Below are 56,602 nucleotides of genomic sequence, written 5' to 3'. Positions count from 1 at the left end.
GGTGAGCGCCTCGAGCGCGGCGTTGTAGCCGTCGCCGAATTTCTGCTCGCCGAGCGCGTGCCACGCCTCGGTCCACGCGCGCGGCGTCCGCGTCGCAGGCCAGGGGATCTCGACGATGATGGTGAACGCGAACGACGCGCCGTACACGAAGCGGAGCTCTCCGCCGGCGCCGGCGCAGCCGTCGTCCTCCGCGCGGAGATCGGGCCGATTCACGATCGCGAGCAGCCGCAGCGCGAACGGATCGCCGAGCACCTTCGCGGCGTCGGGCCGAGGTGTCACCGGCGCGCGCGCGGGCCCGACCTCGGTCACGGTGCGCCATTGATCGACCCAGGCGTAGGTGAACGAGGCCGCGGCCGCCTCGCTCCCGGCGAGCTCCGTCATGCGCGCGCGGAAGCTCCACGCGGGCCGGCGATCGAGGAGGACGCTCTGCTGCGTGATGACGAGCTCCTTGTCGCGGACGATCGGGAGCGAGCACGCGTCGCCAGCGCCGGGGACGCGGGTGTACTCGGTCTCGCCTCCTTCTCCCGGCTCCGCCGGCTCGGCGGGCAGCCGCGGCACCTCGGGCCGCGCGCGCGACGATCCGTGGCTTCCCACCCCATCGACCACCTCGATCTCACACGCCGCGAGCAAGAGGAACGAGACACCGACCAACCGACGCACCATGATGACCTCCAGGAAAAGGACGAGAGCCGCCGTTCGTGCGACCAACCGCACGCCCGCCAAGAGCTTCGACGCCGCCGCGACCGCGGCCGCAGCCGCTATTCGAGAGTCTGCAAGAGCCGAATGGCTTCTTCGCGGCGGTATCCGCCGTAATCGCCATTCGCAAAAGGCTTTAGCGCATGAACCGCTTCCGTCTTCCGACCAAGCCGAACGAGCGAAAGCGCCCGATTGTAACGAGCCTCGAGCACGAACTTACCATTCGTCCCCGCCGCCGCGAGGTACCTGTCCCACGCGACGAGCGCCGCCTGCGGATCGCGCCGCTCGAAGTGCGCGTCATGGGCCTCGCGGTACAGCACGTCAACATCGGACGCCCCCGCCGGCCCTAGAGCCCCGCCCAAGCCACGACTCGACGACGCAGCCGCGGGTCCGAGCGCGGGCGCGGCGGGCGCGGGTCCGAGCGGGGCCGCGGGTCCGCGCGCAGGCGCAGCAGGCGCGGATCCAAGCGCGGGCGCGGCAGGCGCGAGCGCGAGCGCGGTGGGGGTGGTGGACCCGAGCGCGGCGGAGGCGGCAGGCGCGGCGGGAGCGAGCACGGCGGAGCCGAGCTCGGAAGGCACGGGTGCGGAAGGCACGGGCTCGGAGGGCGCGAGCTCGGAGGGTGAAGGCGCGTCGGTTTCGGCGGCGCTCTCGGTGCTTGTCGCGGACGGAGCGCGTGGCGGCAGCCCCCATCCTGCCGGAGCGGTTGTCGACGGTGCGGGGGACTTCGCTTCGCGCGTGTGCTCGACGTCCGCGTGCGTCGCGAAAGCGACGAGCCGCGCAAGCTGCCCCGACGCGCTCGCCCACGCGGTGAGGACGAGAAACGCCGCCGCGAGCGGCCACGCAATCCACCGCACGCGCGCACGCGCCCCGGTCCGTCCACCGCCGCGAAGCGACCGCTCGATCCGCGCCAGCGTCTCCGCCGCAACGAGCTCCCGCACACTCACCGGCGCCGCATCCCCCACCGCCCCCACGCGCGACGCCGCATCCCTCAACGCGCCCTCACTCGCGCGCGCCCCCGCACCCTCGACCGCACGCTCACGCGCACGCAACGCAGCATCCTCCGACGCACGCTCACGCGCACGCAACGCAGCAGCCTCCGACGCACGCTCACGCGCGCGAGACGCAGCATCCTCCGCCCGATCGCTCGCACGAGGCGACGTCGACTCGAAGAGCGCACGCTCACGCGCGCGCGACGCAGCAGCCTCGGCCGCACGATCGCTCGCGCGCGGCGACGTCGGCTCGAGGAGCGCACGATCGCCCGCACGAGGCGACGTCGACTCGACGGTCGCACGATCGCTCGCGCGCGGCGACGTCGGCTCGAGGAGTGCACGCTCACTCGCGCTCGATGCAGCAGCCTCGACCGCACCATCGCTCGCGCGCGGCGACGTCGGCTCGAGGAGTGCACGCTCACTCGCGCTCGATGCAGCAGCCTCGACCGCACCATCGCTCGCGCGCAGCGACGTCGGCTCGAGGAGTGCACGCTCACTCGCGCTCGATGCAGCAGCCTCGACCGCACCATCGCTCGCGCGCGGCGACGTCGACTCGAGGAGCGCACGCTCACTCGCGCTCGATGCAGCAGCCTCGACCGCACCATCGCTCGCGAGCGGCGACGTCGACTCGAGGAGCGCGCGGTCACTCGCGCGCGACGCAGCAGCCTCCGCATGGTCGCTCGTGCGCGGCGAGAGCGGCTCGGCGAGTGCGCGGTCGCTCGCGCGCGGCGATGTCGGTTCGGGGAGCGCGCGGTCGCTCGGGCGCGGCGCGGTCTGGTCGCGGAGGGCGCGGGTGGCGATGGTGAGCAGGTCGTGGGTCATGAGGCCTCCGCATTGGCTTGGCGCTGCGGGGGACAGGGATGAAGGCGTCGTAGGTGAGAAGGCCCACCAGCGCCCCACGCGACGAGGCCGAAACGGGAGAAGACGTCGTGCGGGCCCAAAGAAAAATGTGTGCGACGACACGGACGTGTCGTGCTCGCCGAGTGGCGATTCATGGGGCCTCCTTCGCGCGCGGCGTGGTCGGGGCCAGGCGCTCGAGCTCCGCGCGGAGCTTCTTCTTCGCGAGGTGGACGCGTGCGCGGACCGTGCCGTCGCTCGTGTCGAGCATCTGCGCCGCCTCCACGCTCGTGCGCTCCTCCACCTCGCACAGCACGAACGCGACGCGCTGATCGAGCGGCAGCGCGTCGAGCGCGCGGGTCAGGAGCGTCGCGAGCTCCGCGCGCTCCGCCGCTTCGTCCGGGCGCGTGGGATCGGGGCGCGGCTCGAACGCGAGGCCGCTCTCCGCGCGACGACGGCGCTGCGCCGTACGCACGTGGTTCTGCGCCCGCCGCGCCGCGATCGCGATGAGCCACGTCCGGAGCGAGCACTGGCCTTCGAAGCGACGCATGGAGTCGGGGAGCGCGACGAAGACCTCGTGGACAAGGTCCTCCGCCGCCATGCGATCGCCGACGAGGCGCTCCGCGAACGCGCGGACGTGGGCGTGGTGCGCGCGATAGGCCTCCACGATCGCGTCGGGGTGGCCCCGCGCGATCCGATCTTCGAGTGCCTCCGCCAGAACGGATTCGCGCGCCACGACGGTGGGCCAGAGCATCACAGCTCGACCCCGGCCACAAACTCGGGACCGATGCGGATGAGCGCGCGGTCTCCGTCGTCGAGGAAACGCACCTGCGTCAGGAGCCCCGCGCCGGCAAAGACGCTGAAGTGCTCGACGAACCGCCACCCCAACATCGCGCGGAGGCGCGGCTGGAGCAGGTGCTGGTGGTACGTGTTCTGGCTGCTCGACGGGATGGACCGCTCCGGCGCGTAGAGCCAGGAAAACGCCAGCTCCGTGTCGAGATAAGGGCCATTGTCCACCGCGCGAAATGGGATATGTCCGCCGATCGTGAATCCGGCGCCGTAGAAATCGTGCTGGTAGGCACGGTGGTAGTGAAGTGACGGCATCGTGTACGTGTGCCGCGTCGCGAGCTTCAAGCCGAGGTTCGCGAAGGACGCGTTCGACGACCAGGCTCGCGGGTGGATCCCGCCGTCCTTCGTGATGCTCGCGAGGCCGACCGGGACGCCGTCGATGCTGTCGGCGACGTTGACGAGACCCACGGTGGCGCCGCGCACGTGACCGCCGACGTTGACGAGACCGACCTGCGCGCCGTCGAGATCGCCCGACAGGTTGACGAGCGCGACCTGTCCGCCGCTCGCGCGTCCCGCCGTGTTCACGAGCGCGGCGGTCTGGATCCCCTCGAGCGCGCCGGCGCGGTTCACGAACGGCGCGACCTGCCAGCCCGCGGCCGTGCCGCCGACCACGTTCGCGATCCATCCGATCTGAACGCCGGAGGCGTCGCGCCCGACGACGTTCGCGCCGCCGAGCTGGAAGCCGTCGAGCTCACCGATGCGGCTCGAGAACAGGTTCCAGTCGAACTTCGTCTTCACCTGCGGCCGCCCGAAGTTCGTGGCGAGCGGATAGATGACGCCGAGGTTGAAGTCGCGATCGTTCGGATCGCGCGCCGGCGGCGTGGGCCGATCCGCGCCCGGCGACGACGGCGTCGAGGGCTCGATCGGAGGCGGCAGCGGCGGCAGCGCCGCGGGCTCGGCGGGCTCGACGGGCGGCGGTGGCTTGGGTCCGAGCAGCTCGTCGGCCTCGTCGCGCGCGAGGTTCCCCGCGAGCAACGCCGCGTCGCGCACGACGTCGTCGACCTTGTCCGCTGCGCTCACGACACGGCTCACGGTCCCTCGCTTCGGTCCGTCCCAGGTCACCGCCAGCTCGCGCGTGGCCGCGCGGTAGGTGACGGTCACGACGCCGCCGGCACCGCCAGCGCCTGCGTCGATCGCGACGGGCTTCTTCAGCTCGGCGGCGATGGCGTCGCGGAGCCGTTCCTTCGGGAGCTCGTCTCCGTGGACGAGCAACAAGATCGCGTCCCCCTGCGCCCAAGCCGGCGCCGCGAGGAGCAACACGAACGCCACGAAGAGCGCCCGCAGTGCCGATAAGAGATAAGCCACGCCCCTTCGTAGCCGCCCCGCGAGGAATCGTTAACGGGCCGGTTCGATTTCTGCCGGCGCGCCGCTATCGGCACGGATTACTTCAGCTTCGACCTATTCGTTCGGCGTGCAGGAGAACTGGATGTCCCAACTGGTCAGGCTGGGCGTCGCGGCGCCGTTGGACGTCGGGTTGATGGTGATCTCGAGCTGGAGCGCATTCCTCTGCGGGTTGGGGAGCGCCGCGTTCAGGTCGAACGGCGCCGAGGGCGGCACCACCTCCGTGGCGTTGGTGGCCGTCGTGAGGCTCGCGTAGGCCTCGGCGCTGAGATCGGCGATCGTGTCGGCGGTGCGCGCGCGGAAGACGATGTTCGCGTCGTCGGGGATCGTCGAGTCGTAGGAGAAGAACATCCATTCGACCGCTGCGCCGGTGTACGCGCTGCAATCGCCCTCGTACTCATAGGTGAACGTCTGCGGCGTGTACCCTCCGGCGCAGCCGCCGGTGATCTCGATGATGGCGTTCGGATCGCCCTGGATGGTGCTGCACGTCGACGGGCAGATCGTCAGGTTCGACGGAGTGGTCGGATTGTCGAGGTAGAACTGGTTGCCTGACGTGCAAGCTGCGGCGTTGCCGACCTTGTTGATCGTGCTCCCCGGGGGATTGCCGTTGGGAAGGTAGACGGCCCCGACGTCGTCGGGATCGACGGCGGCCGGATTCGGGATGGGCACGTCGCAGGTCAGGACGGCGTCCGCGATGCTCGACAGCGCGTTCGTTACCGCCGTGTTGAGATTGGCCGCGGGGACGGTTGTGAGGTTGAAGGACGTCGTGCCGCCGGCCGTGGCGATGCTGTTGAGCAGACTGACGCTCGCTCCAGGCATCGCGATGGTGTAGGTCTCGACGCCGAGCGTCGTGTACGCGGTCCCTACCGGTCCATTGATGTCCGTGTTCGTGCCTCCACAGTTGGCGTACGTGGTGGCTGCGCCGTCGCTGATGTAGACAGCGACCGTCTTGTGATCCGGATGGGCCGTTTGCCAGTCGCTCGCCGCCTTCGCGAGACCCGCCACCGCCGCTCGGTGGGGCGTGCCCGCGCCGCCCGGCGCGGAGTTGGGGAGCATGCCCTTCATCGTAGCGATGTGCGCGCCCACGAGCGGGGATGGCGTGGTAGCGAAATTGGAGCAGTTGGCGGTGCTGCAAGACGAATCGTTGCAGTTGGACCCACCATGGGTGCCGTACTGGCGCATGGTGAAGTTGATCGGGTTCGACTGCGTGCTGTCGAAGAACGACTCGAGCGCGTTCTTGGTCGAGGTCCAGAGGCTGGGCGCCGGTGTGGTGTTCATCGATCCCGAGTTGTCGAGCATCATGAACATCGTCACAGGGCGGAGGGCCTGGGTCACGCTGGTCGCCAAGCACTTGCACTCCGCGTCGTTGTAGGCGACCGAGTAGTTGTTCCCGCATGACGTCTCCGTGACGGAGCCGGGCATACCGGACGGGTTGGCGTAGACGAGGTAGGTGCCGCCCGTCACGTTGCAGCCGGTGACCTGGCGGCACCCCCCCGGCGGGATCGCCTGACCCGTCGTGCAGGTGCTGTGGACCGTTCCGCCCGGGCCGCCGTCCGGCAAGGTTAGCGGCGAGCAGCTCCCCATCGTGCTCTCGGAGGCCCCCGAGACGACGATCACCGACACGCCCGGCGGGGCCGCGACGCCGCCGCGGTTGCAGACGGTGATGGCGTCGGGGTCGCAGATGGGCTGCACGGTGAGGTCGGCGTTGGGAGCGGTGTTGACGAACTCGCCCGTCCCCCACGGCACACACGTCCCGGACGAGCAGTGGTGGTCGAACTGGCACTGGTTGTCGTTCGTGCAGGACGCCCGGAGCCCCGCGTCGATGTAGCTCTGCGGCAACCCTTCCACCGGGCCGCCCGGCGTCGGCGCCGAGCCTGCCGCTTGAAGAGGTGACGGCGGGACTTCGTCCTCGAACGCCTGGCAGTTCGGGTTGCAGGAGTTGTGCGTGCACGCTCCCTGGGTGCCGAGCGCCGCCGCTTTCGTCTTGAACCCCGTTCCGAACTGGCTACGCCCGCACTCACCCCACGAACCGCCGCGACACACCTGTTCGCCCGAGAAGCAGTTTTTCGCGTCGATCGACACCTTGCACGGTTGAACCGCGCCTTCCACGCACGGTTGTAGGGGCGTGGGATCGGGGGGTTTGGCGAGATCGCCCCAGTCGTCGGCGGCCGGGGGTCGGCCGTCCCCGCAGGCGAACAGCGCGATGATGAAGGACACGACCACGGCCAGAACGCCGTGCCTCCGCCACCTAGTCATTGTGGTCCTCCATCATCGGATCTCCGCCGACTCACGTACTCTATCGTGGAATGTGCGACACGGCGCAACGAGAGCCGCTGCAAGAAAGCATCTTTCGAGCCGCCTCCATAGGGCCCGCTCCCACCAGCAAAAAAGCGCGTGGATGCAGGATGGCGCTACGCAACTTCTGCAACGCCGAAAAGAGTTTGCGAGGTCACTTCCTCCGCCGAAAGCGTGTAGACAGCACGGCGACGGCGACCGCCGCCAGCCCACCTAGTCCACCTCGAAGTCCAGGCGTCGGCCCGACCGCGCACGCGCAGCCGCTGCCCCGAGCCACGATGTCGCCGGCCTCGCGGCGACCGACGCCCGCGTCGTCGCCGGCGGCCCCCGCATCGCTGACGTCCATCGCCCACGCGGGCCTGGGGTACTTCGTGAAGTCGGCCGACGCTTCGCGGGCGGCGGTGAGCACGAGGTCGCGGTGCCGGTCGAGGCGCGTGTAGATCGAGCCGAAGCAGTGCTCTCGATCCTCTCCACCTCGCGAGAAGACGCCGAGGAGGAGCGCCTCGCCCCGGTCGAAGGCTCCTTGCTCGAACGCACCCGAGCCGCTGTCGCCGGAGCAGACGCCGCTACCTCCCACCATCTCGGACGGGTGCACGTTGGCGCCTGGCGGGCAGTCGAGGTTCGCCTCTCCCGGGACGCACACCACCGGGATGTTCTCGAGCACGCGGCGTGCTCCAACGCCCTCGTTCGTCGCCGGTCCCGTCGCGCCGTAGCCGAGCGCGACGAACCTCCCGCGAAACGCGGGATCCGACGCCGCGCGCGAGAGCTCCGGCGTGGCGGGCACGACCTCCTCGGGCGTGACGAGATCCGCTAAAACAAGTAAAGCGATATCATTGCCACATGCACTATTTTCGATTGAAACGATGAAATCGTCGACGTTGTGCCACCCCGCCCCGCCGCGATCGACCGTGGGGCGGGTGCCGATCGCGAGACGACCAGGCTCGTCCTGGCCGAACGTGGGGCCGTCGGCGCAGTCGAACGTGCTCGGCGCGTGCGCGATGCAGTGGCGCGCCGTCACGACGAGGTTGGGGAGGAGGAGCGTGCCGGTGCAGACCTCGACGCAAGCGCCGTCGTCCCCCTCCCGGCAGACGGCGACGGCGTAGCTGCTCGTCGTGTCGACGGCGCCTCCCTGAATGGCCTGCGTCACGCTCCCCCCTCGTTCCTCGTGCCCGCCGCACGCCAGCGCGAACGCGAGCGCGCCGACGGCGCCTGAACGACCGATCCGACGTCTCGCCGTCGTGGCTACTTCAGCTTCGACCACGCGGCGTCGATCTTGTCTTGCCAGGTGGCCAGGATTTGCTGCGCCTCGATCGAGGCGAGCGGGAAGCTCCAGGCGCGATCGCGGTAGCGGGCTTCGAGGCGCTTCGCGGCTTCGGTCTCGCGCTTGCGGGCGCCGGACCAGAAGAGGGCGTGGACGTCCTTGCGCTCGACGTCCTCGAAGGCCTCCTCCTTCTGCACCTGGTCCATCAGCGAGATCACCACGTCGTGCTTCTTGCCGCGCAGCGACTCGACGTCGTCGCCGCGTGACGCGGCGTCGATCATCCGCACGAAATGGTCGGCGCTCTCCGCGACCCACGCGAAGACCGGATCGTGCTCCTGGAAGCGGAACACCACCGGCGCCGCGATGCCGGTCGCGAGCGCGGCGGGGTGCGCGAAGAGGCCGAGGTGATTGCCTCGCTGATCCCCCGCGGCCGGCTCCTCCGCGAACGGCACGAAGACCGGATCGGTCCAGAGCGCGAGGTGCGTCCACGCGTCCGCCCACTCGAGCTCGAAGAGACGGAGGTCCGGCTGCGACGCCGTCTTGCGGGTCGAGATGCGCGCGGAGTCGTCGACCGCCGCGATCGTCGACGCGAAGGCCGCGACCTCGTCGCGAGGCATGCGGTCACGCAGCGCCTTGATCGCCTCGATGCCCATCCCGATGTCCTCCGCCACCTCCCACGGGCGCCGGAGCGCCGCGAGATCGACGTCGCGCTCGCGGCGCATCTTCTTGATCTCCGCCTCGATCGCGGCCCGCAGCTGCGCGCGCTGCTCCTCCGCCTTGCGCGCGTCGGTCGCGCGATCGGAGGTGACCGCGCCGGTGGAGCTCACCACCTTCGCGCGGCGCCCGCCGAGCGGGTGCGGGGCGAGCTCGACGACCCAGACCTCCGCGCCGACGGCGGGGCGAATGTTGACGCAGGCGGAGTGGCCGAAGCGGACCTCCTCCCCCGACGCGAGCTTGATTCGTCCTATCGAGTCGTCCGGTTGCCAGCTCGTGATGGTTCCGCGGATCGGGAGCTCGGACGAGGACATTGCCAAGACTTCATTCGGCCTCATCCAGCGCCGACACGCAAGCCTCGATCGAGCCAAGGAGCGCGTGGCATTACTCGTGCCGGAGAGCGACGATCGGGTCGAGGCCTGCGGCCCGGCGCGCGGGGAAGAAGCCGAACGCGATGCCCGTCAGCGCGCTCGTCATCACCGCGACGGTGAGCGCGGTCGGATCGAGCTTCATCGGCCAGCCCAGCGTGTCGCCGAGGAAGTGGATCAGGCCGACTCCTGCGAGCGCTCCCGACACCCCGCCGATGAGGGCGAGGAACACCGCCTCCACGAGGAACTGCGTCATGATGTCGTTGGCGCGCGCCCCGATCGCCATCCGGATGCCGATCTCGCGCGTCCGCTCCGTCACCGAGACGAGCATGATGTTCATCACGCCGATGCCGCCGACGACGAGCGAGACCGCGGCGATGCAGACGAGGAGGACCGTGAGGAGCCCGTAGATCGCCCCCTGCATCGCCTGGAACTCCTGCTGCGTGCGGATCCAGAAGTCCGGCTCGCGCCCCTCGATGATGCGGTGACGCTGGCGGAGGATCGAGTCGATCTGCTGGACCGCGCGCTGCGTGGTCTCCGCGCTCGTCGCGGAGATGAGGAGCACCCCGGCGAACCCCGGCGCCGTGCGCATGAGGCGGCCGCGCATCGAGCCGATCGGGAGGAGGACCATGTTGTCCTGATCGCCGCCGAACGGGGCCTCGCCCTTCGACTCGAGGACGCCGACGACGCGCCACGAGTAGCGGCCCATGCGCACGTGACGGCCGACCGGGTCCTCGTTGCCGAAGAGCTTCTCCGCGACGGTCGAGCCGAGGATGCAGACCTTCGCCTTCGTCGCCTCGTCGTGCTCGTCCCACTCCGCGCCTCGCGCAACCTTCCAGTTGCGGACCTTGAAGAAGGAGCGGTTGCCGCCGATGAACTGCGTGAGCCAGTTCTTGTCGCCCGCCATCACCTGGCCGCCGGAGCGGAGCGCGGGCGTGAAGGCGCTGACGCTCACCGCCTCGCGCAGGATCGCCTTGCCGTCGTCCTCGGTCAGGCGCACGCCCGAGCCGAGCGCACCGCGCGCGCCGGAGGCGGCCGCGCTCTGCGGCGACACCATGATCACGTTCGAGCCCATGCCCTCGATCTGGGAGGACACCTGATCGCGCGCGCCCGCGCCGAGCGCGGTGACGGTGACGACCGCCGCGACGCCGATGAGGATGCCCAGGATCGTGAGGCCCGCGCGCAGCGTCGAGCGCGTGATCGACAGAATGGCCAGTCGGACGCCGGTGAGGAGCGCGGAGAGCATCACTCCGTCCTCAACGCGTCGATCGGATCGAGCAGCGCCGCGCGCCGCGCCGGCAGGAAGCCGAAGACGACGCCGATGACGGCGCTCGTCACCGCGGCGACGCCGATCGACGCGGCGGTCGGGGTCGCGTTCCAGCCGAGGGCGCGCCCGAGCGCGATCGTCGCGCCGGAGCCGATCGCAATACCCAATATGCCGCCCGCGAGCGACAGCACGATCGCCTCGACGAGGAACTGGACGAGGATGTCCTGCCCTCGCGCGCCGATCGACAATCGAATACCGATTTCGCGCGTCCGCTCGGCGACCGAGACCAGCATGATGTTCATCACGCCGATGCCGCCGACGACGAGCGAGACGGCGGCGACGGAGAGGAGGAGCGCGGAGAGCACCTGCGCGATCGCCTCCTGCTTCTGGCGGAACTCGGACTGCGTGTTCACCGAGAAATCCGCCTCGCGCCCGTCCGCGATGCGGTGGCGCTGGCGCAGGATGGAGGTGACCTGCGCCTGCGCGCGCGAGGTCGTCTCGACCGAGGTGGCCGAGGCGAGGAGCATGTCGACGCGACCCGGCGAGGTGCGCATCACGCGGCCGCGGAAGCTGCCGATCGGCATGAGGAGGCGGTCGTCCTGGTCCTCGCCGAAAGGGGAAGTGCCCTTCGGCGCGAGCGTGCCGATGATGCGGTATGGATAACGGCCAATCCGGATCGTGCGGCCGACCGGGTCTTGATTGCCAAAGAGCTTCTCCGCGACCGTCATCCCGATCACGCAGACCTTCGTCTTCACGAGCTCGTCGCTCTCGGTCCAGAGCTCGCCCTTGCCGATGCTGAAGCGGCGGATCGGGAAGTAGCTCGTCGTCGTGCCCACGAGCGAGGTCGAGACGTTCTTATCGCCGTAGACGACCTGCCCCATCGTCGAGAGCCACGGCGCGACGCCGGCGACGCTGACCGCCTCGCGCGCGATCGCGCGGCCGTCCGCTTCGGTCAGGCGGCCGGTCGCCTTCGCCCGCGCGCCCGACGTCTGCACGCTCTGCGGGTTGATGAAGAGCATGTTCGAGCCGAAGGCGTCGATCTGATCGCCCACGCTCGCGGAGGCGCCGCCCGCGAGCGCGGTGACCATCACCACCGCGGTGACGCCGATGAGGATGCCGAGCACCGTGAGCGCCGCGCGCAGCTTGTTCCGCACGATCGCGGACAGCGCGAGCCGGACCGCGCCGAGGAACAGCGTCATGCCGGCTTCTCGTGGTCTCGCTTGACCGGGGCGAAGAGCGGCGTGACGAGCGCGATGACGAGGTAGCGCGCGAGCGCGGCGGTCGCGAGGCCGAGGAGGACGACGCCGATCGCGAGGGCGACGCCGCTCGAGGAGAGGGACTCGAGGCGCGCCTCGACCGCCTTGCTCCACGGCATGAGGCCGAAGGCGGTGAGCGGCGCGAGGACCACCGCCGCGCCGAGCGTGTACGTGAGCGCGACGCGCACGCGCTGATCGCTCGTGAGCGGGCGCGGCATGCTCCGCCGCGCCCACCACACCGCCGCGAGCGCCTCGAACACGAACGCGAACGCGTACGGGATCCAGCCCGATCTCAGGTCGAGGATCGCCGACTCGTAGAGGCCGCCGAGCCAGACGCCGAGGAGCGCGCCCGCCATCATCGCGAGGTAGAGGAGCTTCGGGACCGGCCCGCCGAGGCGGCGCCGCTCCGCCGCGGCGGGATCGTCGGCGTCGTCGCTCGCCGCCGCCGACGTGTCCGGCGGCGGGAGCTTCTCGAGCTCCGTCGCGGCGTCGACCGGCTCGTCGCGCACGTCGCTCACGATGCGGCCGTCGCGGAAGGTGACGACGCGCGACGCGCACGCGGCGATGTCGTGCTCGTGCGTGACGAGGACGATCGTGATGCCGCGATCGCGATTGAGCTTCTGCAAGAGCGCGAGGACCTCGAGGCTCGTGCGCGTGTCGAGGTTGCCGGTGGGCTCGTCGGCGAGGAGCATCGGCGGGCTCGTGACGAGCGCGCGCGCGATCGCGACGCGCTGCTGCTGGCCGCCGGAGAGCTGGTTGGGTGTATGGTGCACGCGTTCGGCGAGCCCGACCGCGTCGAGGGACTCGAGCGCGCGCCGGCGGCGCTCCTTCACCGAGACGCCGCGATAGACGAGCGGGAGCTCCACGTTCTCGAGCGCGGTCGTGCGCGGGAGGAGGTTGAAGCCCTGGAAGATGAAGCCGATGAGGCGGTTGCGGAGGATCGCGCGCGCGTCGCTCGAGCGCTCGCCGATGTCGAAGCCGGCGAGCTCGTAGGCGCCGCGGGTCGGGCGATCGAGGCAGCCGAGGATGTTCATGAGCGTGCTCTTGCCCGAGCCGCTCGTCCCGACGATCGCGACGAACTCGCCCTGCGCGATCTCGAGGTCGATCTCGCGCAGCGCGCGCACCACCCCCGCCCCGGACTCGTAGTCCTTCGAGAGGTGCTTGCAGGCGATCAGCACGTCCATCAGAAGGGCTTCTTGGTCTTCTTCTGGTTCGGATCGTCGGTCTCGTCGGTGACGAGCTTCGCGTCCGGCGGGAGGCCGCCCGTCACCTCGGTGTTGATGCCGTCGGTGATGCCGATGGAGATGAGCTTCTGCTCCGTCTTCTCGTCGCCCGGCTTGTCGTTCACGAGGAGCCACACGCGGCCGTTGCCCTTCGTGAGCGGCGGCTCCGGCGGCTGCGGGATCGGCTTGCCGTTCGGGCCCATCGGCGGCGTCGGCTTGTAGCGGAGGGCGGCGTTCGGGACGCGGAGCGCGGCCTTCGCCTCCTTCGTCTTGATCGTCACCGTCGCCGTCATGCCGGGGCGGAGCTTCTCCTCCGGGTTCTCGACCTCGACGACGGCGGAGTACGTGACGACGCCCGCGGTCGTGGTCGGCGAGTAGCGGACCTGCTCGACCGAGCCCTTGAACGTCTCGCCGGGGAACGCGTCGACGACGGCCTCGGCCTCCATCCCCTCCTTCAGCTTGCCGACGTCCGCCTCGTCGACGTCGGCCATCACGCGCATCTTCCGGAGGTCCTGCGCGATGACGAAGAGGACCGGCGCCTGGAAGCTCGCGACCACGGTCGCGCCGGGATCGATCGAGCGGTTCACGACGACGCCATCGACCGGCGAGTAGATCTTCGTCCAGCCGACGTTGGTCTGCGACTGCTGGAGCTGCGCCTGGATCGCGCCGACCTGCGCCTCCGCCGCGAGCGCTTGCGCCTTCGACACCTCGGACTGACCGTACGCCGTGTCGAGCTCGCCCTTCGAGGCGAGGCCCTGCTCGTAGAGGCGCTTCGTGCGCTCGTACGTGATGCGCGCGGCCTCGGCGTTCGCCTTCGAGCTCTCGACCGACGCTCGCTGCGCGGTGACCTGCGCCGACACCTGGCTCGCGGCGGCGCCGTATTGCACCGGATCGATCTCCGCGAGGAGATCGCCCTTCTTCACGACGGAGTTGAAGTCGACGTAGACCTTCGCGATGCGGCCGTTGACCTGCGAGCCGACGTTGACCTGGAGCACCGGCTGGACCGCGCCCGTGGCCTGCACCTTCTCCGAGACGTCGCCGGTGGTGGGTGCCGCGGTCACGTACCGCGCGGGCGGCAGCGGCCGGTTCTTGGCACGGTAGGCGAGCCCGCCTCCCACCAGCACCGCGACCACGCCGAGCGCGGCCAGACGACGAAGCCAGCGGCGGCCCCCCTCCTCCGCCGCGAGGGCGCGGCGAACATCCTGAGTAATTGCAGCGCGTTCCGTCATTGATAAGGAGGCCTTCCGGGCGGGCTAAAAGGTCGCCGGGACCATAGTTATTCCCCGCCGGGGAACCAAGCTCTGCGGAGGAAAGGCTCCCTATCCCCACCGATGACGCTCGGATGCGGCCGGTGGCGATCTTCCACCCAAGCAAAAGGCTTTGTCTTTTGTCACACGGCTCGTGGACACGGTATCGTCGCTGCCTCTTCTCGGCGTTGCTGCGAATGGGGAGCCCGAAGGGTTCTTCGGGCTCTTCTCCTCCTCGTCGGAAGCTCGGCCCAAGCCGCTGCCGAGGCGGCAAACGAAGAGCCCGCCACGCATGAAGCCGACCGACCGCGAGCTCGTCGACCGCGCCCGGGACGGTGACGCCTCCGCGTTCGGCGAGCTGGTGAAGAAGCACCAGCAGCGCATCCATCGGCTCGCGATCCACATGCTGCGCGATCGCGCGGAGGCCGAGGACGTCACGCAAGAGACGTTCATCCGCGCCTACCAGGCGCTCGCGCGCTTCGACGGCCGGAGCGAGCCGTACACCTGGTTTTACCGCATCACGATCAACCTCTCCTTGAACCGCATCCGCTCGCGGAAGGCGCGGAAGACGTCGCACGACACGGACGATCCGCGGCTCGACGCGGTGCTCGTCGATCGCAAGCCCGAGACGAGCGATCCCGGCGCGACCGCGCAGCGGCAGGAGATGTACCGCGCGCTGACGACCGGCATCGACGGGCTGTCCGACACGCTGCGGACCACGCTGATCCTCGTGTGCGTCGACGGGCGCTCGCACGAGGAGGTCGCCGCGATCCTCGGCGCGCCCGAAGGCACCATCGCCTGGCGCGTTCACGAAGCTCGGCGCAAGCTAAGGGAGTACATGCAGACCCGGGGCTTCGACCCCGAGGGAGATGGGACGTGAGTGAGACGCGAAACAAAGGGACCGCCATGCCGAGCATTGACGCAGTGCTCCGCGACTGGCCTGACGCGGAGAAATCCGCGGCGGACTGGGATGAGCGGGCCGAGTCGGTGATGGGCCGGCTGCGGCGCGGCGAGCGCGGCGCGTCCGCGGCGTACGTCTCTAACGACGATCTTTTTGCGGATCCCCTTGGACAAAGCCCCGAGGACGGTCATAACGGGTCGTTGCCTGGTGCGGCGGTTACCCACCCCGCTGCAACTCCCAGGACTCGTGAGGGAAAGATGCAGACGATCGACCGAGAGCGGGACAGGAAGAGCCTCCAGGATCTGGCGAAGATGGCGCAAGGCATGACGCCGCCGCCGTCCGCCGCCTCGTTCGGGCCGGTCCCGAGCTCACGCTCCGTGACCTCGCTTCCGAGCGATTCGAAGAAGGACGACTCCGGCATCGTCGATCTCGCCGCCGCCTCGGCCGCCGATCCGCACGCGGCCGCGCGCGCGCAGCAGACGCCGCTCGCGAGCCAGAGCCTCTTCGACGATCACGTCCCGCCGCCTCCTCCGGTCAACGCGCCTCCCGCGAGCGTCCCGCCCGTCAGCGGCCCGCACATCCCCGCGGCGTACGCGTACCAGCAGCCGGCGCCGTCGGTTCCGCCGCCGCCCGTCTACACGCCGTCGGCTCCGCCGCCCGCGTACGCGAGCGTGCACCCGATCGGCCCGCAGCTCTCTCCTCAGAAGAAGAAGAGCGGCGGCGGCGTCGTGTTCGCGATCGGCAGCCTCCTCGCGATCAGCGCGGCGGCCGCGGGTGGCTTCCTCTACATCAACTCGCACAAGCCGGCGCCCGCGGCGTCGACGCCGGTCACGCAGCCCGCCGTCGTCGCGGACAACGCGCAGCCGGCGGAGCCCGCCGCGCCGGGCGAGGAGGCGAAGCCCTCCGAGAACACGATGGATCCGAACGCGCTCCCGTCGGTGTCGTCGCCGGCGAAGAGCAGCGGCGGCTCGCACGTGGTCGCGTCGAAGAGCACGCACGCGAAGGCGCCGAAGGCCGAGGCGGACGAGCCGGTCGCGAAGGCGGAGAAGCCGGCCGTGAAGGCGGCGGCGGAGAAGGCCGAGGCGAAGGCGGAGCCCCCCGCGCCGTCGGGTCCGCCGGGCGATCTCGGCGCCGCGATGGCGGCGGCGGTCCCGGCGAAGGAAGAAGTGAAGCCCGCGGCCGCGGCCGGCGGCAGCGCGTCGATGGGCAACGTCCCGCAGAAGCCCTCGCAGGGCGCGGTCACGGGCGCGATCGGCGCGGTGCTCCCCGCCGCGCGTGCGTGCCTCGGTCCCGACGATCCGATCTCGCGCGCGTCCGTCGTCTTCAACTCGGACGGCTCGGTCTACAGCGTCACCGTCAGCGGCGGCGCGGCGGGCAAGCCGGCGGAGCCCTGCATCAAGGACTCGCTGAAGAAGGCGAAGCTGACGCCGTTCGCGGAGACGAGCTACACCGCGAACATCACGATCCGGCACCAGTAAGCTACGCTCGAGGCGTGACGACCGCCGCGGAGCTGCTCTTCACGCCATACGACGCGTACCTGGCGCTCGAGTCGACGAGCGACCAGAAGCACGAGTGGATCAACGGGCTCGTCTACGCGATGTCGCGCGGGACGCCGGAGCACGGTCGGCTCTCGGCCGCCATGCTCCGCGCGCTGCCGCAGTCGGAGCAGTGCCGCGTGTACTCGTCCGACACGCCCCTCTACATCGAGCAGGCGCACCACTCGACGTATGCAGACGCCAGCATCGTCTGCGGGGCCATCCTCACGCGCGGCGCAAAGGACAAGAACGGCAAGAGCCTCGGCGAGGCGATCACGAACCCCGCCGTCGTGGTCGAGGTGCTCTCGAAGTCGACGGAGCAACGTGACCGGAGCGATCGTTTCGCGCTCTTTCAGCAGGTCGAATCGCTCGAAGAGTACGTGCTGGTCTCTCAGAACGAGCGCCGGATCGAGGTGCGCCGGCGCGGGCCGCGCGGGTGGAGCACCGAAGTGGCGGGCCCCGGCGAGAGCGCGCGCATTCACGGCGCCGCGATCTCGGTCGACGCGAGCTACGCCTAATCCTCCGCTGGTCCGCGCGTGGGCTTGACACGAGGGCGGTCTTTCGCCATTTTGCGCGGCCCGATGGTTTCCTCGACGCAGCAGTTCGAGCGCATTCGCAAGCGCAAGAAGACGACCTCCGGCAAGCGCAACAAGCGCGAGCGCCGCGCGCTCGGTACGCCCGCCTTCCCGATTCACCCCGAGGGGTACTCGGCGACGGCGGCGGACGCGAAGCCCGCGAAGTAGTCGCGGTCTCTCTGCCACGTGAGCTCGACGCCGTGCCTCGCGCGCGGTCGTCGGGCTTTGCTTTTTGTCGGCAATGAAGTGGCGGGCAACCGAGCGTGACGCGGCGTTCCTCGCCGCGATCTGCGCGTCGCCGGACGACGACGCGCCTCGGCTCGTCTACGCCGACCACCTGCTCGAACGCGGTGAGCATCGTCGCGGCGAGCTCATCATCGCGCAGTGCGCCGTCGCGCGCTTGCCGCGACGGAGCGTGGCGTGGCGGCGCGCGAAGACACGCGAGGAGGAGCTCCGCGCCGGCGGCCGCGACGTGGCGTGTAGCGCCGCTGCCGTTCGCGTGCGTCGCGCTCCACGCGCGCGAGGGGCAGCCGCGCGCGCGCCCGACGCTTGGCGATCTCGCGTGGGTCCGTGCGCGAATGCCCGCGCTCGAGGCGATCGTCCTCCGGAGCGACTCGTGCAGCCTGACGCTCGCGCCGCGCGACCTCGCCGCGCTCGACGAGGACGACCCGACGCGCGATTGAAGTAACCTCGACGCTGCGGCCTCGCGCGCTAAGATCGCTGCGATGACGTTCGATCACGAACGGCGCGCACAGGTCTTCGCTCGTCTTCGGCAGCGCCAGATCTTGGACGAAGCCGCGCTGTCGCCCACCGAACGCCTCCAGCGCGCCGAAGAGCTGCTCGCGCTCGCGTGGTCCCTTCATGGACCGCCGCCGGAGGAACCCTGGTCGCTGCTCGCGGCACGGCGCGCGAAACGGAACCGGTGAGCGCGCGCGACTCACTCCCCGAAGCGGTTGCCCGCATGCTGCGCTTCACGCAGGAGCTCGCCTTGCCCTGCGCGCTCATCGGCGGCGTCGCGGTCATCGCGCGTGTCTTCGTGCGCGCGACGAAGGACGTGGACCTGCTCGTGTCGTGCCCGATCGGAGGCGCTCGGCGGCTGCTCGAGGTGGCCCGGCGCCACGGCTATGACTGGGAAGAAGCCGACGTGGACGACTTTCTCGCGGCGGGGCTGCTCCGCATGTGGGGACCGCCCTCCCGGCAGGAAGGCCTCGGGCTCGACGTCCTCCTCACCGACTCTCCTTTCAACGAAGACGTCGTGCGGCGAGCCACGCTCGTGGAGGTGCTCGGATCGAACGTGCCGGTCGCGACGCCGGAAGATCTGCTCCTCATGAAGCTCGAAGCCAATCGCCCCGTCGACCTCGATGATGCCATCGCGATCAAAGACGGGGTCGGAGCACGACTCGACATGGCTTACCTGCGGGCGCAAGCGGATGCGCTCGGGGAGGACGTGAGGCGCAGGCTCGACGCCCTCTTAGGCTAGCTCCGCGACGGGAGGCGTCCTCGCGAGCTTGAGCCAGCGGACCGCGCTGCCGGCGATGACGAGGACGACGCAGAGGAGGAGGAGCGACGTCACGAGGACGTTCACGAGGCCGGTCGTGTAGGTCGCGGGCTTCTGCATCATCGGGAGGAAGAGCGTGCGCACGCTCTCGATCCCCGCCGCGAGCGTGGTCGTCCCGACGAAGGCGAGCGGGCCGAGCGTGATGAGCGCGTAGACCTTCTTCTTCGCCTCGCGCAGCAGGATCGTCGTCGCGATCGCGAGCGCGGTGCAGGCGAGGAGCTGGTTCGCGATCCCGAACATCGGCCAGATCGTGGAGATGTTGCCGGTCAGGATGAAGTACGACCAGCCGCCGACGATGAGGCCGGTGGAGACGATCGCGCCGGCGCGCGACGTCGACTTGCCGAGCTCCGGCGAGGCGCGCCCGATGAACTCCTGCATCAGGAAGCGGCCGATGCGCGTCCCGGTGTCGATCGTCGTCAAGATGAAGAGCGCCTCGAACATGATCGCGAAGTGGTACCAGTACGCGAGGAGCGTGCTCATGCCGGGGAAGCCGCTGAACACGCGCGCCATCCCGACCGCGAGGGAGACGCCGCCGCCCGTGCGCGCGGCGACGACCTCGTCGGAGGCGCGCGAGAGCTCCGGGAGCTCCTGGGTCTTGACGCCGAGGCGCGCGAAGTCGGCGTCGTCGAGGGTCGTCGCGCGCGCCGCCTCCGGATCGACGTGGTAGTCGAGCGCGGCGAGCGAGCGGTTCGAGAGCGCGAGCGCGTTCGAGAGCGCGATCTTCCTTCCGGCGGCTGCGGCGGCGCCCTCTCCTTCCTTGAGCCCGAGGAGCTCGCGATCGTGCGGCGTCAACACCGGATCGAGGCGCGCGAGCTGCGCCTCGTCGCGCGCGAGGCCCGTCTCATTCTGGGCTACGACCGCGATCTGCGGGTTCGTGTTGATCGCGACGTAGTCCTCCTGCGGCATCGCGCACGCGGCGAGCAGCGCGGTGATGCCGACGAGGCCCTCCATCAGCATCGCGCCGTAGCCGATCGGACGGCAGTCGCGCTCCTTGTCGATCATCTTCGGCGTGGTGCCGGTCGCGACGAGGGCGTGGAAGCCGCTGATCGCGCCGCACGCGATCGTGATGAACACGAACGGGAAGAGCGGGCCCTTCACGATCGGGCCGCCGCCGTGGACGTACTCGGTGACGCCCGGCATCTGGATCGTGGGGTTCACGACGATGACGCCGAGCACGAGGAGCCCGATCGTCCCGATCTTCATGTAGCTCGAGAGGTAGTCGCGCGGGCAGAGGAGCATCCACACCGGGAGGATGCTCGCGATGAACCCGTACGCCGCCATCGCGAGGGTGAGCGTCGTCTTCGTCAGCTTTAGGTGCACCGCGTAGGACGAGTCGCCGACGTGTTTGCCGAAGACGAGGGCGAGGAGCAGGAGCAGGACGCCGGCGATCGTCGCCTCGCGGATGCCGCGCACCGAGCCGCCGCGCACGCGCTGGATGTAGAGGCCCATCACGAGCGCGATCGGGATCGACGCGCCCACGGTGAAGACCCCCCACGCGCTCTCCGCGAGCGCGCCGACGACGACGTTGCCGAGCCCCGCCAGCGCGATGACGACGATGAACAGGATCGCGATCGCGGTGACGACGCCGAGCTGCGGCCCGAGCTCCTCGCGCGCGATCTCCGCGAGCGAGCGACCGTTCCGGCGCACGCTCGCGACGAGGATGATGAAGTCGTGGACCGCGCCGCCGAGGACGACGCCGATCAGGATCCAGAAGAAGCCGGGATAGAAGCCGAACTGCGCCGCGAGGACGGGGCCGATGAGCGGGCCCGCGCCCGTGATCGCGGCGAAGTGATGGCCGAAGAGGACGACGCGGTTGGTGGGGTGGAAGTTCTCTCCGTCCTCGAGCGCGTGCGCCGCCGTCTTCCGCGCGTCGTCGAGGCAGAGGACCTTCGCCGCGATGAACGCGGAGTAGTAACGATACGCTATCGCGAGGATCGCGAGCGCGCCGAGCATCCACCACGCCGCGTGCATACGCCCTTACCGCAGCTCCATGTGCATCGCGCGATCGAGGTGGAGCCACGCATCGTCGATCTGCGCGCCGATCTCCTCCGCGATGCGCTGATGCGGCTTGCCGCTCTTGAACGAGGCCTTCCCCGCGCGCGTGATCGCGTCGACGAGGCCCGAGCCGACGGCCTGGATCGAGCGATGGATCGCGGCGCCGACGGCGGGCCCGTTCGTCGCGTCGAGCGCCTTCGCCCTCACCGCGGAGTCGAGCGCGAGCGCGAACGCGATCGCCTCGCCGAAGACGTCGTGGCTCTTCATCACGTCGAGCACGACCGCGACCTTGCGGACGACGAAGCGCGCCACGGTGGTGGCGGCCTTCACGCCGAAGCTCGGATCGCCGGTCTCGAGGTACGACCGGACGATCGGCTTCGCGTCGAACGACATGCCGCCCTTATCCATCACCTTGCGTGCAATTCGCCGCAGCAATCGCTCGAGGATCCAGTCGTCCACGAACGGAACGGGGACGAAAGGGGTCAGGCTCGAGCCGACGGCGAGGCCTATCACCATCGCGGCGATGTCTCTCGCCCTCGCCTGGTTTTCGGCATCACCCTCGCCCATTCCTCCTTAGTAGCATGGTGGAGGATCGATGGGTTCCGCCTCCCGCTACGAGACGATCGCGGAGATCGGCACCGGCGGCATGGCGTCGGTGTTCCTCGGTCGCGCGCGCGGCGGCGACGAGCTCGTCGCGCTGAAGCGAGCGCACCCGCACATCAAGCGTGACCCGAAGGCGGCGGAGAGCATGCTGCGCGAGGCGAACCTCGCCGCGCGCGTGCGCCACCCCAACGTCGTGAACGTCCTCGACGTCGACGAGGACCAAGGCGATCTCGTGATCGTCCTCGACTACGTCGAAGGCTGCACGCTGCGCACGCTGTTCACGCGCCTCGAGCGCAGCGGCGAGTGGCGACCGCGCGAGATGCTCCGCATCGTGCTCGACGTCGCGGCCGGCCTCGAGGCCGCGCATCGCATCGGCCTCATCCATCGCGACGTGTCGCCGAGCAACGTGCTCGTCGGCAGCGACGGCATCGCGCGCCTCGCCGACTTCGGGCTCGCGAAGGCTCAGTTCGAGAGCAGCGACGGCGAGCGCACCGCGACCGGCATCCTCAAGGGCAAGCTCGCGTACATGGCGCCGGAGTACATCATGTACCAGCGCGTCGACGCCGCGAGCGACCTCTTCTCGTACGCCGTCGTCGCGTGGGAGTCGCTCGCGGGGAGCCGCCTCTTCAAGGGCCACTCCGACATCGAGACGCTCGCGCTCATCGCGGACGCCAACACGTTGCCGCTCTCCTCCGCGCGGCGCGAGCTCCGCGCGCTCGATCCGATCTTCACGCGCGCCCTCGCGAAGCAGCCCGAGGATCGCTTCTTCTCCGTCGCCGAGATGGCGGCCGAGCTCGAGCACATCGGGCGCGGCTACGATCTGCTCGCGTCACGCGAAGAGGTCGCCGACCTCGTCGAGCGCGTCGCGGAGCCGGAGATCTCCGAGCGCCGGCGGCTCGCGCGCGCGGAGGCGCCGACGATGCACCACGGCGCGCTGCCGCTGCCGCCGGGGATGGACGTGCCGGACCCGGAGCCGTCCGGCGATCTCCCCACCCAGGTGCACTCCGCGCGGCGGGTCTCGCTGCCGCCGCCGTCGTATCCGCCGGCCTCGCGCACGTCGCGCCCGCCACCTCATCCATCCCATCCTCCGTCCCATCCCCCTCCGCAGCCGTCGCGTTCTGCACCGCCGCCGACGGCGCGCGCGCGCTCGCGACGCAACGAGCAGGCCGAGCGCGAAGCGAACCGCGAGCACCTCGCGCTGATCGGCGCGCTGCTCTTGCTGCTCCTCGCGCTCGTGTGGATGTGGTCGACGATGGCGCGGGACAAAGCGCGACCACCGGCGGTGATGCAACCCGCAGCGCTCGACGGTGGCACGAGCCCAGCCATTGCTCCGGTCATGCCAACGACCACGCCGTCGCAACGCGGCAACACACCTCGTCGTCCCGTTCGATGAGTCGTTAGAATCGTGCGAGATGAGCGGCGACGCACAGATCGCGGTCGGCAGCGTCCTCGCCGATCGCTATCGGATCGATCGCGTCCTCGGCGAAGGCGGCATGGGCGTCGTCTACGCCGCCGAGCACGTCCTCATGCGCAAGGAGGTCGCGGTCAAGGTCCTCCACGCCGAGATGTGCGCGATGCCCGACGTCGTCGCGCGGTTCGAGCGCGAGGCCGTCGCCGCCGCCAACATCGAGCACCCCAACGTCGCCGCCGCCACCGACTTCGGTCGCCTCCCCAACGGCGCGTTCTACCTCGCGCTCGAGCTCCTCAAGGGCACGAGCCTCCGCGACGAGATCGAGAAGGGCCCGATCCCGCTCGAGCGCGCCCTCGTCATCCTCCGCGGCATCGCGAACGGCGTCGCGGCCGCGCACGCGAAGGGCATCGTCCATCGCGACCTCAAGCCGGAAAACGTCATGCTCGTCGAACGCGACGGCATGCCGGACTTCGTGAAAGTCCTCGATTTCGGCATCGCGAAGATCGACGCCGGGCTCGCGGAGCAGGCGCCGAGCGGCGGCCCGAACATCGTCACGCGCGTCGGCACCGTCTTCGGGACGCCGGAGTACATGGCGCCGGAGCAGGCCGTCGGCGACAAGGTCGACGCGCGCGCGGACATCTTCGCGATCGGCGTCATCTTCCTCGAGATGCTCTCCGGCAAGTGCCCGTTCGGCGGCGCGGTCCTCGACGTGCTGCGCGAGCGCATCCTCATGACCGCGCCGCTCGATCTGAGCGCGGTCCCGACCGACGCCGCGAAGGCGCTCATCACGAAGATGTTGCAGCGCCAGCCGGACGATCGCGTGCAGACCGCAGCCGATCTCCTCACCGCGATCGACGCGCTCGAGACGCCGGAGCCGGGGCCCGTCGCGGTCGCGGTCGCGCGCAGCATCGCGTCGATCGAGGCGCCGCCGGACGCGAAGACGAGCAGCCGGCCCGCGCCCACGCCGCCGGAGCGGCCGCGGTGGCTCGTGCCGGCGGGGATCGCGTCGGTGGGCGCGCTCCTGCTCGTCTTCATCGCGCTCGGCATGAGCGGCGGCAAGGACGCGAAGCCCGCCAAGGACGCGACCACCCACTCGGGCACGCTGAAGCATGTGCCTTCGGCGTTCATGCCCCCACCTCCACCACCTCCGCCTCCGCCGCCGCCGCCTCCAGAGCCGGAGCCCGCGGTCGCCGCCGAGCCCCCGCCGGCCGCGTCCTCTGCCGCGCCGGCGCGCCCCGCGCCCAAGCCGGCCCCGAAGAAGCAGCGAAAGACCGGCCCCGGCGGCATCTACATCCCGCCGCCGGATCAGTGGTTCAAGTAGCGTCACGATCTCGGAGGCTCGCGCGAAGAACGCTCATGCCTCGCTGGCTCGCCGTCGCGTTCCTCTTCCTCGTCGCCTGCCGCCGCCCTCCGGCCGCCGAAAACAAGCCAGCCGCGGTGGCGGAGCCCGCGCCAAAGGTCGAGATCGAGCTCGAGGAGACCAAGCCTGCGCCGCCGGCGACGGTCGAGAAGCTCCTCGTGCCCGGCGACACGGTCGCCTCGATCGTGCGCTCCGCCGACGGCAAGGCGCCGCTCTCCGTCTTCGTCGGCGGCGTGTGCTCGAACGCGGGCGCGTACCTGTGGTCGTTCCGCGAGGCCGCGCAGAAGGCCGGCGGCGTCGTCGCGCTCGAGGGCGATCAGCCGTGCGGACCCGGCGCCTCGTCCGACTACCACACGTTCTCGTGGGACGCGTCGCGCCTGCATGCGCGCATCGAGGCCGCGCTCGCCGCGTCCGGCGTGATGGAGATCCCGAAGGAAGGCATCACCCTCGTCGGGTACTCGCAGGGCGCCGCGCTCGGCGAGCAGCTCGCGGCGCGTCACCCCGGGCGGTACGCGCGCGTCGTCGTCATCGCGTCGCCGCGCGATCCTTCGCCTGCGAGCTTCGCGAAGTCACGCGCCCTCGTCACGATGGCATGCGATCGCGAGGTGACCGCGCGGATGCGCCAAGCCGCGGCCGCGACGAAGCGGCTCGGAACCCCCGCGACTTACCTCGAGATGCCAGGCTGCATACACGGCCAAGTCGGCGACGGCGAACGCCTCTTCGGCGAGGCCTTCGACTGGCTGGCCGCCAACGAAAAACCCCTCGATCCCACCGCAAAGCCAACCCGAATCGCCGGCGCCCCAAACTGAGCGCCGCCGTCTCAGCCGTAGCGCTCGTCGAGAAACGTCACCAACGATCGCGAGTCGAGCGTGGCGAGGAGGACCTCGAGCCACGATCCGTAGTCGCCGGCGCGCACCTCTTCCCCGACCTCGGGGTTCATCTTCGTGAAGAAGTCGGCGAGGTCGTCGAGGGTGACCTGTTGGACACGCTCGCCCGGACGGAAGGCCTCCGTGATGATCTCCTCGTGCCTGGTCGTCGGTGTCGCGCCGAAGCCGCAGCGGAAGAGCGGGTCGAAGTAGTACTTCGCGCGTAGCTCGACGTCGAAGAGGTTCGCCGACGTGGCGATGAAGCCCGCCGGCACGGCCAGCGTCAGCTTCGTGTAGCCGCCGTTGTTCGAGTCGAAGTAGAGCCCACCCGCGATGGTGGTCGTCCCCTCGACCCAAATCTCGCACTGGACATTGCAGAGCCCCACCGTCGCGAGGTCGCCGAGGACCACGACCCTCGCGCGGTCGGGAAGCATCATACCTCTCTCCACGTCGAGCGAGCCGGCGAACACCAGCGACTTGCCGTGGTCCTCGCCGAGGGCGTCATAGAAGTCCTCGAAGCAGCTCGCCTCCGTCTCCTCCGTATGCGGGAACCGCACGTCCCCGTAAACGACGGTGCCCGGCCACCCCGCCGCGATCGAGGCGAGCATCGGATCGTACTCCTTGAAGACGCTGTCGCGGACCTTCTCGAAGATCGTCGGATCCCGGCGCTGCAAGTCCTCCTTGCCATCGAAGCGAAGCATCTGGAGCGCCTGACCCGCATAATTCACAGTCGTTGTCGTCATCGCGTAGATGACACACGCCACCCGACGCCAGTAGCAATCTCTTTCGATCCATCGAGCGGGGCCCCAGAAGCGGCCGCGCAAGCGGGCGCGAAGCGCCCCGAGCGCGCCAGCGCGAGGGCCGTGTCTGGGGTGGGGTGTCGGGGCAAAGCCCCGACGTTGATTGAAAGCAGGCGCGGTTTTGCCTAGCCTCGGCAGCCCATGCGCACGGGCTACGTCCTCGTCCTTTCCTTGTCGCTCTGCAGCTGCGCAGCGGTCTTTCGTGGCTCGAAAGAATCGGTCCAGTTCGAGTCGAACCCCGCCGGCGCGGAGGCGAACATGGGCCCGCGCAAGCTCGGGGCGACGCCGAAGAAGGTCGACATCGAGCGCAACGGCACGACGCAGATCACGATGGTGAAGGCCGGCTACGAGGACCACATCGGCGTGGTGCAGAAGAGCATCAACCCGGCCTGGGTCACGCTCGACATCCTCACCTGCGTCATCCCCGTCTGCCTCTGCATCCCGATCCTCATCGACGCGATCTCGGGCGCCTGGTTCGACGTCAACGAGAAGTACGTCGCGACGATGAAGCCCGGCGAGTCCGCGACCCTCGCCGCCGCCGCCGGCGCCCCGGTCCCGACCGTGACGCCGGGCACGCCCGCGCCACCGGCGTCGGGGAGCGCGGCGACGCCTGCGGGTCCGCCGCCGAACATGAGCGAGTCGGAGCGCAAGGCGACCGCGCGCGCGGCGTACCTCGAGGGCGTCGCGTTCCAGGACAAGGGCGACTGCGCGGAGGCGCTCCCGAAGTACGAGACGGCGCAGAAGTTCTACGCCGCCCCGACGCACCAGCTCCGCATCGCGCAGTGCCAGGCGAAGCTCGGCAAGCTGCTCGAGGCGCAGGAGACCTACGAAGCCCTCGCGCACGTGACGCTCGAGAAGGGCGCGCCCGAAGCGTTCAAGCAGGCGCAGGACGAAGGGAACAAGGAGCTCTCCGCGCTCAAGCCGCGCGTGCCGACGCTCCGGGTGCAGGTGCTCCCCGCGGCGAGCACGCTCACGCAGCTCGTCGTGAAGCTGAACGGCAACTCGCTCCCGAACGAGGTCCTCGGCATCGCCCGTCCCGTCAACCCGGGGCACTACAAGATCACGGCGTGGGCGGCGGGCTACAAGGAGGCGAGCGCGGAGGTCGACGTCGTGGAGTCCGTCCCCAAGGCCGTCGAGCTGAAGCTCGCGAAGTGAAGTGAAGTAAGAACCGCGATGGAATCGGCAGCACCCCTCGGACGCCTCCTCGTCTCCTCGGGCCTCCTCACGCAGGAGAAGCTCGACGAGGCGCTCGCCGTCCAGAAGGCCGAGGGCAAGCGCCTCGGCGACGTCCTCGCGGACAAGGGCCTCGTCCGCCCGCACCAGCTCGCGCAGTTCCTCTCCCATCAGCTCGCGTGCCCGTGGGTCTCGCTCCAGCGCGTCGAGATCGCGCCCGAGGCGGTGGAGAAGCTCCCGCGCGAGATCGCGCGCCGCCACTTCATGATCCCGGTCCATCTCCGCACCTCGCGCGGGTCGACCGCGCTCTACGTCGCGATGGACGACCCGACCGACGACGTCGCGCTCTCGGAGGCGACGTCGGCGGCGACGATGCCGGTGAAGCCGATGGTCGCGCTCGCGAGCGAGATCAAGGAGCACCTCGATCGGCTCTACCCCGCGCCGCCGGAGCCCTCGCCGCTGCCGCCGATCGTCGTGCCGGAGGGATCGTTCCCCCCCGTGTCGCCGAAGACGAACCCGCAGATGCCGCGCCCGGCGGTGTCGAAGCCGCCGCCGCCGCTGCCGATCTCGAAGGCGACGCAGGCGTCGGTGAGCACGCCGCAGCCGCCGCCGGTCATCCTCCGCGAGAGCTCGAGCGTGATCGAGGTCTCCGCCGTCCTCGAGGCGTCGGAGCTCTTCGACGAGCCCGCCCCCGAGTCGCACAGCCCCGGGGCGACGCCGCACATCCTCGTCATCGGCGCGAAGGAGGAGCTCTTCGCGCGGGTCCGCGCCGCGTCGCGCTCCGTCGCCGCGTTCGCGACGAGCGCGAGCATCCCGGAGGCGAAGGAGGAGGTCGCGAACACGACCATCTGCGCGTTCGTCGTCGGCGCGGAGATCTACGCGAACGAGCGCGCCGCGATCGATCGGCTCGCCCACGACGCGAACGCGCCGATCATCGTCTCGAACGAGCTCTTCACCGGACCGCAGCTCTACGGCCTCCTCAAAGGCTCGGTCGAGCGCTGGCGGCGCGCGGCGTACGAGAAGGGCAACGTCCTCGAAGGCCGCTACGAGCTCCTGCGCGACCTCACCCCGCGCACGCGACCGAAGCGCGTCGTCACGTGGGAGGTGAAGCACGTGCGGACCGCGCGCCGATCGATCGCCAAGATCGGCCTCCGCGCGAACGACTACTCGGGCGTGCGCCGCGAGCAGTATGCGCTCGCGCGCGTCCACCATCCCGGCGCGCTCGAGCTCCGCGACGCGGGCACGACCGAGCTCGGCGATCCGTTCATCGTGGTGGAGAGCGCGGAGGGCAAGACGCTCGAGGGCCTCGTCGCGGCGCGCGGCGCGCTCGAGACGCAGGAGGCCTGCGCGATCGTCCGCCAGCTCGCGGAGGTGCTCGCCGCCGCGCACGAGGCCGGGGTGCGCCACTCGAGCGTGCGGCCGGAGCACGTCGTCATCGCGCGCGACGCGTGGGGCACCGAGCGCGTGAAGCTCGTGGGCTGGGAGGCGGCGAGCGTCGACGACGCGACGAGCGACACGGGACCGGACCTCTCCGGGGTCGGGGCGTGCGCGTTCCTCGCGCTGGTGGGGCGACCCGCCGGCGACAAGGAGGACGCGACGGCCGCGATCAAGGACGCCGCCCTCGCGCCGGTCGTGAAGCGCGCGCTCGCGAAGGAAGGCTCGGTGAAGGACTTCGCCGACGCGCTCGCGGACGCGATGAAGGCGCGCGAGCCGACGACGGTCCTCACCGCGGTCCCGGAGAAGCGCGGCGCGTCGATGCGTCCGCCCGCGGCGCCGCCGGCCGAGTCGCCGAAGGAGCTGCGCCGCTTCCCGCGCGCGCCGTACCGCACGCCGGTGCGCGTCGAGATCGCGGGCATCGGCGCGGTCGACGGCCGGAGCGAGGACATCTCCGCCGGCGGCCTCTTCGTCGTCACGCGCGGCCACATCGCCGACCGCGCGCAGGTCACGATCCGCTTCGCGCTCCCGATCGACGGCAAGGTCGTCTCGGAGATGGCGATCGTGAAGTGGAGCCGCGCGCCGAACGCGGACGACGTCGGCGCGGTGCGCGCGATCGGGATCGAGCTCGTGTCGCCCGGCGCGGAGACGACGAAGCAGGTCGCCCGTTACGTGCAGCTCATGGCGAGCGAGCAGGTCTGACGCGGCTACTGCCCGGTGAACTTCGGGGGCCGCTTCTCCATGAACGCGGTCATCGCCTCGACGAGGTCCTTCGACGAGAGGAACGCCGCGTTCCAGACCGCGACGTAGCGCTCGGCCTCGAGCGTGCGGCGCTCCTCGCCGAAGGCGAGCACCTGCTTGATGCCTTGCACCGCGAGGGGCGGGTTCGCCGCGATCTCCCGCGCGGTGGCGCGCGCGCGATCGAGGAGCGCGGCCTCGTCGTCGAGGACCTCGTTCACGAGGCCGATGCGATGCGCGTGCGCGGCGTCGATGTCCTTGCCCGTGAAGGCGAGCTCGCGCGTGTGGCCGTGACCGATGATGCGCGGCAGCCGCTGGAGGCTGCCCATGTCGGCGACGATCGCGAGCTTCACCTCGCGCACGCTGAACTTCGCGTCGCGCGCGCAGAAGCGGACGTCGCACGCGGACGCGAGGTCGACGCCGCCGCCGATGCACGGCCCCGCGATCGCGGCGATGACCGGCTTCGCGCAGCGCGCGACCGCGTCGAAGCCGCGCTGCCACTCGCCGATCTTCTTGAGGAGCGCGGTGCGCTCCTTCGCGAGGTTCTCCGGCGCGACGAGCGGCAAGAGCGTCGGCGCGACCGACCTCACGTCGAGGCCGTACGAGAAGATGCCGCCCTTTCCGCGGACGACCACCGCGCGCACGGCCTCGTCCTCGTCGAGGGCGCCGAACACCTCGGGGAGCTCGCGGAAGAAGTCGAGCCCCATCGCGTTGCCCTTGCCGGGCCCGGTGAGGACGACCTCCGCGACGCCTTCGCTCTTCGTGACCTCGAGCGCCGTCACTTCTTCGCGACCATGAACACGCCGGTGTCGTCGGCCCAGACGACGTCGGTGCCGTCGGACGTCAGGTCGCGGATCGCGGTGCGCTTGCAGGCGACGAACGACTCGTCGCTGCCGTCGGGCGCGATCGAACGGATGAAGTGCTGGACCTCGGCGTCGGGCGACGCGGAGCGGACGTAGAGCTTGTCGCCGAAGAACTCGGCCACGCCGAACGGAGACGTGCTCTTGCTCTTGTCCACGCCGAACACCGTCTTCGCGTTCTTGCCCTCGAGGTCGCGCGTCTCGATCGTGGCGCCGACGCTGCAGTAGGCGAGGCTCTCGCTCACGGCGAGGTTGCAGTCACCGAGGCCGAAGATCTCCGTCGCCTGCCCCTGCGGCTGCTCCTCGGTCGCGAGCGTGATCTTCTTGATGCGCTGGGTATCTTCGACCCAGAAGATCGTGTTGTTCGCGAGGATCGGGTTCTTGATCTCCTTGTCCGTCGACACGATCGTCGTCTGCGTCAGCGCGGTGCGGTCGATCGCGATGAGGATCGCGTTGCCGCCGTTGTTGTCCTCCGCGAGCGCGTAGTAGCTCTTCGCGTCGGCGCCGAAGACCGTCGCGCTGATCGCGTTGAAGTTCGTCGCGGCGGTGGTGCCGCCGGGGTCTTCGCCCTCGGCGACGGGGAACTCGGGGAAGGCGGGCTCCGGCGGGGGCGGCGTCTCGGGGTCGCCGTCGTCCTCGATCTGGTTCGCGGCGTACCCGCGCAGGATCGCGTTCGGGTTGCCCTCGTTCGTCTGCTCGACGAGGAGGAGCCCCTTCCTGTCGGCGAACATGCGGACGAGGTTCGGCGACGTGAACACGGTCTTCTTGCCGTTGCCGTCCTTGAGGATGCGCTCGACGTTGGTGCCCGAGCGGAAGAAGACGCCGGTGCCCGCGATGCGGAGCTCGCCCGCGGCCTTCGCGTCGGAGAGCTGCTTCGGCGCGGCGACGGCCTCGCACGCGGTCACGGCGGCGCTCGCGGTGCCGGTGGGTCCGGGCGTCTGGGGTCCGCCCGGATCGTCCGGGCCGCCGCTGCTGCTCGTGTTTCCGCCCGGCCTGCGCGTCGTGCCTTCGTCATCGCCGCTGCAACCAACGACGAGAGCCATCGCGCCGAGGACGAGAACGCCGAGCGTAATCCGCATTGCCTTCACCTCTCCAATGGCCGGTCCCGACAACCGGCCCAGGAGACCAAGTGCAGCAGGCATGCCGCCGCGAAGGCAACCCCACCCTCGTTCTTTATCGAAGGAATCCGCTCCCGACGGCTGGAATCCGACCTAAACGGAAACCGTCAGCGGTGGATCCATGGACCCCACCCTGACGAGCTCAGGCCGCTTGGGTGAGGAGGAAGCGGGCGAGCTGTTCTGCGACGTAGGTGGCCGAGTCGGCGACGCGGGCGGCGTAGCGCTCGTCGGCGTCGATGACCTCGACGATGGCGAGGCAGCGGCCCCACGACATCGCGGGCGCAGCGACCACGGTGCGCGGCGCGCCGACGTGGCGGAGGCGCTTCGGCGCGACGGCGGGGAGCTCGCCGTCGAACTTCATCGTGACGGACTTCTGGTTGCAGATGACGGCGGACGCGACGAGGTCGTCCTCGCTCGTCTCGGCGGAGCCGATGATGTCGAAGTCGCCGTCGCCGTGCGCGCCGATCGCGCGGAGCTCGCGGCTCGAGAGGTCGTGGCGGTGAATCACGACCGCGCGCGCCCCGAGCGCCTTCGCGAGCGTCTCGGCGCACATCTCGGCGGCCTCCCCCGTCGACTTCGCGAACGCGAGCCCGTACATCCCCTCGAACACGACGTCGGTCGGATCGGTGACGGAGAGGCGGAAGACGTTCGCGACCGGCGCGGGCGGCGGGATCGAGGGCATCGCCATCGGCGCAGCGCCGATCGGCGCGGGGATCGAGGCGGGCGGGAACGAAACGGGCGCGACCGACGCGGGCGGCGCGACCGACGCCTTCGGGGCGACGTGGCTCGGCGGCGGCGGCGGCGCGCTGCGGATCGAGGGCGGCGGCGGCGGCGCGGAGGACTTCTTGACGATCGGCGCGACGGCGATGCCGACGATGTCGTCGTCCTCGAGATCGAGCGTGGCCATCTTCTCGCGCGGCGGCGGCGGCGGCGCCGAGGCCTTCGCGATCGAGGGACGGGGAATCGAGGGACGGACGCTCGCGCTCATGCGAAGGAGTCCAGCAAGCCTCGTTCCGCTCCGGGCGGAACAGCAACCAACCAATCATTCCAGCTATTTGCAGCCCTTTTCCAGGCCGGCGCACATCGTTGTCCATGGATCTCGAGGCGGCTCCAGGACCCGTGCATTATCCACGGAATTGCTGGAAAATTCCGGGGCATGGACGTCGACTGGGAGTCGTGGAGCCCGCGGGACCGCGCGACGCTCCTCTTCATCGTGGAGGAGGAGGCTGGGCGGCTCCTCCTCATCGAGAAGAAGCGGGGGCTCGGCGCGGGGAAGATCAACGCGCCGGGCGGTCGCATCGAGCCGGACGAGTCCGCGTTCGACGCGGCGGTGCGGGAGCTCCGCGAGGAGGTCGGCGTCGGCGCGACCGGCGTGGTCGAGCACGGCGAGCTCTCGTTCCATTTCGTCGACGGCTACACGCTGCACTGCCACGTGTTCCGCGCCGACGCATGCGTGGGCGAGCCGATCGAGACCGACGAGGCCAAGCCGATCTGGACTCCTCTCGACGCGATCCCATGGCCACGCATGTGGGCCGACGACGCGATATGGCTCCCACGCCTCCTCCGCCGCGAACACTTCCAAGGCCGCTTCATCTTCGACGGCGACCGCATGCTCTCCCACGACGTCCGCGCGCGGTGACGACCGCGAAGATCACCGAAGCCGGGTCACCGACGAAAGGACGAGGATACGATCGTTGTTCGTATCGGCCACGAAGAGCCGCGACGTGAAGAGCGGCGTCCGCTCGACCGCGAGCCCAGCTGGTCCCACCGCGACAAGCCCGCTGTTGGAATTGAAGAGCGTGTGCGCCGTCGCGCCCATCGCCACCGTCGCGAGATCATACGCGACCACGCGGTTCGAGTCGCGGTCCGCGACGAAGAGGTTCGTCATGTCCGACGCGAGCGCGACAGGCCCGCTAAGACGCGACGAATCGTTGATATCCGCAGACGCCGTACGCGACCGTAGATCCGGTTGACCGAGCGCGAGCTCGGCCTCGGCGTCCTTCGTGATAGGCAAACGAAGCGCCAGAACGCGGTTGTTGCCGGTGTCGGAGACGTAGAGGCGATGGCCGTCGACGAGCAGTGCGCTCGGCAGGTTGAGCGTGTGACCGGACGCGGCCGCGCTACCGCGGTTCGACATGACCACCTCGAAGTCGGATTGTCCGAAAACGCGATCGGCAGGCTGTCCATTTTGCGTCGGGATCCGGTCCCATACCAGTACTCGATGGTTGCCGGTATCAGCGACGATGAGACGTTCGCCGTCGGAAACGGCGGCACTGGGCGCGGCGAGGGTCGATGCGGACGGTCTCCGTCCTCCGTTTCGTTCCGACGCCGTGAACGTCTGTTGTCCGAGGACGACCGCAGCCTCCGATCCATTGCGCGGAAAGATCAAGACGCGATGATTGCCCGTGTCAGCGACGATCACGCGTCCGTTGTCCACGAAGACACCACTCGGCGACGACAACGACGCCGCTGTCGCCTCCCCCCCGGCATTGGGGAGAGAGAGGTTCGCGTCAGGCTGGCCCAGGATCCGCGTCGGCGTCGCGCCGGCGACGAGCGGGATGGTATGAACGACGACTCGATTGCGGCTCGACTCTGCAACGAAGAGGTCATTGCCTTGGAGCCAGAGACCGCGCGGCCTCGTCGCCCCGCCGGCGGTCACCGCAGCAGACTGGTTGAAGCCCGACGACAAGAAGGAAGCCTGTCCGAGGACCTTCGTCGCGCTCATCTCGCTCGTCGAGATGCTGGCGTCGAAGCAGAGCACGCGATGGTTCGCGCTGTCGGCGACGAACAGGTCATTGTCGCGAACGAAGAGGCCTTCGGGAGCGGAGAGCGATCGCGGTCCAAGACCATTCTCGTTCGGAATCGCGGTCGTCGCTTCGCGCTGGCCGATCTGTCCAATGGGCTGGGCACCGGTCTCCGTGGAACGAAAGACATGGACACGGTTCGTCGTCGACTCACTGACGAACACGACGTCACCGCGGACGGCGACGGCCCTCGGCCGGACAACCGATGCTGCGCTCGTCGGAGAGACGAGCGCAGCGCCCGCGTTCACCGACGTCCTGCCGTAAACGTTGGGGTTCGAAATCGCCGAGCCGGTCGCCTGACCGATGAAGCTCGTCGCGGCCGTTGATGAGAGTGGCTCGTCCCAACGGACAATCCGGTTATTTTCCGTGTCGGCAATCCATAGAGCACCACGCGCGAGCGTAATGCCCGTCGGAAGGTTGAAGCCGTCCGGCCGCGGCGAGAACGGGTCGGTCCCGTGATTGGCCTTGCTCTCGGTGAAGGTCGGCTGTCCGATGACGACGTCGGCAGGGCGACCGTCGAACAGCCTCGAGGTGTCTCTCCACGCCAGTATGCGGTTGTTCACGCGGTCCGAAACGAAGAGGTTCGTCCCGTCCGTCGCGATGCCGGAGGGCGCGAAGAGTCCCCGCGCGTCCGCATCCGAATACCCATCTCCGTCCGCGTCGTCATTGCCATGATTGGGTCGATTGGATACAGCATCGGTTTGTCCAAGCACGACGTTCGCAGGGACGCCCGATCTCGTCGGGATTGGGGACCACATGAGGACGCGGTGGTTCTCGGTATCGGCGACGAACAACCTACGGTCGTCGAGCGCCACCGCCGTCGGCCCCGACAGGGTCGCGGCGCCAGGTTTGACCTGATCGACGTTCGGAATGAACGAGCGCGCGTCCGGCTGCCCGAGCACCACGGTGGCAGCTGCGTTCGAGATCGGCAGGCGCGCGTCGTAGAGGAGGACGCGGTTGTTGGCGCGGTCAGCAACCGCGACGACGGAACCATTCGCGGCGACATCGGCCGGACGAGCGAGCGCGGAGGCCGAGATACGGCGATAATCGGCAGCCGAATCCGAGACGGTGAATCCCGCTGTCCCGACGACGCGGGACGCCGGTGCAAAGTTGTATGTCGGAAGCGTGTCGTAGACGAGGACGCGACCGCGATCCGGAACGAGCAGACGTCCGTGCGCAAAGAGCAGCCTCCCCTCTTCGAAGGTGGACGCCGAGACGGGGTTCATCGCTGCACGTGTTGTGTCGGGCTGTCCGAGGACGAAGCGGATCGCGTCGTTCGCTCCGTCGCGATGGACTGCGATGCGCCGACCAAATGGATCGAGGTAGGCCACGGCGCTCGGCAGCCGCGCGACGCCGGAGGTATGAGGCAACACATCCGAATGGACACGCGTCGGACCGCCGGCCGGAATCGGCGGTGGAGACGGTGTCGTGTTGGTCGCGAGACTCTCGAACCATGATGGTCCCCCGAAGTAGCTCGCGACGTGTGCGCCGGGGCCGTCGAGAACCGCACTCCAAGGCTGGTAAAAAGTAGCGATATCACTGGAACCGAAAGATCCTTGCCCCAGCACGGAGGTCGCCGGCTCGCCAATGCTGGTGGGAAACCGCGACCATGCAAGAACACGATGGTTCAAGAGATCAGCGACGAGGAGACGCTCGCCATCCGAGTCGATTGCGCTGGGCCTCGACATCGTTGAAGCGGAGACGCCACCGGCGTTCGCGCCGTTCGCCACGAAGTCCTGCTGCCCCAACACGAGATCGGCCGTTGCAAAGTTACGGCTCGGGACCGAGCTCCAAACGAGCACTCGATTGCCTGCCGCAACGACGAGCTTCTTGCCGTCGGACCAGATTGCCGCGACCGTCCCACCGAGCTTCGAGGAAGAGGTACCTTCCGGAACGTGATCGATGTCGGGAGAACCTACGATGACGGATGGTCGTTCTCCCGGCTTCGGGATCCCATTCCAGATCAGGACGCGTGGTCCATTGCCGAGAAAGAAGCGGGTACCATCCCAGTAGGCGGCGAACGTGCTGTGCCGCGCGAAGTTGCGGAGGAGCGCGGGGGTATCGCCCGAAGAGAGCGGATCGTGCTCGAACGTACTCTCGAGCCGCCACGTCTCGGATGCCTGCGTGACCCCGTAGACCCCTGCGCCAGGAACGAGCGCCTGGACGCGTTCGCCGGTTGGAGTGGATGATTTCACGGCAGTGACGACATCGCCGTACTTGAAGAGGATCGTGTCCGGCGGGATCGGTCCGCCGAGACGCACGGTGAGGTCGAGCGGCGACGCCGGAGTGCCGCTCGTCGTGATCTCGCAAACGAAGGGCGCCGTGGTCTCACCTTCGAGCGCACTTGGCCGGACGTGCTCGACGAGCTCCACCTTCGCCTCGACGGGCAGCGCACCCGAAGGGATAACGAGCAGGCAGTGCTCGGTCGCGCATGGGTGCTGGGCCGGACACGACCCCTGCAGCCCCAGCTTCGGCTGCTCCTCATCCGGCAGCCGATCGTCGGGTATCCCTGTCTTCCCACCGCACGACGCGACGAGACCGATGAGCGCGACCCCTCCGAACTGCCAGCGCATCGATCGAGAAGAGTAGCCGAGACGCCGAAATGGTAGAGGCCATTCTGGGATAGCCGAACGGTCTGACACACAGAATGTGGCGTGTCGACGTTTCCGCACGACGTCCGCGCGCGGTGACGTCACGGCTCCGCGACGCCGGCGACGAGGGAGCCGAGGACGTTTTCGAGGGTGACGACGCCGAGCACGCGACGGGCCGGGGCCGCGCGGACGACGACCAGGTGCGCGCCGGAGACCTTCAAGCGGCGAAGGACCTCCTCCTGCGAGAGGTCGGCCGGGACCTCGAGGAGCGGCTTGGCCGCGCGCTCGAACGCCTCGTTCGAGCTCTCGAAACGGAAGAGGACGTCGAGCACGGACACGAGCGCGTAGGCGGAGTCGAGGCCGGTCCGGCACAGCGGCACGTGCGTGTGCATGTGCGCGCGCGCGACGGCGAGGTTCTCTTCGAACGTGCGCGAGAGCGAGACGTAGTCCACGTCCTCCGCCGGCGTCATGATCTCGCTCGCGTGCTTGTCGGCGAACTCGAAGGCGCGGAGGATGATCGACGCCTCGCCGCGCGTCAGGACGCCGTCCTCGTGCGAGTCCATCATCACGAGCTTCAGCTCATGCTCCGAGAGCGGCGACGGCGTTCGCTCGCGGTGGCCGAGCACGCGCTGCACCGCCCCGGCGACGGCGGTGAACGCGACCGAGAGCGGGCGAAGCACGCGGTGCAGGATCCGGAGCGGCGGCGCGAGCGCGATGAGATAACGATCGGCGTGCACGACGGCGAGGTTCTTCGGCACGATCTCGCCGAGCACCACGTGCACGAACGTGACGACGAGGAAGGCCGCGCCGCCGGCGAGGAGATGGGCGAGCGCGTCGTTCCCCTCCGGCAGCACCCCCGCGATGAGGCGCGAGAACGCGCTCTCGCCGAGCCACCCGACGCCGAGGCTCGTCGCCGTCACGCCGATCTGCGTCGTCGTCAGGTAGTCGGCCATCTTGTCGACGAGCTCGATCGCCTCCGTCGCGCGCGCGTGCCCGAGGCCGACCAGCTCCTCCAGCCGCGTCCGGCGCACGCGCACGATCGCGAACTCCGCCGCCACGAAGACGCCGTTGACGCCGACGAGCGCGAACGCGAGCGCGAGGGACAAGAGCGAGTCGCTCATGCTCCGCTCACGCGACCAGCTCGTGCGTCCGTGCGGCGGCGATCGCGCTCGACGGTGCCCTCGAGCTCGCGTGAATCGCGATCGAGACGGCGCGCGTCGTGCCGGGCCGCGAGAGATGCACGACCAGGATGCAGGACGGATCCATGCAGCGCCTTCGCTTGCAGTGCATGTGCCGCTGCGCTCACGCGACGGGTGCGCGCTCGATGCGCTCGCGGAGCTCGCGGACGACGTGCGCCCGCAGCGCCGGATCGTCGGTTCGAGCGCAGCGGAACCGCAGGTCCGTCCGCTGGAGCGCCCGCGCCAGCGCGCTCCCGTCGCCGAGCGGAAGCTCGCGCAGCTCGCGCAGGCGGGTCCGCAGCGACGCCGCCTCCTCGACGCGCAGGTCCTGCTCGGTGCGCGCGACGCCGCCGACGGAGAGGACGAGGACGCCGGCCTCCTCCGGCGCAGCGGCGACGTGGCTCGCGTCGAACGGCATCGTGTCCGTCCAGGCGACGCCGAGCTTCTCGTCGCGATGAGGGAACGTGGCCGGGAAACGCGGCGGCAGCCCCACCAGCGCGCGGAGGAGGTCGAGGCTCGTCACGAAGCCGGCGAGCCGCCCGTCGCTCCCCACCACGACGAGGTGATGCCGCCCGCTCTCGGCGAGGACCTGCGCCGCGTCCTCGACGAGCATGTTGGCGGACACCGCGAGCGCAGGGGCGCTCATCGGCGGCCGCGTGCGCGCGTCGCGGAGCAGGTCGCGGATGGAGGTGACGCCGATCGGGCGGCGATCGGCGTCGATCACGGGCGCGGCCGTGATCTCGAGCGCGAGGAGTCGCTCGAGCGCCTCGTCGGGACGAGCGCTCTCGGGGAACGCGACCAGCTCGGGGTTCATGATCTCGCGTAGGAACGTCGCCATGGCGCACCTCCCGAGAGAGCCAGAGCAACCAGCGCGCCAGCGCAATCCTTGCGAGTCGTCGCGCAAAGGTACGGAGCGTGCTCGACCGCGGACGTGGACCTCCTCCGAACGCCGCTCGTGCTCGCGCTCGCCGCCTGCATCGTGACGGAGCCGACGTCTCCCTCCGCCGGCGCGGCGGAGCTCCGAGCGCGCGCGCTGGAGGAGGCGCGCGTCGCGGCCGACGCCCGCGAGTGGAGCGCGACGCTCGAGCGATGGACCGACACACCGCCCGCCGCGACCGCGGCCGAGCCGCTCCCCGCGCCGACGGGAGGACTGGCGGAGGCCGCCGCGCTGCTCGCGTTCATCGACGCGCGGCGGTGCGAGCGCGCACGCGACATCGAGCGCGTCGCCGTCGCGCAAGAGCGCATCGAGCGCGCGCGCGCGGCCGCGCGCGACGCCGAGGTCTCGTTCACGCACGGCAGCGACGAGCTCTCGCCGCCGGCGCGCGTCGCGCTCCGCGAGCTCGCCGTCGTCGCGCGATCGCTGCCCGGCGCGCGGTTCCACGTCGCCGGGCACGCGACCGAGCGCGAGCCGGCGAGGAGGGTCCTCTCCGAGGCGCGCGCGCGCCGCGTCGTCGACTTCCTGGTCGGCGAAGGGATCGAGCGCGGACGCCTGTCGTTCGCCGGCTACGCCGACACGCAGCGCCGCTCCGGAGACGCGACCGATCGACGCGTCGAGCTGCGCCTCTTACCCCCGGAGCACGACGACTGATCGCCGGTGACTCAGGCCGCCAGCGGCGCGGACGAGGGCGACTGCTTCACGTCGGAGACGATGCGGCCGTCTTTCATCGTGACGACGCGCGACGCGTAACGAGCGACGTCGGGCTCGTGCGTCACGTAGAGGATCGTGAGGCCGGCGCGCCACAAGTCTTGGAACAGCGCCATGATCGCGGCGCTCGTCTTCGTGTCGAGGTTGCCGGTCGGCTCGTCGGCGAGGACCACGCGCGGCTCGTTCACGATCGCGCGCGCGATCGCGACGCGCTGCTGCTGTCCGCCGGAGAGCGCGCCGGGGACGTGCTGCATCCGATCGGCGAGCCCGACCCGCTCGAGCGCGACGCGCGCGCGCCGGGCGCGCTCCGCTCTTCCGACGCCGCCGTAGAGGAGCGGCAGCTCCACGTTCTCCTGCGCGGTGGTGCGCGGCAGCAGGTTGAAGCTCTGGAAGACGAAGCCGAGCAGCCGGTTGCGGACGTCCGCGAGCGCGTCGCGGCCGAGATCGGAGACGTCGCGACCGGCGAGCACGTACGTCCCTTCGTCGGGTCGATCGAGGCAGCCGAGGACGTTCAAGAGCGTCGACTTGCCGGAGCCGGACGCGCCCATGATCGCGACGAGCTCCCCTTCCTCCACCGCGAAGCTCACGCGATCGAGCGCGTGCAACGTCACGCCGCCGAGCGTGTAGCTCTTCACGAGATCGCGTGCGTCGATGATCGGCATCATGCTTCCTCCTCGCGCAGCTCCTGCGCCGCGGCGCGCGAGCTGCGCGTCGAAGACCCCAGCGGCAAGGCGCGTACCGGCGGGCCGCGCCTTGCATCGCGGTGGGCGTGAGCCTGGAGCAGGAGAAGGAACGATGGGCGCGCCGCGCGGTGACGGTGCCCGGCGTCGTCGCGCTCTGGCTCGTCATGCTGGCGACGCTGCCGGCGCTCTTCGCGGTGGCGCTCGTCGTCGACCTCGCGCGGCCGCGCTCGTTCGCGGCGGTCCGCGTCGTCGGGGCGCTCTTCGTCGTCGTCACGCTCCACGTCGTCGGGCTCGCGATCCTGCTCCGCGCGTGGGTCGGGGGCCTCCTCCGCGGACGCGCGTACGAGCGCCGGCTCGACGGCGCGGCGGAGCTCTGGTTCGCGGCGACGGTCTGGTCGTCGGCGATCCGCATCTTCGGGATGCGGGTCGAGGTGGAGGGCGCGGAGGTCCTCGACCGCCGCGGTCCCGCCGTCGTCATGACGCGCCACGCGAGCCTCCTCGACGTGCTCTTGCCGCTCGTGACGGTCTGCGCGCCCGCCGAGCTCGTGCCGCACATCGTGGCGAAGCGCGAGCTCCTCTGGGATCCGTGCGTCGATCTCGTCGGTCACCGCGTCGCCAGCGCGTTCGTGCATCGTGGCGGCCGCGATCGCGCCGGCGACCTCGCGCGCGTCGCGGCCGTCGCGCGCGCGTGCGGGCGCCACGACGCGCTCGTGCTCTTCCCGGAGGGGACCCGCTTCTCGGACGAGCGGCGCGCGAAGAGGCTCGCCGAGCTCGCCGCCGATCCGGCCGCCCACGAGCGCGCGCTCCGGCTCGAGCACGTCCTGCCGCCGCGCCTGGGCGGCCCGCTCGCGACGCTCGAGGCGGCGCCGCCGGCGGACGTGATCTTCTGCGCGCACACCGGCCTCGAGCGCGCGCGCACGCTCGGAGATCTCCTGAGCGGCGCGCTCGTCGGCGAGACGGTGCGCGTGCACCTCTGGCGCGTCCGCGCGCGCGACGTCCCCACGAGCCGCGAGGAGCGCATCGAGTGGCTCTGGCGCTGGTGGGAGCACGTCGATGCTTGGATCACACGTACAGGCGCGGCTCCTCCACCCTCTCGGTCAGCCCCGGGCGAAGCGTGAAGTGGTTGCACCCGCCGACGCCGACGACGCGGAGCTGGAACTTCTCGAGCGTCGGCTCTCCGCACGCGGCCTCCTCACCGTCGAGCGGCGCCCGCGCCGGGCTCGCGAAGAACTTGCAGTGCGCGCAGTGTCCCCAGGTCGATCTCTGCTGGTTCATGGCGTCCTCCAATGGTCGTAGGGTCCGACCTCCGACCTGCATCCGCGATGCCGCGCAGCGCGAGCGGCGCGCTCCGCGCGGTCGCGGACGCCGAGCAACATGCGGCGGACCTCCTCATGCGCGGTCGCGGTCGGCGTGGACGGTCAGGACTGGCACCGGCGAGAGGCGGACCACCTTCTCGGCGACGCTCCCCAGGAGCCACCGCGGCGCGCCGTGCCGTCCGTGCGTGCCCATCACGATCATGTCGACGTCGTGCTCCTTCGCTGTCTCGACGATGCGGTCCCACGCGACGCCCATCGAGAGGGCGATCTCGACGTTCGGAAGCCTTTCCTTCACGCGCGCGCGCGCCTGTTCGAGCTTCGACCTCGCCGCGGCCTCCATCGCGTCGAACGGAAAGACGATCCCCTCCGCATACGCGGGGAGCGGCATCGACCAGACGTGGAGCAGCGTGATCTTCGACTCGAGCTTCGGCGCGATCTCGGCGGCGAGCGCGCAGGCACGATCGGACGCGGGTCCGAAGTCGATCGGCACGAGGATGTGGCTCAGGCGCATCGCGGCATCTCCGTCGTGGTGGTGAGCATCGCCGCGAGCTCGAGGCAGCGACAGCCGAGCCGCGCCAGCTCTTCGACGACCTGCTCGCTCAGCGGCTCGGTCGTGCTGCTCTTCGTCGCGCGCTCGACCTCGTCGAGCAGCGTCCGCACGAACGCGATCTGGCTGCGCACCCCGGATACGCTGGTCGGCAACGGCAACGAGCTCATCGAAATCTCCTCTCTCCACCATGGCGACGCGCCCGGCGCGACGAGCCAAGCAAGGGAAGAGCCAACGGCCGCTCAGTGCGGCAGCGGCGGAGGCGGCGGCGTCGGAACGACGATCGGCAGCCGGAGCTCGAGCCACCGCTGCATGCCGCCCTCGAGCGCCGACACCTCGGTGAAGCCGGCGACCTCGAGCTCGAGAGCGCCGAGGCGCGAGCCTGCTTCGTCGTCGGCGACGACGACGATCGGCCGATGACGATGCTGCTCGAGCTCCGCGCGGCGCGCCACGAGCTGCGCGATCGGCAACGAGATCGCGCCCGGGATGCGGCCTCGCGAGCCGCGATAAGCAGCGGTCGGGCGGACGTCGACGACGACGATCGACCGCCCGCTCCGGACCTGATGGTGGAGGAGCTCCGGATCGACCGTACGGACGCGGTCGCGACCATTTCGTTCATGATGCACGTTCATCGAGCCTCCCTTTCGCGATCAGGCGCTCGCGAGCGCCGGTCCTCGTTTGGTCGCGCGGTGCGCCGTCAGGAGCACGCCGGCCGCGGTGAGGAAGATGAGCGCCTCGCCGGCGAGCGCCACCGCGCGGTGCGAGGGCGCCATGCCGAACACGACGTAGGCCGCTCGGACGGTGAACCACTCGTCGGCGCCCACCGCCCCCGCGCGCGCCCAGAGCGGACGCACGAGCGCGGTGAGGAAGCACTCGTCGAGGACCGCCATCGAGAGCCGATTCAGGACGATGAACGCGATCGCGTAGACCGCATAGCCGAGGCGGAGCCGCGGATAGCGGCGCACGAACAGGAGCGGCAACCCCACGATCCACAGCACCATCGCGAGGGCGTGGATGAGGTCGACCGCGACGGCGAGCACCGCGTACATGCCTTCGGCCTTTGCAAGACGTCGTCCAGGATTCATGTTGCGACCATGCTCGGACGCCTCCGTCGTTGCGCGCTCCTGGTCGCCCTCGCGACGGCTGTGGCCGCCGGCGGAAAGATCGCGACGCGCAGGTTCCTCTTCCCGGCGCAAGACCTGCGTCCGCTGCCGCGTCCGCGCGGGTTCGTCGAGCATCAGCTCGTCGCGTACGACGGCGTCGAGGTCCGCGCGCTGGAGCTCGCGGCCGACCTCGGCGCGCGCGTCGTCGTGCACTTCCACACGAACCGCGAGACGGCGGAGGGCCTCGCCGACCTCGCGCGCCGTCTCCACGCGGGCAACCTCGGCGTCGTCCTCGTCGAATACCGCGGCTACGGCCGCTCGCGCGGGACGCCGACCGAGAACGGCGTCTACGCCGACGCCGAGGCCGTGCTCGACATGCTGGCGGCGCGCGGGATCGGACGCGACCGTATCGTCCTCTCCGGCGCGTCGCTCGGCACCGGCGTCGCGGCGGAGATGGCGCGTCGCGGCCGCGGAGCGAAGCTCGTGCTCGTCACGCCGTACACGTCGATCCCGGCCGTGATCGAAGACGCGGCGCCGTTCGTGCCGGCGTCGCTGTTCGTCGAAGACCGCTTCGACACGCTCGCGAAGGCGCCGGCGATCGACGTCCCCACGCTCGTCGTCCACGGCGACGCCGACGAGATCGTCCCTTTCTGGATGGGCGAAGAGCTCGCGCACCGCATCCGTGGCGCGGTCCTGCGGCGCGTGCACGGCGGCCGCCACGGCGATCTCTTCGCGCGCGATCCTGCGCTCGTCGACGCGATCGCGGAGCACGCGCGTTCGTAGGTCGGGCCCCGGGATTGCACGCGGCGGGGCATGAACGACATCCGACCCGGCGACCAGCTCTTCGCCACCCTCCTCCAGGCGGTCGAGAGCACGACCGCGCCGATCGTCCTGGTGCGCGACGTCATGTGTCCCGCGCCTCAGGTCTGTCGTCCCGAAGACTCGCTCGAGCGCGCGGCTCAGCTGATGTGGGAGCACGCCTGCGGCTCGGTCGCGGTCGTCGACCACTGGGACGAGCCCGTCGCGATGCTGACCGATCGCGACGTCTGCATGGCGGCGTACACGCAGGGCCGCGCGCTCTTCGACCTCCGCGTCTCGTCCGCGATGTCGAAGCGCCTCTTCACCGCCGACGTGCGCGAGCCGCTCGCCGACGCGGAGCGGCGCATGCGCTGTCACGCCGTCGGTCGCCTCCCCGTCGTCGGAGCCGACGGACGGCTCGTGGGCCTCCTCTCGCTCTCGGACATCGCGCGGCGCGCGCACCTCGCCCAATCGCCGGGGCGCGATCCGCTCTCGGAGTCCTCCGTCGCCCACACCCTCGCCGCGACCGCGCACGCGCAGGTCTGAGTCACGTGTCCCGACGCGCTCCGGCCTCGGAGAGCGGACGGCGGCTTCCGGGCCGGCCGTCCGCGAGCGTGTGCCCCGAAGGTGGACGATGCGGCTCGGGCTCTCCATAGACGACCGGCTCGAGATGGCGCGCGAGCTCGGCGGGCAAGACACGAACGAGAAGGCGCCGCGCGTCCTCGTCGACGCTCTCGCCGAGCACCCGGAGGACCACCTGCGCGCGCTCGTCGACGTCGACGTCGGCCTCGCTCCGCTCGAGGAGCCGCGCGAGCTCCGGCGCGAGGCGACGCGCGAGGAACGCGGCCTCGTCGTCGGTGAGCAGCTGGCCGAGCATCGCGAGCGTCGTTCGGACGGCGAGCTCCGCCGCCGCGCGGCTCGGGACGCCGCGGCCGACGGTGAGCTCGACGAGCGCGTCGTACGTGATCGGGATCATGGCTGGGCTCATGAGCGTCGCTCCTGCAAGGTCGGCGCCCTCACGCACAACGTGCAGGCGCGAGAGGCGCCTCGTCGCGCGCGCGGCGTTGCTCTTCGGCGAGCTTCGCGAGGGCGGCGGCGAGCTCGACGCAGCGGCAGCCCAGGCGTCCCAGCTCCTCCGCGAGCTGGACGTCGACCGCGTCCGGGAGATCGCTCGGCGCGGTGCGGTCGACCTCTTCGAGGAGCGTCCGCACGACGCCGGCGTGCCGGTGGACGACGGACACGGGCCGCGTGCCGCTGGCACGACGGACGGAGAGCGACGGTTCGATCCGCTTGGGCGCGTTCATGAGGACCTCCTTCTTTGGCTCAGCAAGAGCGCGACCAACGCAATCGGGGCGTGCGCGCGCAAAGCTTGCGTCACGCGCCGGGCTCGTCGAGATCGTCGAAGTCGAGGACGTAGAGACCGTCGAGCTCCTCGTCCGCGCGATCGTCGCGCGCGTCCTCGGCGACGTGCTCGGCCGAGGTCGCCTCGGCGATGAACTCCTCCGCGAACGACTCGGCGTCGTCGTCGATGAGGCGCGTGTGCGAACGCGCGACGTCGGGAATGAACGCGTCGCCGCTGTCGATGTCGCGCGGCGGGGGCGGGCGCTTGCTCTTCGGTTTCGCCATCTCGGGGCTCCTTGCCCTCGATGACGAGCAATGTGCGTTCCAGCTCAGGGAGCGCAGCCGACGTCCTGCGTGAGGGCGAGATCGGTCGTGACGAGGGCGGGGCCGGTCGCGGCGACGGTGAAGGTCGCGGGCACGACGGCCGGCGCGAGGTCGGCCGCGGCGAGGCCCGGCGGCTCGGCGAGCGTGAGCGCGGGCTCGGACGCCCACGTGCACGCCGGCGCGAGGCCGAAGAGGCGGTTCGTGAGCGCGAGGCCGGACGCGGAGACCTCGCTTCCCTTCGGCGTCATCTGGAAGAACGTGCCGAAGCCGCGGTCCTTGCGCTCCCAGAGGACCTCGCGATCGAGCGCGATCGTCGCCTCCGCCGGAGCGCGCAGGAGGACACGGGCGAGCGGCTGTCCGTCGCTCGTCGCGAGGCGGGCGAGGAAGGCGCGGCCGCCCGCGCTCCCGCCGACGGCGAGCGTCTCGGGCAGGTCGAAGGCGTCGTCGGCGCCGGCGAGCGCGGTCGCGCGGAAGGTCGCGTTCCCGGTCGTCTCCGGCGTCGTGTACGTGCGCGCCCACGCGAGCGGGCCGTCGCCGAACGGCACGCGCGCCGCGAACGGCACGGTGGGCGCTCCGGCGGCGGGGCGCGTCTGGCCGGCCAGGACGACGTCGCCGCCGACGACGCGCGCGGAGAAGACGGAGACGTCTTGCGCCGCGCCGGTGATACGGCGCGACCGAACGTGGCCGCCGTTCCGATCGAACACCGCGACGATCGGCTCCGTCTTCCCTCCCTCGGCGACGAGGGTCGAGAAGCCGACGGCGACGAGCTCGTCACCGGCGACGCCGACCCAGCGGAACGAGTCGGTGCCGGGCGTCGACCACGTCCGCGCCCAGACGACGGCGCCGTCCGCGACCTTCGCGACGTACGCGTCGGTCCCGCTGACGCCGACGACGACCACGCCGTCGGCGACCGCGACCGAGCCGAGCGCGTCCTCGTTCGCGGTCGTCCCGAAGTGGCGGAGCGCGTTCACCGCGCCCGTCGCGACGTCGACCGACGCCCAGAGGACGTCGGTGTTGCGCGCCGCTCCGGTGAAGACCGTCCGCGTGATGCCGAAGCCGTGCATGGTGGCGCCGACGACGACGTGGGTGAGGAGCTGATCGTTGAAGTCGCCCCCGACGCGCTTCGCCCAGCGGACGCGTCCGGCGAGGTCGGAGCGGAAGGCGACCGCGTTCCGGTTGCCGGCGTCGTCCTCGAAGTTGTCGGCGCCGGCGACCACGACGTCGTCCTCGACGACGCCGGCCGAGAGCGCGCGGATCGCGTTCGCCTCCGCGAAAGAGAGGATGCTCGTCGGCTCCGCCGGCTGGGCGTCGCGCGCGTCCGGAGCGTCGCCGCCGTCGCCGGCGGGGGTGGACGAGCCGTCCGGCGCGCCTCCCTCGGGGCTCGCTCCGAGCGGCGGGGGCGCGTCGTCGTCGGCCGAGCACGCCTCGACGGCGCCGAAGAGGACGAGCGGCAAGAACGCGATACGCAAGGTCGATCGGGTCAAGGTCTCGCGAGGCTACCCCAAACCGGCGGGCCCCACTAATCGCATAAAGATAATCGCTTTTTGAATTTCCCATTTGGGATTACCGGCATGTTCGACAGAACCGCACGACCGCTTCGTGGTATGGATGGACGATGCAGGGGGCCGGCTTCGAGCGGGGGCAGCGCGAGATCCTCGAGCGGATCGCGTACGACGCGCCGGCCGGTGACGTCCTCGAGCAGATCGTGCGTCTCATCGAGCGACAGGGGGACGATCTGGTCTGCTCCGTCCTGCTCCTCGACGGCGAGCATGGCTGCGTGCGCCACGCGGCGTCGCCGAGCCTGCCGCCGGCGTACTCGGCGCGGCTCGACGGGCTCCCGATCGGGCCGGGGGAGGGCTCGTGCGGCGCGGCGGCGTACCTCGGCGCGCGCGTGATCGTGGACGACATCGCCGTCCACCCGAACTGGGAGCGCTACCGCGCGCTCGCGCTCCCGTTCGGGCTGCGCGCCTGCTGGTCGACGCCGATCTTCTCGCCGGAGCGCAAGGTGCTCGGCACGTTCGCCATCTACTACCGCGAGCCGCGGCGTCCGACGGAGATCGAGATGGAGTGGGTCGACGCGGCGACGCACCTCGCCGCGATCGCGATCCTGCGCGAGCGATCGGAGGACGAGCGGCGCCGGCTCGTCCGCGTCCTCGACGAGCGCGTGAAGGAGCTCACCCTCCTCCACCGCTGCTCGCGGTTGTTGCAAGACGCGCGCGAGGTGGACGTCGAGACGCTCCGCGCCGTCGTCGAGCTGCTCCCGCAGGCGTGGACGCGACCGGACACCTGCGCGGCGCGCGTCCGCTGGCTGGGGACGACGCTGGCGAGCGCCGGCTTCGCCGAGACGCCGTGGACGCTGGAGGCGCCGCTCGTCACGGGCTCGAGCAGGGGGACGATCGAGATCGCTTACCACGACGAGCACCCGTTCCTCGAAGAGGAGCGCGACCTCCTCACCTCCGTCGCCGGGATCGTCTCCGCCCACCTCGACCGCGCCCAGACGGAGGTCGACCTCCGGCAGAGCGAGGCGCGCCTGCGCAGCGTCGTCGAGCACACGCCCGACGTGGCGATCCAGTGGTACGACGCCGAAGGGCGCATCCTCTTCTGCAACCGCGCGTCGGATCGCCTCTTCGGATGGGCGCCCGGCGCGGCGATCGGCAAGACGCTCGTCGAGCTCGGGTTCTTCACCCCGGCGGAAGAGTCGGTCTTCGCCGAGTGCCGGCGCGCGGCGGCGCGGGGCGAGAAGGTCGAGCCGCGAGAGTTCCGCTACCGCCGCGTGGACGGGACGACGGGGTACCTGCTGTCGACCGTCTTCGAGATCCCGTTCACGAAGACCGAGCGCTGCTACGTCTGCATGGACATCGAGCTGACCGAGCACCGCCGGATGGAGGAGGCCGTCCACGCCGGCGAGGCCCTCCGCGCGCAGATCTACAGCCTCGTCGAGGACGCCATCTTCTACCTCGGCGTCGAAGAGGAGCGGCGCTTCCGGTTCTTGTCGGTGAACCCCGCGTTCCTCGCGATGACCGGGCTGAGCGAGCGCGACGTGATCGGCGAGACGATCGACGAGGTGATCCCGGAGCCGTCGCTGTCCTTCGTCCGCGAGAAATACGAGGAGGCGATCCGCACCGGGCGCGGCGTGACCTGGGACGAGATCACCCGCTACCCGTCCGGCGTGAAGCACGGCGAGGTGTCGGTGTCGCCCGTCGTCGACGCGCAAGGCCGCGCGACGCACCTCGTCGGCACGGTCCACGACGTCACCGCGCGCCGCGCGGCCGAGGAGGAGCGACGGCGCCTCGAGGGCCAGCTGCAGCAGGGCCAGCGCCTCCAGTCCCTCGGCACGCTCGCGGCCGGCATCGCGCACGACTTCAAGAACGTGCTCGCCGTCGTGAACGCCAACGCGGAGCTCGCGCTCCTCGACGTCGAGGACCCGACCGCGTGCCGCGAGAGCCTCCACGCGCTCCAGCGGGCGACGCGCCAGGCGACGGAGCTCGTGCGCCGGATCCTGACGTTCAGCCGCGAGCAGGCGCCGGATCGAGACGTGCTCGACCTCCGCGCGGTGGTCGACGAGGCCCTCGAGCTCGTGCGCGTGACGCTCCCCGCCGGCGTCGAGCTGAGGCGCCGCTACGAGCCGGCGCCTCACGTCGTCGCCGACGCGGTCCAGATCCATCAGGTGGTGATGAACCTCGCGACGAACGCCGCGCACGCGATGCAGGGCCGAAGCGGCGCGATCGAGGTCCAGCTCGGCCGGCGCCGCTTCGAGGCGGACGCGTCCATGCCGTCGCCCGATCTGCGCCCCGGAGACTACGTCTCGTTGAGCGTCCGCGACGACGGCTGCGGGATGGATGAGCCCACGACGAGGCGCGTCTTCGATCCGTTCTTCACGACGAAGCCGCACGGCGAAGGGACTGGCCTCGGCCTCTCGACCGTCCACGGCATCGTGAAGGCGCACGACGGCGCGATCGCGCTCGAGAGCACGCCCGACGTCGGGACGACGTTCACGCTCTTCTTCCCCGCCGCCGCGCCCGCTCCCGTCGTCGCGCCAGCCGCGCCGTCGCCCGGGGCCGCGCGCGTCCTCTACGTCGACGACGAGGACGCCCTCGTCTACCTCGCGAAGCGCGCGCTCGAGAGGCTCGGGCACACCGTGACGGGCCACACCGATCCGGTCCTCGCGCTGCGGGAGTTCCGGGCGCGTCCCGACGACTTCGACGTCCTGATCACGGACATCTCGATGCCGGGCCTCTCGGGGGCCGACCTCGCGGACGCCGTGCTGGAGATCCGCGACGACCTGCCGATCGTGATGGTCACCGGCTTCGTCCGGAACGAGGACTGGCTCGCGGCCGAGCGGCTCGGCATCCGCCACGTCCTCCCCAAGCCGATGACGGTCGAGGAGCTCGTACGCACGATCGGCCCGCTGCTCACGCGAGCACACATCGTCACCCCGGGCGGCGTCAGAGCATAACCCCCCCCGGTCGCCCTCTCGGGGGCCCGGGGCGGCGCAGCGCGCTCCGCGCGCGGAGAGGCCCCGGCGGGGAGAGCTCGAGAGGGGCTGGCCCCTCTCGAACAAGGGAGACTCAGTGAAAGGCGGGGGCCGTCTTGACGGGGGTGTTCGTGCGGTCGTGCTCGGCGATGAGCTGCTGGGCCTTGGGCACGCAGCGGACGCAAGCCGGGAAGTTCGAGCCGTGGTCGCACGTGAGCGCGGTCGCCGTCGCGGGCGCCTCGAACTCCTGCGGCTCGATGTGGCGGCCACACGCAATGCAATGAATGTGCTGGTGATCGTGGCCTCGAGGCTGCGGCCGCGACGGCTGCAACGCCTTCCGCTCCCGCTTCGTCAGCTTCGGCTTTCGCTTCATCTCGCGGGGGACTTTAGACGTCTCCCTGACGATCGTGGGAACTTTTCCGGGAGCACGACCGTCTGACCTCGCCGTGCGGATCTCCTCCCGTCTGAAGCATCGGCTCGGCGCCGCCGTCGCCAACACGCCGCTCGTCTTCATCGGCGCCGTCATCGCGATCGCCGTCGTCTTCCGGATCGGCATCGGCGCGGTGAAGCCGGCCGCCGCGGCGCCGGAAGAGGACGTCCCGCGCCCGAGCCACGTGGCGGTGAGCCCGACCCCGCCGGTGATGCCGGCCCCGACCGAGCCCGAGCGCGCCAAGCCCGCCGCCGCCGCGCCGCGCGAGCCCGATCCGACCGCGACCGCAGCGCGCCCTCACCTCCCGCGCCGAAAGCCCCGCACGCACGGCAAGCGCTGACATCGCATTTGACTGTGGGCCGGAGCGCTCGTAACCCCGAGGGGGCGAGCATGTGCCGGAACATCCGCGTCCTCCGTAACTTCCAGCCGCCGACGACCCCCGAGGAGATCCGCGCGGCCGCGCTCCAATACGTCCGCAAGGTGGCGGGCATCTCGAAGCTCGCGAAAGACGAGGCGGGCGAGGTCGAGCGCGCCGTCCTCGCCGTGACCGCGGCGACGACGCGGCTCCTCGAGCGCCTCCCCGAGCGCGGCAGCCCGCGCACGCGCGAGGGCGAGCGCGAGAAGGCCAAGGCGCGGTGGCAAACGCGCGAGTCGCGCATCCGCGCCCGCGGCAAGGAGCTCGCGACCGGATGATCTTCGGCCGCGTCGACGAGGTCGACGGCCACTACGTCGCGACGAAGTTCGTCGCGGCGCTGCTCCCCGTCGAATCATTGTATATTACATCCAATTCGGCGGCCCGCGCGAGCGTCACGAACCCGCTCGGTCCGATGAAGGTGAAGACCGACTGGCGCAGCGTCGGCCTCGGCTACGCGCGGACCTGGCTCCCTGCCCTCGGCCTCGCGCTCCCGCTCCTCACGCTCCTGTCCGGCGAGCTCGTCGCCGGCGCGTTCGTCTTCACGCTGCTCACCGCGGCCGGCGCCGCCGTCGCCTTCCGCGCGGGCAAGCTCGACGACAGGGAGAAGGGGCGCCTCCGCCTCCTCGGAACGGTGACGGGCCTCCGCATCGATCCGACGAAGCTCCTCGACACGACGCGCGCGGTGAAGCGCGACTCGCTCGGCGACCTCATGGACAAAGGCGGCATCCCGATGACGCCGGAGGGGATCCTCGAGGTCATCGACGACATCCCGCTCCCGGCGATGGCGCTGGTCTACGGCTACGCGTGCTACGCGAGCGACGAGCCGGAGTGGCGCCAGTGCGCGGAGCTCATCTACCAGCGCCACGAGCAGGCGGACCAGTAGCGCCTAGCGGCGCGGCGCGAGCTTCGGCGGGCGGGCGCCCTTCAGCGTCGCGCCCTTCACCGGGACGTACGGGAGCTCGGCGCCGGCGTCGACCGCGCGGAGGAGGAGGCCGCCGCGGCTCATGTCGCCGCGACCGACGAAGTCGCGCGGGAAGAGGAGCCGCTCGCCGAACACCTCGAGCAGCGGCGCGGTGTACTTCGCGTTCGCCACGCTCCCCAGCAAGACGACGCGATCGCCTCCGCCGATCGCGTCGCGCACCAGCGCCGCGTCGCGCTCGAGCGGGGCGCGGAAGCGGCGCTCGGCGTGATGGATGTCCGTCTCGGCGAAGGCCTCGAGGTGCTCGATCGTCACGCGCGTCTCGGCGGGGACGAGCCCGCGGTTCGCGGTGATCACGAGCGCGCCGCTCCCGATCCAGAGCGCGCCCTCCGGCGGCCGCGCGAAGCGCCGCGCGTACGCGAGCTTGCCGCGGAAGTAGAGCCCGGAGAGCATCTGGAAGACCTCCCCGATCGGGAGCCCCTCGCGCGTCCTCACTCCTTTTGCGATCTTCCCTCCCCGCCCGGACGGCTCGAAGATCGCGCGCGCGCGGACGCCGTCGAGCCGCGCCGGCGAGATGAGGAAGACGCTCAACGCCGGCGCTTGCGGCGCGCGGCGAGGAGCCCCGCGCCGAGGACGCCGGCGACGGCGGACAGGTTGCCGCTCGCGCGCGGAGCGACGGCGCAGCCCTCCTCCTCTTTTGGCTCGACGCAGAGCGCGGTGAAGCCGTGCCGAGGCTGCGGGTTGCACGCGTCGGCCGCGATCGCCTCGGTCGGGCTCACGCTCGGGCTGACGATGCGCGTCTTCGTGTCGGGGTAGATCGCGCAGAGGCCGTCGGCGTCGTCTTGCTGCAGCGTGCGGAGCGCGGTCGAGCCCGGCTTGTAGCTCGCGAACATCGTCGACCGCGGATCCGTCGCGTGCGCCAGGCCGTAGAAGTGCCCCGCCTCGTGCGTGACGACGCTCGCGAGGTCGAAGCCGTTCGCCGGGACGGCGTCCGTCGTCGAGAGGTTCCGCTGCGACGAGTTCAGCTCGAGGTCCGCGTCGAAGATCTCTCCCGTCTCCGCGTTGAACGTCACGGTGGTGAGGCCGAGCGTGCTGAACGCGTCGTTGTAGGGCCAGCGGTCGTCGCGGAAGACGATGAGGTTCTGGTTCGGGGAATCCGGGTTATAGCCGATCGTCGTGCAAGTCGCGTTACCGATGTTCGTGACCGCGATGCCGGGGCTGCCGCCGCCGGTGCAGGTCTGGTCGGGCCACGTCGCGAACGCCGCGTCGATGATGCGCTTCGCGTCGTCGGACGAGACGTTGCGGCTCCCCTCCTCCGCGATGCTGTAGCTGACGCAGGCGTTCTTCCAGAAGAGGAGGAGCCCCTCCGTGAAGCAGCCGCTGTTCTGAGGGTTGTAGTTCGCCGCCACGCCCACCGTCGTCGTGCGGCAATACGCGTGCGCCGTGCCGGAAGATGCAAGGACGAGCGCGGCACCGGCGGTGACCGCGGCGAAGAAGCGAAGCATCGACTTCAGCGTATCACATCAAACGCGGGCGAGACCGCGGCGCAAGGACACGGCGTCGCTCGAGAGCGCGAACGTCGCGAGATCCCGCGCGGTGTTGCGGCCGAAGACGACCTCGAGCGCGTCCGCCGACGTCGCGCGGAGCGCCTCGCCGAGCGGCGGATCGGTCGTCGCGAGCGCGTCGAGGCTCGCGCGGAGCGACCCCGAGAGCAGGAACGCCGCGCGCGTCTCGGCCGTGACGACCGACTCCGCGAAGACGTAGTCGTCGAACGGAGGCGCGGTCGACAGCATCGGCTCGAGCTCCTCCAGCGCGCGCCGCCGCTTGCGGTCGATCGCCTTCCCCGCGCGCTTCGTGAAGTCGTCGACGAACGGCTCGATCCGCTCCGGCGGGCGAGCGCTGACGTTCGGCGTGACGAGGCGCGAGGTGCCGACGAGGATCGCGGCGACCTCGTTCGCGGCGAGCGCGCCGAGCCACGGGACGCCGAGCGCGACGCGCGCGAGCGGCCGCGCGAGCGCGGCGACCGCCCACGCCTCCGAGGCGTTCGAGAGGCTCGAGGGCGCGATGACCCACGGCACGTCCTCGCACGCGACCGCGGGGACGACGAGGTGATCGGAGACGGCGAGCTCCACCTCCTCGAGGCCGAAGGCGCGGAGCATCCGGTCGAAGAGCACCCGGATCGGGTGCGGCGTCCGCGGCTTCACCCGCTCGCGCGTCGAGGACCCCTGCTCGGTGAGCCCGACGCGCGCCATCTTGCCGGCGAAGCCGCCCGCGATCGCGGCGACGTCCCAGATCGGATGGCGCCCGAACCCGTTCGGCACGAGCGAGGAGCGGAGGAACGCCGCCGACAGCCCCTCCGCCTCCGCGCGCGCCGCGCTCGCGACGTGCGCCTCGAGCTCGCCGTGCTCCTCCCCGCTGAGGTCCCCCGCGATCCCGCGGAGCTCGCGCGCCGACCAGCGCTCGGTGAGCCGCCCCGCGCTCGCGAGCGTCTGCTCGAGCGCCCGGACGAGGTCGAGCTCCACCGCGACGCGCCGCTGCGGCGAGGCGAGGATCGTCGTGATCGCGATCGCCGCCGCCGCCGGCTGCCCGCGCGCCGAGAGCGCGCGGGCGAGGTACACCCGCGCGTCGTCGCGCCCGGGATCGGCGCGCAGCGCCTCCTCGAACCGCTCGATCGCCTCGTCGAGGCGATCGAGGTCCAGCTCCACCACGCCGAGCCCGACGAGCCACGACGGATCGATCACGCGCGACGCCTCGTGCGCGCGCGCGACCGCCTTCGAGAGGACGCGCGCGAACGCCTCGTTGTCGCCGGCGACGGCGGTGCGCACGTGCTCGAACATCCACGGCTCCGGCGAGTGCGACGCCGCCTCGACGAGGGCGCCTTCGGCGCCCTCGTCGTCGCCGACCAGCCTCCGCGCGTCGGCGAGCTCGAGCAGCGCGCGCATCCGGTCGAGGGGAGGGATGTCACCGGAGACGAAGCGGCCGAGGAGCGTGGCGCGCTCCTCCGGCTCGACCCCCTCCCCGAGGTCGAGCAGGTTCCGGATCGTGCGCGTGTCGAACTCGTCGAGCGCGAGCGCGCGCCGGAGCTCGACCTCGGCCTGCTTGGGCTGGTTGAAGACGCGGCGGAAGATGCTCGCCCGCCCCGAAAGCGCAACCAATTTGTTGCCCTTCTCGTGAGAGGCCTCGACCGCCTGCGCGAGCGCGACGAGCGCCTTGTCCCAGGCGCGCTGGCCGATGAAGAGCTCCGAGAGCAAGAACAACGTCGGGACGTGGGTGGGGGAGACGAGGCGCAGGCGCTCCAGCGCGGCGATCGCGAGGACGGGATCGCGGAGGTCGTTCCGCGCGACGTCGGCGAGCTCGGAGGCGATCGGCACGATCGCCTCCGAGGAGCGGGCGCGATCGAGGGCGAGGTGGAGGACGCGCGCGAGATCGCCGAAGGCCTGCCGCGCGCGCTGGTGCGCCGCGAGGCGCGCCGCGATCTGCACGTTCTCCGGATCGGCGAGGAGCGCGTCCTCGAAGAGCTTCGCCGCGAGCTCCTGCTCGCCGCGCGCGGTCGCGAGGTCGCCCGCGTCGCGCAAGAGCTCCGCCTTCGTCTCCGGCTTCGTCACGATCGCGGCGAGCGCGCGCGACGCGACGATCGCGGCCTCGTCGTCCCCGAGCTCGGCCGCGATCTCGACGAGCAGGCACGCCGCGGTCAGGCTCGATGCGTCGACCGAGAGCGCCCGCTTGCAGTCCCCACCTGCCTCTGGCGTCGCGCCCGCGCGACGCCGGAGGCGCGCGAGGTCGAGGAGGAGCATGAGCCGCTCCGTCTCGTCGCTCGACGACTCGACGCGCCGGGTGAGCGCGACGACGCAGGCCTCGAGCGCTTCGGGATCGTGCGCGCGGACGCGATGGCGCGCGCGGCGCACGAGCGTGTCGAGCACCGCGACGTCGTGGCTCCCCATCGCGAGGAGGCGCATCCACGGCTCGTCGTCGTCGCTCTGCGGCAAGGTCCACGTGACGAGCGCGGCGAGCCCCTCGTACGCGCGCATCGCGATGAGCCCGTGCGGGTGCCCCGCCGCGGTGAGGACGAGCGCGTTCGCGAGCTGCGGGCCCGAGCCCGCGCGCCGCGCGATGCGCTCCGCGAGCCGGAGCGTCGCGATGTCACGCGCCCCCGAGGCGAGGAGCGGCTCGGCGGAGCCGAGCGGCGCGTCCGGCAGATCGAGCACGCGCATCGCGGCTTCGCGCGGCGACACGAGCGCGGCCGACGCGTCGCCGAGGCGCGCGCGCGCGCCGATCCGCCGGAGCCGCTCGTCGACGAGGGGCTCCACCGGCAGCGCCGCGCGCGCGTCTTCGTACGCGCGCACCGCCGCCTCGTCCGCGCCGCGCTGCTCCTCGAGCTCCGCCGCGCGGAGCAAGAGGCGCGCCTTCGCCGCGGCGACCGTCGTCCGCGCCGCCATGTCGTGGAGGTGCGCGCGGAGCCGGTCGTCGTCGCCGAGCGCCTCGAGCGCTTCGAGCGCGGCCGCGCGAACGGCGGCGTCGTCGGCCGCGTCCTTCGGGAGCCGCGCGAGCGCGTCGAGCGCGCGCGCGGGCGCGTGGAGGCGACCGAGCCAGATCGCGGCCTCTTCGAGCCCGAGCGCGATCTTCGTCGCGCGGTCCGAGGCCGCCGCCGCCCGCTCCGCGAGCACGTTCGCGGCGAGCTCCCACCGCGACGCGACGACGTGGAGCCGCGTCACGACCTCGGCCGCGCGGTCCGCGATCGCGCTCACGCCGCGGAGGTGCTCCGCC

Annotated in this window: 55 protein-coding genes (1 of these 55 cut by a window edge); 21 read left to right on the top strand and 34 right to left on the bottom strand. The window is 70.8% G+C overall.

The window, feature by feature from the left end; genetic code table 11:
* The 11 genes from KF837_43320 to KF837_43270 all read right to left on the bottom strand — a co-directional run.
* Nucleotides 1-663: the 5' portion of a hypothetical protein gene (locus KF837_43320; protein ID MBX3234203.1), read on the bottom strand. Its footprint begins 576 nt before the window's first position; only the first 663 of its 1,239 coding nucleotides appear in the window; the start codon lies at nt 661-663; its stop codon lies off the left edge, out of view.
* A gap of 95 nt (nt 664-758) precedes the next feature.
* On the bottom strand, nt 759-1,745 hold the full coding sequence (locus KF837_43315) for a hypothetical protein (GenBank protein ID MBX3234202.1): 987 nt from the start codon (nt 1,743-1,745) through the stop codon (nt 759-761).
* Nucleotides 1,746-2,676: 931 nt separating this feature from the next.
* The gene (locus KF837_43310; protein MBX3234201.1) at nt 2,677-3,276 is read right to left on the bottom strand and encodes an RNA polymerase sigma factor; all 600 of its coding nucleotides are present in this window, start codon (nt 3,274-3,276) and stop codon (nt 2,677-2,679) included.
* On the bottom strand, nt 3,276-4,676 hold the full coding sequence (locus tag KF837_43305; protein ID MBX3234200.1) for a hypothetical protein: 1,401 nt from the start codon (nt 4,674-4,676) through the stop codon (nt 3,276-3,278). The genes KF837_43310 and KF837_43305 overlap by 1 nt, the downstream gene beginning before the upstream one ends.
* A 93-nt stretch (nt 4,677-4,769) precedes the next feature.
* On the bottom strand, nt 4,770-6,929 hold the full coding sequence (locus KF837_43300) for a hypothetical protein (GenBank protein ID MBX3234199.1): 2,160 nt from the start codon (nt 6,927-6,929) through the stop codon (nt 4,770-4,772).
* Nucleotides 6,930-7,161: 232 nt separating this feature from the next.
* Nucleotides 7,162-8,154, bottom strand: coding sequence for a trypsin-like serine protease (locus KF837_43295; protein ID MBX3234198.1), 993 nt, complete (start codon nt 8,152-8,154; stop codon nt 7,162-7,164).
* A 95-nt stretch (nt 8,155-8,249) separates the two neighbouring features.
* Entirely contained in the window at nt 8,250-9,296 is a 1,047-nt protein-coding gene (locus tag KF837_43290) for a hypothetical protein (GenBank protein ID MBX3234197.1), read from the bottom strand.
* Between the two features lie 70 nt (nt 9,297-9,366).
* Complete coding sequence (locus KF837_43285; protein ID MBX3234196.1) at nt 9,367-10,596, bottom strand: ABC transporter permease; 1,230 nt, start codon at nt 10,594-10,596, stop codon at nt 9,367-9,369.
* A complete protein-coding gene (locus KF837_43280) occupies nt 10,596-11,816 on the bottom strand; it encodes an ABC transporter permease (protein ID MBX3234195.1) in 1,221 nt (406 codons plus the stop codon). Before KF837_43280 ends, KF837_43285 begins: the two co-directional genes overlap by 1 nt.
* Nucleotides 11,813-13,057, bottom strand: coding sequence for an ABC transporter ATP-binding protein (locus tag KF837_43275; protein MBX3234194.1), 1,245 nt, complete (start codon nt 13,055-13,057; stop codon nt 11,813-11,815). Before KF837_43275 ends, KF837_43280 begins: the two co-directional genes overlap by 4 nt.
* Entirely contained in the window at nt 13,057-14,325 is a 1,269-nt protein-coding gene (locus KF837_43270; GenBank protein MBX3234193.1) for an efflux RND transporter periplasmic adaptor subunit, read from the bottom strand. The genes KF837_43275 and KF837_43270 overlap by 1 nt, the downstream gene beginning before the upstream one ends.
* A gap of 310 nt (nt 14,326-14,635) precedes the next feature.
* Here KF837_43270 and KF837_43265 point away from each other — a divergent pair, with 310 nt between their 5' ends.
* The 7 genes from KF837_43265 to KF837_43235 all read left to right on the top strand — a co-directional run bounded on the left by KF837_43265 (nt 14,636) and on the right by KF837_43235 (nt 18,834).
* The gene (locus KF837_43265; GenBank protein MBX3234192.1) at nt 14,636-15,223 is read left to right on the top strand and encodes a sigma-70 family RNA polymerase sigma factor; all 588 of its coding nucleotides are present in this window, start codon (nt 14,636-14,638) and stop codon (nt 15,221-15,223) included.
* A 278-nt stretch (nt 15,224-15,501) separates the two neighbouring features.
* Nucleotides 15,502-16,722, top strand: a complete 1,221-nt coding sequence (locus KF837_43260; GenBank protein MBX3234191.1) for a hypothetical protein — start codon at nt 15,502-15,504, stop codon at nt 16,720-16,722.
* Nucleotides 16,723-16,736: 14 nt separating this feature from the next.
* The gene (locus tag KF837_43255; GenBank protein ID MBX3234190.1) at nt 16,737-17,297 is read left to right on the top strand and encodes a Uma2 family endonuclease; all 561 of its coding nucleotides are present in this window, start codon (nt 16,737-16,739) and stop codon (nt 17,295-17,297) included.
* A 63-nt stretch (nt 17,298-17,360) separates the two neighbouring features.
* On the top strand, nt 17,361-17,522 hold the full coding sequence (locus tag KF837_43250; protein ID MBX3234189.1) for a hypothetical protein: 162 nt from the start codon (nt 17,361-17,363) through the stop codon (nt 17,520-17,522).
* 73 nt (nt 17,523-17,595) lie between these two features.
* Nucleotides 17,596-18,042, top strand: coding sequence for a TIGR02996 domain-containing protein (locus KF837_43245; GenBank protein ID MBX3234188.1), 447 nt, complete (start codon nt 17,596-17,598; stop codon nt 18,040-18,042).
* Nucleotides 18,043-18,079: 37 nt separating this feature from the next.
* A complete protein-coding gene (locus KF837_43240) occupies nt 18,080-18,280 on the top strand; it encodes a hypothetical protein (GenBank protein ID MBX3234187.1) in 201 nt (66 codons plus the stop codon).
* The gene (locus tag KF837_43235) at nt 18,277-18,834 is read left to right on the top strand and encodes a hypothetical protein (protein MBX3234186.1); all 558 of its coding nucleotides are present in this window, start codon (nt 18,277-18,279) and stop codon (nt 18,832-18,834) included. Before KF837_43240 ends, KF837_43235 begins: the two co-directional genes overlap by 4 nt.
* Here the strand turns inward: KF837_43235 and KF837_43230 are convergent.
* Nucleotides 18,826-20,883 carry a carbon starvation protein A gene (locus tag KF837_43230; protein ID MBX3234185.1) on the bottom strand — a complete coding sequence of 686 codons (2,058 nt, stop codon included), beginning with the start codon at nt 20,881-20,883 and terminating at the stop codon, nt 18,826-18,828. The genes KF837_43235 and KF837_43230 overlap by 9 nt on opposite strands.
* A 6-nt stretch (nt 20,884-20,889) precedes the next feature.
* Entirely contained in the window at nt 20,890-21,423 is a 534-nt protein-coding gene (locus KF837_43225; GenBank protein MBX3234184.1) for a hypothetical protein, read from the bottom strand.
* A 79-nt stretch (nt 21,424-21,502) separates the two neighbouring features.
* Between KF837_43225 and KF837_43220 the strand changes: the two genes are divergently transcribed.
* Genes KF837_43220 through KF837_43210 form a run of 3 tightly spaced genes read left to right on the top strand, consistent with a single transcriptional unit; the run spans nt 21,503 to nt 25,090 of the window.
* Nucleotides 21,503-22,903 (top strand): serine/threonine protein kinase, encoded by a 1,401-nt coding sequence (locus KF837_43220; protein MBX3234183.1) that lies wholly within the window; start codon nt 21,503-21,505, stop codon nt 22,901-22,903.
* A 19-nt stretch (nt 22,904-22,922) separates the two neighbouring features.
* Nucleotides 22,923-24,242, top strand: a complete 1,320-nt coding sequence (locus KF837_43215; protein ID MBX3234182.1) for a serine/threonine protein kinase — start codon at nt 22,923-22,925, stop codon at nt 24,240-24,242.
* Nucleotides 24,243-24,277: 35 nt separating this feature from the next.
* Entirely contained in the window at nt 24,278-25,090 is an 813-nt protein-coding gene (locus tag KF837_43210; protein ID MBX3234181.1) for an alpha/beta hydrolase, read from the top strand.
* Nucleotides 25,091-25,101: 11 nt separating this feature from the next.
* Here the strand turns inward: KF837_43210 and KF837_43205 are convergent, their stop codons facing one another.
* Nucleotides 25,102-25,890, bottom strand: coding sequence for a hypothetical protein (locus KF837_43205; GenBank protein MBX3234180.1), 789 nt, complete (start codon nt 25,888-25,890; stop codon nt 25,102-25,104).
* A gap of 198 nt (nt 25,891-26,088) precedes the next feature.
* On the opposite strand from KF837_43205, the gene KF837_43200 reads away from it, so the two are divergent.
* Entirely contained in the window at nt 26,089-27,102 is a 1,014-nt protein-coding gene (locus tag KF837_43200) for a PEGA domain-containing protein (protein ID MBX3234179.1), read from the top strand.
* 18 nt (nt 27,103-27,120) lie between these two features.
* Nucleotides 27,121-29,256, top strand: coding sequence for a PilZ domain-containing protein (locus KF837_43195; protein MBX3234178.1), 2,136 nt, complete (start codon nt 27,121-27,123; stop codon nt 29,254-29,256).
* A 5-nt stretch (nt 29,257-29,261) separates the two neighbouring features.
* Here KF837_43195 and KF837_43190 read toward each other — a convergent pair whose 3' ends face one another.
* The 3 genes from KF837_43190 to KF837_43180 all read right to left on the bottom strand — a co-directional run bounded on the left by KF837_43190 (nt 29,262) and on the right by KF837_43180 (nt 32,258).
* The gene (locus KF837_43190; protein MBX3234177.1) at nt 29,262-30,074 is read right to left on the bottom strand and encodes a crotonase/enoyl-CoA hydratase family protein; all 813 of its coding nucleotides are present in this window, start codon (nt 30,072-30,074) and stop codon (nt 29,262-29,264) included.
* On the bottom strand, nt 30,071-31,231 hold the full coding sequence (locus KF837_43185) for a hypothetical protein (protein ID MBX3234176.1): 1,161 nt from the start codon (nt 31,229-31,231) through the stop codon (nt 30,071-30,073). The genes KF837_43190 and KF837_43185 overlap by 4 nt, the downstream gene beginning before the upstream one ends.
* Nucleotides 31,232-31,412: 181 nt before the next feature.
* Nucleotides 31,413-32,258, bottom strand: a complete 846-nt coding sequence (locus KF837_43180) for a hypothetical protein (protein MBX3234175.1) — start codon at nt 32,256-32,258, stop codon at nt 31,413-31,415.
* 168 nt (nt 32,259-32,426) lie between these two features.
* Between KF837_43180 and KF837_43175 the strand changes: the two genes are divergently transcribed.
* Complete coding sequence (locus KF837_43175) at nt 32,427-32,909, top strand: 8-oxo-dGTP diphosphatase (GenBank protein ID MBX3234174.1); 483 nt, start codon at nt 32,427-32,429, stop codon at nt 32,907-32,909.
* Between the two features lie 12 nt (nt 32,910-32,921).
* On the opposite strand, the gene KF837_43170 is transcribed toward KF837_43175, so the two are convergent.
* The 3 genes from KF837_43170 to KF837_43160 all read right to left on the bottom strand — a co-directional run bounded on the left by KF837_43170 (nt 32,922) and on the right by KF837_43160 (nt 38,681).
* Nucleotides 32,922-36,647 carry a hypothetical protein gene (locus KF837_43170; GenBank protein ID MBX3234173.1) on the bottom strand — a complete coding sequence of 1,242 codons (3,726 nt, stop codon included), beginning with the start codon at nt 36,645-36,647 and terminating at the stop codon, nt 32,922-32,924.
* A 119-nt stretch (nt 36,648-36,766) separates the two neighbouring features.
* Nucleotides 36,767-37,786 carry an HlyC/CorC family transporter gene (locus KF837_43165; GenBank protein ID MBX3234172.1) on the bottom strand — a complete coding sequence of 340 codons (1,020 nt, stop codon included), beginning with the start codon at nt 37,784-37,786 and terminating at the stop codon, nt 36,767-36,769.
* Nucleotides 37,787-37,967: 181 nt separating this feature from the next.
* The gene (locus KF837_43160) at nt 37,968-38,681 is read right to left on the bottom strand and encodes a CBS domain-containing protein (protein ID MBX3234171.1); all 714 of its coding nucleotides are present in this window, start codon (nt 38,679-38,681) and stop codon (nt 37,968-37,970) included.
* Between the two features lie 93 nt (nt 38,682-38,774).
* Between KF837_43160 and KF837_43155 the strand changes: the two genes are divergently transcribed.
* On the top strand, nt 38,775-39,431 hold the full coding sequence (locus tag KF837_43155; protein MBX3234170.1) for an OmpA family protein: 657 nt from the start codon (nt 38,775-38,777) through the stop codon (nt 39,429-39,431).
* A gap of 11 nt (nt 39,432-39,442) precedes the next feature.
* On the opposite strand, the gene KF837_43150 is transcribed toward KF837_43155, so the two are convergent.
* Entirely contained in the window at nt 39,443-40,150 is a 708-nt protein-coding gene (locus tag KF837_43150; protein ID MBX3234169.1) for an ABC transporter ATP-binding protein, read from the bottom strand.
* A 107-nt stretch (nt 40,151-40,257) separates the two neighbouring features.
* Here KF837_43150 and KF837_43145 point away from each other — a divergent pair, with 107 nt between their 5' ends.
* Nucleotides 40,258-41,289, top strand: coding sequence for a 1-acyl-sn-glycerol-3-phosphate acyltransferase (locus KF837_43145; GenBank protein ID MBX3234168.1), 1,032 nt, complete (start codon nt 40,258-40,260; stop codon nt 41,287-41,289).
* Here KF837_43145 and KF837_43140 read toward each other — a convergent pair.
* The 5 genes from KF837_43140 to KF837_43120 all read right to left on the bottom strand — a co-directional run bounded on the left by KF837_43140 (nt 41,234) and on the right by KF837_43120 (nt 43,119).
* A complete protein-coding gene (locus tag KF837_43140; protein ID MBX3234167.1) occupies nt 41,234-41,446 on the bottom strand; it encodes a hypothetical protein in 213 nt (70 codons plus the stop codon). The genes KF837_43145 and KF837_43140 overlap by 56 nt on opposite strands.
* 114 nt (nt 41,447-41,560) lie before the next feature.
* Entirely contained in the window at nt 41,561-41,998 is a 438-nt protein-coding gene (locus KF837_43135) for a universal stress protein (protein MBX3234166.1), read from the bottom strand.
* Nucleotides 41,989-42,204 carry a hypothetical protein gene (locus KF837_43130; protein ID MBX3234165.1) on the bottom strand — a complete coding sequence of 72 codons (216 nt, stop codon included), beginning with the start codon at nt 42,202-42,204 and terminating at the stop codon, nt 41,989-41,991. Before KF837_43130 ends, KF837_43135 begins: the two co-directional genes overlap by 10 nt.
* Before the next feature lie 72 nt (nt 42,205-42,276).
* The gene (locus tag KF837_43125) at nt 42,277-42,666 is read right to left on the bottom strand and encodes a rhodanese-like domain-containing protein (GenBank protein ID MBX3234164.1); all 390 of its coding nucleotides are present in this window, start codon (nt 42,664-42,666) and stop codon (nt 42,277-42,279) included.
* Between the two features lie 18 nt (nt 42,667-42,684).
* Nucleotides 42,685-43,119, bottom strand: a complete 435-nt coding sequence (locus tag KF837_43120) for a hypothetical protein (GenBank protein MBX3234163.1) — start codon at nt 43,117-43,119, stop codon at nt 42,685-42,687.
* Between the two features lie 9 nt (nt 43,120-43,128).
* Here KF837_43120 and KF837_43115 point away from each other — a divergent pair, with 9 nt between their 5' ends.
* Nucleotides 43,129-43,920: an alpha/beta hydrolase gene (locus KF837_43115; protein MBX3234162.1), complete on the top strand. Its 792-nt coding sequence runs from the start codon at nt 43,129-43,131 to the stop codon at nt 43,918-43,920.
* 30 nt (nt 43,921-43,950) lie between these two features.
* Nucleotides 43,951-44,481: a CBS domain-containing protein gene (locus KF837_43110; protein ID MBX3234161.1), complete on the top strand. Its 531-nt coding sequence runs from the start codon at nt 43,951-43,953 to the stop codon at nt 44,479-44,481.
* Between the two features lies 1 nt (nt 44,482).
* Here the strand turns inward: KF837_43110 and KF837_43105 are convergent, their stop codons facing one another.
* The 4 genes from KF837_43105 to KF837_43090 form a co-directional block, all read right to left on the bottom strand.
* The gene (locus KF837_43105; protein ID MBX3234160.1) at nt 44,483-44,923 is read right to left on the bottom strand and encodes a hypothetical protein; all 441 of its coding nucleotides are present in this window, start codon (nt 44,921-44,923) and stop codon (nt 44,483-44,485) included.
* A gap of 28 nt (nt 44,924-44,951) precedes the next feature.
* Nucleotides 44,952-45,239 carry a hypothetical protein gene (locus KF837_43100; protein MBX3234159.1) on the bottom strand — a complete coding sequence of 96 codons (288 nt, stop codon included), beginning with the start codon at nt 45,237-45,239 and terminating at the stop codon, nt 44,952-44,954.
* 70 nt (nt 45,240-45,309) lie between these two features.
* The gene (locus KF837_43095) at nt 45,310-45,561 is read right to left on the bottom strand and encodes a hypothetical protein (protein MBX3234158.1); all 252 of its coding nucleotides are present in this window, start codon (nt 45,559-45,561) and stop codon (nt 45,310-45,312) included.
* Nucleotides 45,562-45,605: 44 nt separating this feature from the next.
* The gene (locus tag KF837_43090) at nt 45,606-47,084 is read right to left on the bottom strand and encodes a hypothetical protein (GenBank protein ID MBX3234157.1); all 1,479 of its coding nucleotides are present in this window, start codon (nt 47,082-47,084) and stop codon (nt 45,606-45,608) included.
* Between the two features lie 131 nt (nt 47,085-47,215).
* On the opposite strand from KF837_43090, the gene KF837_43085 reads away from it, so the two are divergent.
* A complete protein-coding gene (locus tag KF837_43085) occupies nt 47,216-50,056 on the top strand; it encodes a PAS domain S-box protein (GenBank protein ID MBX3234156.1) in 2,841 nt (946 codons plus the stop codon).
* Between the two features lie 112 nt (nt 50,057-50,168).
* Here KF837_43085 and KF837_43080 read toward each other — a convergent pair whose 3' ends face one another.
* Nucleotides 50,169-50,447, bottom strand: coding sequence for a hypothetical protein (locus KF837_43080; GenBank protein ID MBX3234155.1), 279 nt, complete (start codon nt 50,445-50,447; stop codon nt 50,169-50,171).
* A gap of 73 nt (nt 50,448-50,520) precedes the next feature.
* Between KF837_43080 and KF837_43075 the strand changes: the two genes are divergently transcribed.
* Genes KF837_43075 through KF837_43065 form a run of 3 tightly spaced genes read left to right on the top strand, consistent with a single transcriptional unit; the run spans nt 50,521 to nt 51,802 of the window.
* The gene (locus KF837_43075) at nt 50,521-50,844 is read left to right on the top strand and encodes a hypothetical protein (protein MBX3234154.1); all 324 of its coding nucleotides are present in this window, start codon (nt 50,521-50,523) and stop codon (nt 50,842-50,844) included.
* A 50-nt stretch (nt 50,845-50,894) separates the two neighbouring features.
* Nucleotides 50,895-51,197 carry a DUF2277 domain-containing protein gene (locus tag KF837_43070; protein ID MBX3234153.1) on the top strand — a complete coding sequence of 101 codons (303 nt, stop codon included), beginning with the start codon at nt 50,895-50,897 and terminating at the stop codon, nt 51,195-51,197.
* Nucleotides 51,194-51,802, top strand: coding sequence for a hypothetical protein (locus KF837_43065; GenBank protein MBX3234152.1), 609 nt, complete (start codon nt 51,194-51,196; stop codon nt 51,800-51,802). Before KF837_43070 ends, KF837_43065 begins: the two co-directional genes overlap by 4 nt.
* Before the next feature lie 3 nt (nt 51,803-51,805).
* Here the strand turns inward: KF837_43065 and KF837_43060 are convergent, their stop codons facing one another.
* From KF837_43060 to KF837_43050, 3 genes are all read right to left on the bottom strand, one after another.
* The gene (locus KF837_43060; GenBank protein MBX3234151.1) at nt 51,806-52,375 is read right to left on the bottom strand and encodes a hypothetical protein; all 570 of its coding nucleotides are present in this window, start codon (nt 52,373-52,375) and stop codon (nt 51,806-51,808) included.
* A gap of 50 nt (nt 52,376-52,425) precedes the next feature.
* Nucleotides 52,426-53,343, bottom strand: a complete 918-nt coding sequence (locus tag KF837_43055; GenBank protein ID MBX3234150.1) for a matrixin family metalloprotease — start codon at nt 53,341-53,343, stop codon at nt 52,426-52,428.
* 18 nt (nt 53,344-53,361) lie between these two features.
* A partial coding sequence (locus tag KF837_43050) for a tetratricopeptide repeat protein (GenBank protein ID MBX3234149.1) occupies nt 53,362-56,602 on the bottom strand: 3,241 nt, incomplete at its 5' end.

Source organism: Labilithrix sp. (assembly GCA_019637155.1).
GTDB lineage: Bacteria > Myxococcota_A > Polyangia > Polyangiales > Polyangiaceae > Labilithrix.
The sequence above is the reverse complement of the archived record's forward strand: the minus strand, read 5'-3'. Positions and strand labels throughout refer to the sequence as shown.

Coding starts and splice junctions, on each gene's coding strand:
- KF837_43310 (MBX3234201.1), bottom strand. CDS start 3,276: ATGCTCTGGCCCACCGTCGTGGCGCGCGAATCCGTTCTGGCGGAGGCA.
- KF837_43290 (MBX3234197.1), bottom strand. CDS start 9,296: ATGTCCTCGTCCGAGCTCCCGATCCGCGGAACCATCACGAGCTGGCAA.
- KF837_43285 (MBX3234196.1), bottom strand. CDS start 10,596: ATGCTCTCCGCGCTCCTCACCGGCGTCCGACTGGCCATTCTGTCGATC.
- KF837_43280 (MBX3234195.1), bottom strand. CDS start 11,816: ATGACGCTGTTCCTCGGCGCGGTCCGGCTCGCGCTGTCCGCGATCGTG.
- KF837_43275 (MBX3234194.1), bottom strand. CDS start 13,057: ATGGACGTGCTGATCGCCTGCAAGCACCTCTCGAAGGACTACGAGTCC.
- KF837_43270 (MBX3234193.1), bottom strand. CDS start 14,325: ATGACGGAACGCGCTGCAATTACTCAGGATGTTCGCCGCGCCCTCGCG.
- KF837_43265 (MBX3234192.1), top strand. CDS start 14,636: ATGAAGCCGACCGACCGCGAGCTCGTCGACCGCGCCCGGGACGGTGAC.
- KF837_43260 (MBX3234191.1), top strand. CDS start 15,502: ATGCAGACGATCGACCGAGAGCGGGACAGGAAGAGCCTCCAGGATCTG.
- KF837_43250 (MBX3234189.1), top strand. CDS start 17,361: ATGGTTTCCTCGACGCAGCAGTTCGAGCGCATTCGCAAGCGCAAGAAG.
- KF837_43245 (MBX3234188.1), top strand. CDS start 17,596: ATGAAGTGGCGGGCAACCGAGCGTGACGCGGCGTTCCTCGCCGCGATC.
- KF837_43240 (MBX3234187.1), top strand. CDS start 18,080: ATGACGTTCGATCACGAACGGCGCGCACAGGTCTTCGCTCGTCTTCGG.
- KF837_43230 (MBX3234185.1), bottom strand. CDS start 20,883: ATGCACGCGGCGTGGTGGATGCTCGGCGCGCTCGCGATCCTCGCGATA.
- KF837_43225 (MBX3234184.1), bottom strand. CDS start 21,423: ATGGTGATAGGCCTCGCCGTCGGCTCGAGCCTGACCCCTTTCGTCCCC.
- KF837_43220 (MBX3234183.1), top strand. CDS start 21,503: ATGGGTTCCGCCTCCCGCTACGAGACGATCGCGGAGATCGGCACCGGC.
- KF837_43215 (MBX3234182.1), top strand. CDS start 22,923: ATGAGCGGCGACGCACAGATCGCGGTCGGCAGCGTCCTCGCCGATCGC.
- KF837_43210 (MBX3234181.1), top strand. CDS start 24,278: ATGCCTCGCTGGCTCGCCGTCGCGTTCCTCTTCCTCGTCGCCTGCCGC.
- KF837_43205 (MBX3234180.1), bottom strand. CDS start 25,890: ATGACGACAACGACTGTGAATTATGCGGGTCAGGCGCTCCAGATGCTT.
- KF837_43200 (MBX3234179.1), top strand. CDS start 26,089: ATGCGCACGGGCTACGTCCTCGTCCTTTCCTTGTCGCTCTGCAGCTGC.
- KF837_43195 (MBX3234178.1), top strand. CDS start 27,121: ATGGAATCGGCAGCACCCCTCGGACGCCTCCTCGTCTCCTCGGGCCTC.
- KF837_43185 (MBX3234176.1), bottom strand. CDS start 31,231: ATGCGGATTACGCTCGGCGTTCTCGTCCTCGGCGCGATGGCTCTCGTC.
- KF837_43180 (MBX3234175.1), bottom strand. CDS start 32,258: ATGAGCGCGAGCGTCCGTCCCTCGATTCCCCGTCCCTCGATCGCGAAG.
- KF837_43175 (MBX3234174.1), top strand. CDS start 32,427: ATGGACGTCGACTGGGAGTCGTGGAGCCCGCGGGACCGCGCGACGCTC.
- KF837_43170 (MBX3234173.1), bottom strand. CDS start 36,647: ATGCGCTGGCAGTTCGGAGGGGTCGCGCTCATCGGTCTCGTCGCGTCG.
- KF837_43165 (MBX3234172.1), bottom strand. CDS start 37,786: ATGAGCGACTCGCTCTTGTCCCTCGCGCTCGCGTTCGCGCTCGTCGGC.
- KF837_43160 (MBX3234171.1), bottom strand. CDS start 38,681: ATGGCGACGTTCCTACGCGAGATCATGAACCCCGAGCTGGTCGCGTTC.
- KF837_43150 (MBX3234169.1), bottom strand. CDS start 40,150: ATGCCGATCATCGACGCACGCGATCTCGTGAAGAGCTACACGCTCGGC.
- KF837_43140 (MBX3234167.1), bottom strand. CDS start 41,446: ATGAACCAGCAGAGATCGACCTGGGGACACTGCGCGCACTGCAAGTTC.
- KF837_43135 (MBX3234166.1), bottom strand. CDS start 41,998: ATGCGCCTGAGCCACATCCTCGTGCCGATCGACTTCGGACCCGCGTCC.
- KF837_43130 (MBX3234165.1), bottom strand. CDS start 42,204: ATGAGCTCGTTGCCGTTGCCGACCAGCGTATCCGGGGTGCGCAGCCAG.
- KF837_43125 (MBX3234164.1), bottom strand. CDS start 42,666: ATGAACGTGCATCATGAACGAAATGGTCGCGACCGCGTCCGTACGGTC.
- KF837_43120 (MBX3234163.1), bottom strand. CDS start 43,119: ATGAATCCTGGACGACGTCTTGCAAAGGCCGAAGGCATGTACGCGGTG.
- KF837_43115 (MBX3234162.1), top strand. CDS start 43,129: ATGCTCGGACGCCTCCGTCGTTGCGCGCTCCTGGTCGCCCTCGCGACG.
- KF837_43110 (MBX3234161.1), top strand. CDS start 43,951: ATGAACGACATCCGACCCGGCGACCAGCTCTTCGCCACCCTCCTCCAG.
- KF837_43105 (MBX3234160.1), bottom strand. CDS start 44,923: ATGAGCCCAGCCATGATCCCGATCACGTACGACGCGCTCGTCGAGCTC.
- KF837_43100 (MBX3234159.1), bottom strand. CDS start 45,239: ATGAACGCGCCCAAGCGGATCGAACCGTCGCTCTCCGTCCGTCGTGCC.
- KF837_43095 (MBX3234158.1), bottom strand. CDS start 45,561: ATGGCGAAACCGAAGAGCAAGCGCCCGCCCCCGCCGCGCGACATCGAC.
- KF837_43085 (MBX3234156.1), top strand. CDS start 47,216: ATGCAGGGGGCCGGCTTCGAGCGGGGGCAGCGCGAGATCCTCGAGCGG.
- KF837_43080 (MBX3234155.1), bottom strand. CDS start 50,447: ATGAAGCGAAAGCCGAAGCTGACGAAGCGGGAGCGGAAGGCGTTGCAG.
- KF837_43070 (MBX3234153.1), top strand. CDS start 50,895: ATGTGCCGGAACATCCGCGTCCTCCGTAACTTCCAGCCGCCGACGACC.
- KF837_43065 (MBX3234152.1), top strand. CDS start 51,194: ATGATCTTCGGCCGCGTCGACGAGGTCGACGGCCACTACGTCGCGACG.
- KF837_43055 (MBX3234150.1), bottom strand. CDS start 53,343: ATGCTTCGCTTCTTCGCCGCGGTCACCGCCGGTGCCGCGCTCGTCCTT.